Genomic DNA, 56565 nt, shown 5'->3' with positions numbered 1-56565 from the left:
AGTCGCGCTCGCCGTCGCCCGGGCGCACATTGAACCGTCCCACCATGACCCCTGTCATGTCGCAGGACATCGGTGACGGTTCTGGATCGGGACATCGGTGACACTTTCGGGGATCTTGGTGGTGACACTTCGGTGAGTCGGCGGCGCGGGTGAGGCCTGGCTCGGTCGACTGCGCCGGTGCCGAAGAACGAGTCTGTTGATCCCGGTGTCCGTCTCGCGACACCAAGAAACTCCAACGCGCAATGATGCGCGCGACCGGGCGTGCCGCCGGCCCGCTTCGCGCATGGTCGTAGCGTCCCAGCCCGCCGCCTCGATGGACGTGATCGATCGAGCCGCCCACTCAGCCGGGAGCACACACACCCAGCCGGAGCATCACGCCGCGGCTGGCCGCTCCCGTGCCGCTCTAGTGCTGTGGCCAAGAATTTGCCCCGCTACACGAATCTGAGGATCGGCGCTCGTCACGTCCTGCAGTTGTCCATTGGCGCCCTGGGATGCGAAGTCAGGAAACTGTGATCAGCCCCGGGCCTGCCTCGATTACGACGTCACCCGGATCCACATCGTGGCCTGCGTCGCAATGGATGCGGACTCCGACGGCTGCGCCGCAGGCGCGGTGGGTCGCACGCACGGGCGGGCCCGCCTCGTCGGTCTCCCACTTCGAACCCCATTGAAGCAGGGCATAGACAACGGGCTGGAAGTCCATTCCCTTGGCGGTCAATTGGTATTCGTGCCGGGTCCGCTGACCGGGCTCCTGGTAGGGCACCCGCTCCAGCAGCCCGGCGGCGGTCAGTTCCTTGAGCCGGGCTGCCGCCGCGGGCTCACCGATCCCGACTCGGCGGACAAAGTCCTCGAATCGGCGGGTGCCGAAGATCGCCTCCCGCAGGACCAGGATCGCCGAACGAGTGCCGACGACGTCGATCGAGGCGGCGACCGAGCAGTTGGCCATCGACCAGGTCTCCCGGTGGCTGAGCAGATCTGTCATGTCACGAGTGTAGGGCTGACTTGCGTGAACAACAGTCTGGGCCGTAGTCTGCCAACTGACTTAGGCAAACAGAAGCCAGCCTGGCGAGTAGTCGACTGCTGCGGCGTCGGAAAGACGGCCACCTGGGTCGACGGTTGTGAGCTGGTGCCGCGGATCGAAGGTGGGCGGGATGACAGACATTCTTGATACGCGAAGCGTGCCTGCCGCCGTTCGCGCCGAGGTGGTACGGGAGACGATTGCCAGCGCGAAGGTGCGGGTCGAGATCGATTTCCCAGCCGAGGCTGGGCCCGCGGCTGCGTACGGCGCCATCAGTCAGCTCGGACAGCTGACGGTGTGTTCGGTCCGCTCGAACGCGCTCACTGTGGAGCGGACACCGGCCCTGGCCCGGGACGAGCTTGCGCCGAGCATCTTCCTCGGTCTCCAACTGGCCGGTTCGAGCCTGGTCGTCCAGGGTGGCCGGGAAGCGGTCCTCAAACCACGCGATCTGGTCATCTACGACTCGACCGCGCCGTACACGCTGGTCGATCCCGACGGCATCCGCCAGCACTTCTTCCGGATCCCCATCGCTGCCCTGGGCCTGCCGCACGACGCGATCAGACAGATCTGCGCCACGACTCTCAGCCCCGGGCATCCGATCGCTGACCTGGTCGCCACCTATCTGTATCGGCTGGCAAGCCGCCCGGACATTTACACCCACCCGGCTGCCGACGCGGTGAGCCACCCGAGTGTCGCACTGGTCCGTGCGCTCATCACCACCCACCTGGATGCCACCGCACTGGGGAAGGAACCACTCCACGCGACACTGCGGTTGCGGATCCTGGAGTACGTCCGCGCCCGGCTGGGCGACCCCGGGCTGCACCCCGGCCAGATCGCCGCCGAGCACCACATCTCGGTGCGGCACCTCTACAACGTCCTCGCCGCGGGCGGGATTTCGCTCGGTGACTGGATCCGCAATCAGCGGCTGGAGGGCTGCCGCGAAGACCTCGCCCGGCCCGGGTTGCGATCGTTGACGATAGCAACGGTCGCCCGGCGTTGGGGATTCACCGATCCGTCCAGCTTCGGCCGCGTCTTCCGTGCTGCCTATGGGCTCTCGCCGCGCGACTGGCGAGCCCAGGCACACCGTGATCCGGTAGGTGCCACGGTGTCTCGACCCTGATCTCGCCACCGTAGTAGCCGCTGAAACGTGCGCCGACCGCCGATGTCTGCACTGCGTGCGCGGTCCTCGGCCGGAGGTGGTGGCGGGCTAGTCGAGCTCTCGCCACTGCCATGTGGTCATCTCGGACGCCGCGAAGGTGGCGGTGGACCATTCGTGCACAGGTATCTGCACGGTGTGCAGGATAACGCGCGCAACGGCGCCAGCGGCTGCGGCCGGCCCTAGCGTCGATTCCGACACCACGAACGGTGTCCTCGACGGGCGGCCCACACGCCACCTTCTGGACGCACGCCGAGCCGTTCACGCCGCGCTGCTGAAGCTCCTCTCCAAGCTCGGCACCGCCGCTGAACCCCCCCCCGCCCGGCGAGCCCGCTGAGCGGATAACGAACCCCGCAAAGGACATGCCATGCGTACACCGAAGAAGTCACTGCCCGCGGCCGTCGCGGCCCTCACCGCCGGCGTGCTCGCGCTGGGCATCGGCACCGCCACCGCCAGCAGCGCGCAAACCATGCAGAACGACGCGCCGCTCAAACCGACGATCGTGCTCGTGCACGGCGCGTGGGCCGACGGCTCGAGCTGGTCTGCCGTCACATCAAAGCTGCAGAGCGCCGGATACACCGTCGACGTCGAGGCAAACCCGCTGCGCGGCCTCGCAACCGACGCGCAGTACCTGCGTGATCTGCTGGCCACCATCCCTGGCCCAGTCGTGCTCGTCGGGCACTCCTACGGCGGCATGGTGACCACCAGCGCTGCCACCGGCAACCCCAACGTCAAGGCCCTCGTCTACGTGGATGCCTTCATCCCCGACCAAGGCGACAGCCTAGGCGCGCTCGCCGCCGCACAGCCCGGCTCCGAACTGGACCCGAACACCTCGATCACCACGGTGCCGATCCACGACGCCGGCGGAAACGTCATCAACGCCGACGTCTACATCAAGCCGAATCAGTTTGCGGGCCTCTTCGCCGGTGGTATCCCTGCCAAGCAGGCCGCCGTCCTGGCCGCCACCCAGCGGCCACTGACCGCCAGCACGCTCAGTGAGACCCTCGCTGGTGTTCCGGCGTGGAAGACCATCCCGTCCTGGGACCTCATCGGTACGGCGGACAAGGTGCTGCCACCGGCGGAGCAGCAAATCATGGCGCACCGCGCCGACGCGCACATCACCAAGGTCGACGCGCCGCACCTGTCGATGATCTCCGACCCGGACGCGGTCACCGACGTGATCGTCGACGCCGCCCGTGCCACCAGCTGACCGGCCAAGCGAATCGTCACCGATGTCCTGACACATCGAGTGTCACCGATGTCCTGATGCAGAACTGTCACCGATGTCCTGAGACATCACATACGCACTGATCGATCTACCAGGATCCACTAGAACATACTTTCCCTTAAGCTCAAATCCTGAGATCAGGGTGTGACCTGGGGGTCTGCGTCGTGCACGGTGTTCGCGACGCAGACCCCCCAGGGCCCACTCAGTTGCAGGCTGCGCCGGCTTCCCGAACTGGGCATTGCAGTTCGACCACCACGTTGTCGGGGTTGTGCGAGTCGAGCTGGAGTTGGCGGTGAACGCCATAGGACTCGGGAGCGGGCCGGTATACCCCAGAATCCTGCTGCTTCAGTGAAGATCCGACTGGACCTCGTTCAGTCGATGCCTTCGACGACGCGGAAGTCGCGCTCGACGCCGTCGGAGAGGGCGACCAGCGCCTCCTGGTAGGCCGCACTCTCGCGCGCCGCGACGGCCTGCTCGAAGCTGTCGAACTCGATCAGGACGGTCCGCTCGGCGATTCCGGCGTCATGCGCCACGACCCTACCGCCACGGGCGAGGACCCGCCCGCCCCCGGCCTTCACGGCCGGACCGGCCAGCTTGTTGTAAGCAGCCAGCTTCTCAGGGTCTGAAATGGTGCGGTAGACGCTGACCCAGTAGCCCTTGGGCATGGAACCTCCAGTGTTGGGATGAGTGCATCTGACTTACGGGTTGGTCTCGGACGAGCGTCGGCGGGCGAGAGCGAGGCTTGTCAGCGTCGCGATCGCCATGGCGCCGATGCCGACCAGCGCCGCGGTGGTGTAGGCGCTGTCGTCGGGGAAGAGGTGGCCGGGGCCGGTGCCCGCGGCGAGGATCAGGCCGCCGATGGCGCTGCCCAGGGAGTACCCGACGCGGAGCTCAGGTTGCGGCTGAGTGGAGAAGCTGACGCACAGCTGGGCGACCCTCCTCGTCGAGACGGATGACAAGATGCCGGTTCCACCGTTCGTCGGTACGGGGGTGGTCGGAGCGCCAGTGACACCCGCGGCTGTCCTCCCGGGTGATCGCTGCTGCGACGACCGTTCGCGCCACCGTCGCCAGGGGGCCGTCTCCCGCCGACTCGAGCTCGTCGAGGGCGGTCTGCAATCCGGCGCCGTCGCGGCGGATACCGGCGTGTTCAGTCAGGATCGCCCGGATCCTGTCCGGTTCGCGGTCCTCTCCCAAGGTCAGCCAACTGGGCTGCCCGTACGACTCCGCGGGCAGGTCGAGGGTCAGAGCCGTGGCGACGCGCCGCCCGAAGACCAGGCCTTCGAGCAGGCTGTTGGATGCCAGTCTGTTGGCTCCGTGGACGCCACCGCCCGCGGCCTCGCCGACGGCGTAGAGACCCGGCACATCGGTTGCGCCGTCGCGGTTCGTCCGGATTCCGCCGCACAGGAAGTGTTCGGCCGGGGCTACCGGGATCGGCTCGCTCAGCATGTCGACGCCGATTCGCCGGCAGGACGCCAGGACGGTCGGGAACCGCCGGCGGATGGTGTCCTCCGGGATCGACCGGGCGTCCAGCCAAACGTGCTCGCACCCGTCGCGCCGCATCGTCGACTCGATGGCCCGGGCAACGATGTCCCGCGGAGCGAGGTCGGCACGCGGGTGCACGTCGGTCATGATCCTGCGGCCGCGCAGGTCACGGAGTACGGCGCCTTCACCGCGGACGGCCTCGGTGACCAAGGGGAGCTGACCTGTGCTGTTGCCGGTGAAGAGTGCGGTCGGATGGAACTGTACGAACTCCATGTCGACCAGCGACGCCCCGGCCTGCAGCGCCAAGGCGATGCCGTCGCCGCGGACGGTCGACGGATTCGTGCTGGCCAGGTAGGCGTTGCCGATCCCGCCGGTGGCCAGCACGACGGCGCGAGCGTCGATCTGGCTGACGTCCGCGTCCTCCTCGACGAGTACGCCGGCGATGTGTCCGGAGCCCGACTTGATCAGGCCGACGGCCCGTCCTGTCACCGTCCGGACGCCGGCGAGCTGCACTGCCTGGTGGAGCGCGCGATGAACTTCGGCGCCGCTGGCATCGCCGCCGGCATGGACAACCCGGTGGCGGTCGTGGCCACCTTCGAGGGTTCTCGACAGTGAACCGTCGCTGTCGCGGTCGAAACGAGCGCCCAGGGCGATCAGTTCGGCCAGGCGCTGTGGACCTTCCTCGACGAGTGCGCGGACATTGCGCGGGTCGCAGAATCCTGCGCCGGCGATCTCGGTGTCGTGGGCGTGGTCGAACGGGTCGTCGTCGCCGTACGCGGCGGCGATCCCGCCCTGTGCCCACGGTGTACTCCCGGAACCGGCACTGACAAGGAGTATGTTCCGGGTCGCCGCGAGGCCCAGCGCGGCCGACAGGCCGGCCACACCGCTGCCGATGACGACGATGTCGGCGGATCGTCTCACCGAGCACCACCGGGTCTGCCGATGGCAACCATCCGCTCAACCGACTGCCGGGCACGCTCGGCCACGTCGAATGGCACCTCCACCTCGTCGCGGCCCTCGCGGAGGCACCGCAGCAGCAGTTCGGGCGTGATCATCTTCATGAAGCGGCACGAGGCCTTCGGGTTCACCGGCCGGAAAGTCGTACGCTGGTTGACCTTGCGCAACTGGTGGAGCATGCCGATCTCCGTCGCGATCAGCGCCGTCTTCGCCGTCATGTCGCGAGCGGCGCCGAGCATCCCGGAGGTGGAGAGAATCCGGGTCCGGTCCGCGGGCAGATCACCGACGCCGGCGAGCCAGATCGCCGAGGACGCGCAGCCGCACTCCGGATGCACCAGAACCTCCGCCGTCGGATCGGCCGCCACCTGAGCCCGCAGATCGGCCGCACTGATCCCGGCGTGGACGTGGCATTCACCCATCCACACGTGGATGTTGTCGCGCCCCGTCTGCCGTCGCACGTGGTTGCCGAGGAACTGGTCGGGCAGGAACAGGATCGGCTGGTCCGCCGGGATCGACTCCACCACGTCCACAGCATTCGACGACGTGCAGCACACGTCGGCCTCCGCCTTGACCGCGGCGCTGGTGTTGACATAGGCAACCACCGCGGCACCGGGATGCTGGGCCTTCCAGTTGCGCACCTGATCGGCGTCGATCGTGTCGGCCAGCGAACACCCGGCCTGAGCCGTGGGGATCAGCACGGTCTTGTCCGGACTGAGCAGCTTGGCGGTCTCCGCCATGAAGTGCACGCCGCAGAAGACGATGGTCGATGCCTCGGTGCGCGCGGCGATCCGCGACAACTCGAGCGAGTCGCCGACGTGATCGGCCACATCCTGGATCGCGGGGTCCTGATAGTTGTGGGCGAGGACGACCGCGTCCCGCGCGCGGGCCAGGCGTCGCACCTCTTCTGGCCAGGTCGTCGCAGTGCTCTGGGCAACGAACATTGCCTTCTCCCTTCCTTCGGCTAGTTTTCGCCTGTTAGGCGATAACTAGGGGTGACGTTACCATCGGCGACATGCCCGTCGCCAAGAAAAGTGATCCGGTCAACATCCCCAGCTATCCGCACGAGGTGCTGGCCGTGGTGCTTTCCGTCCGTGACGGCAATCTGTGCGTCCTGCTGTGGCGGCGCGGGCAGAGCCCGTTCAGGTATCGCTGGGCGCTGCCCGGGGGTGGCGTGCAGCCCACGGAACGGCTCAGGGAGGCGATCACCGGTCATCTCGCGGCGAAGGTCGATGTCCGTGATGTCGCCCATCTGGAGCAGTTGGCCACCCACAGTGCGATCGATCGAGATCCGCGGGCGCGGGTCCTCGCGACCGCGTACCTCGGGCTCGTTCCGTCCGACGTACAACCGAATCTGCCGGCCGACACGGCCTGGCACCGGGTGGACGAGTTGCCGCGTACGGCGTTCGACCACCACTACTTCATCGACGCGGCCGTGGGGCGGCTACGGGCGAAGCTCTCGTACACGAACATCGGGTTCGCTCTGGCTCCGGCTGAGTTCACCATCGCCGAGCTACGCGACCTGTTCAGTGCCGCCTTGGGCTATGAGCTCGGCGCGACCAATCTGACCCGAGTTCTGACCCGGCGACAGGTCATCGGCCCGACCGAGCGGACCGCCCGGCCCGGACAGTCCGGCGGGCGCCCCGCCGCGGTCTACAAGTTCGTGGCCCGCGAGTTGACGGTGACCGACCCGTTCGCCGTACTGCGCCCACCCCGATGATCCGGCTCACGGCCGCACAGTCTGCTCCTGAGGCTCGAACGGACTGATCAGCAGGCTGGTGTCGAGCGCCGGTGCCGAGTGCGTCAGCGCGCCGACAGACAGGGCGTCGACTCCGCTGGCGGCGATGTCGGCGACAGTCTCGAGACTGATGGTGCCGGAGGCCTCGAGCCGGCATCCGGATCCGGATGCGTCACGCTGCTCGACCACTGACCTGATGACGTCGGTGGACATGTTGTCGAGCATGATCCACTCGACCTGGCAGTCCAATGCCCTCGTAGGCCTCGGCCAGCGTGGCGACTTCGACCTCGACGGCCAGGTGCCGGCGGGTCGCAGCCATGCCGTCGCGGACCCTTCGGACGGCTGAGCGGACGCCACCTGCGGCAACTGTCACCCGAACCCGATCGACTGACCTGAGCCGTCGCCGCGGCGGCGCAGCGGCCGGGCGACCACTCGATCGCGCCGCGCCCGTCTCGCGCGGCGGATCATCTCGATCCGGTCGGGGTCGAACCACCACTGCCGGTCCTGGAAGACGGCTGGCAGTTTCTCCGCCGCGGCCAGCTGGGTGACGTAGATGGCGGTGAGCCCCAATCGTTCAGCGGTCTGTTTGGTGTTGAGGTATCCGGGCGGGCCGGCGGGGCGCCGGATCGGCGGTTGGGTTTTCGCGGCCGTGATGGCCGCGAGGTCGGCCGGGTAGACCATCGACTGCGTGCCAGGGACGAGTCGCAGGTGGCCGTCGGCGACGAGCTCGAGGGTGGCCTTGAGCGATCGACCCTGCGTGAGGGCGGCGTCTTTCAACGGGATCGGTTCGCCCTTGTCGCGCAGCGCCTCGACGTCCGACAGCAGCAGCGGGCGGCCGTTGTTCGGCGGGCCGTGCCGGGGCACCCGGCCGAGCGCGACATACCGGTGGACCTGCGCGGGCTTCTTGCCCAGGACAACGGCTGCTTGCGCGATAGAGATCCGGGGGTCGTCGACCATCCGAGGCTGCCCGAGCAGTGGATCGACGGGGGGTTCGCCCGGTTCTTCGTGCTGGTCGCCCGCCATGCACCAAGCCACACACGAACGGCGTGCTGGCTAGTGTTCCAGCGTGTTCAGTCGCTGTTGCTCTGTGTCGCGGCGCTTGCGGACGGCGGCGGCGTTGCGTGCGGCCTGGTGGAAGGCGCGTTGCAACCGCGGGAGTTGTTTGCGGGCGTCGCGGAGGGCTTGGCGGGTCTATTCGAGTTGGTCGTTGAGCCGGTCGAGGTCGGCTTGCAGGTCGGCGAGCCGGTGCTGGTGGGCGTCGAGCAGCTGCTCGGCCTGGTCGCGGTCGGCCTCGGCGGCGGTGTAGTCGGCTTCGGCGGCGCCGAGGCGTTTCTGCTGCACGGCGCGGCGTTGCGCGAGGGTCCGGTCGACCTTGGCCCGGCCGGCGGCTGGTGCGGCGGCGCGCTTCTGGCTTCGGCGCCGGGGCCTTGGCCGGGGGTGGAGCACGTCTCACGACGCGGGGCAGGATCGGGGCGAGCTGGGCCGGGTCGCCGTTCTCGTCGACGACGCCGAAGCCGACATGTCGCAGGGCGCTGGTCAGCTGTCCGGTCCGCAACAGCTGCACGGCGCCGGGATCGACGAGCGCGGCGTCGAGGGTTTCGGTCAGCCGCTCCGCGGTCTGGCCGGTGACCCGTCGGCCCCGGCGGCTCGCTGGCTCGCAGCCTGCACGAGGTGGTCATGGCGCCGCCGAGTGAGTTCGCGCCGGCTGGCGCTGTCGGCCGTCAGGTAGGTCTGGCGCAGCTGCTCCCCCCGCTCGGTCAGGGCATGAATCCCGTCGGGGTCGGCCCGGACGAGCTGGTTGGCCAGCCACGCAGCGACCGTGGGCTTGCGCAGGGCAACGATCGCAGCCGCGGCCGGCTCGTCACCGCGGTCCCGTACCTCCTTCGCAAGCCGGTTGCGGGCAGCCACGAACTGCTCGGGTGGCAACCCGTACAGCTCCACAACCGCCGCGTCTATCTCCACGCCTCCACGATCCACGCCCGATCAGCCGCCGCCAACCTCGCCCGGAAACCTCGGCAGGTCCTCGGGCCGAAGGTCGGGGCGCAGCGCTGGGAGTGGGCGTTATCGGAACCTGCGCTATTCCACTTAACTGGCAGGGACGGGAATTGATGAGAAGGGAGTGGCCGGGCTGAGCGGCCGCACTCATCGCGGCACACACGACCTTCGCGGGCGCTGGCCAGCGCCGGTGCGCCGATCACTTCACCCCGGCCGTCGAGATCGGCTGGCGCCTGTCGAAGGATGCCTGGGGCAACGGTTATGTCACCGAGGCGACACGGGCGTCGGTGGATCACGCGTTCGGTCCGGCGGGCTGGACGAGGTGGTGTCCTTCACCGCGACGACGAACAAGCCGTCCCAGCGGGTGATCCGTGCTAGCTCTGGCAGAAATGGTGGTGCTACCCCTGATGCGTCAGGCCAGGGCATCGGCTTGGCTGGAGACCGAGCGTAGGTTGGCGAGGGGGACTGGGGACGGTTGATCCTCTCGCTGTCACAGGCGATCCCGCGCGCCTGCGCGGATCGCCCTCGGAACAAGCGAACGGTCAAGGAGTCCCCATGAATCAGCCGAACGATTCACGCCTGGTTACCTCCACCGCGCAGTCTCCACCACACGATCCCGCCGCCTCCCGCACCGGTTCGCGGCGGATCCCTGTCGCTCGTGGCACATTTCGGAGCAATCGCACCCGGGGTCTGCTGTGGCTGCTGGCTCTGGTTCTCGTTGGCGTGACGCTGCCGGCCCTGCCCGCCGACGCAACCTTCCCGGGTGAGAACGGAAGGATCGCCTTCCGCCGGTTCCTCAACGAGGAACGCACCTGGGGTGCGGTGTTCACCATCCGCCCGGACGGGTCGGGGGAGCGGCAGATCACCAAGCCGCCACAGGGTTTCGTCGACCGGAACCCCGACGTCTCCCCGGACGGCCGGCGGATCGCCTTCGAACGCGAAGGTGTCGACTGCGGACCTGACTGCAGCTTCGTCGAGGTGTTCGTGGTGAACTCCGATGGCACCCATCTCAAGCAACTGACACGGAACCCCGCTGGTCAGGTCTGCGGCAGCGGCGGCTTCTGCAACGGCACCCCCGCCTGGTCCCCGGACGGTAGGCACATCGCCTTCACCCGCGCATCCGGTCTGGTCGTCGACGACACGATCGAGAATGTCGGCATCTTCGTCATGAAGGACGACGGCTCCCAGATCCGCCAGGTGACCCAGAAGGTGCGCCCGTCCTTGGGGGAGGACTCGGACCCGCAATGGTCACCGAACGGCCGCGCGATCGTGTTCCAGCGGCGCAACGTCCGGACCGCGCAACCGGCTAACGGCGTCGCGCTCTTCGTCGTCGACCTGGGGTCCCACCGTCAACGGCGAATCACGCCTTGGGAGTTGCGAGCCGGAGACACCCCGGACTGGTCTCCTGACGGACGGCGGATCCTGTTCCACTCGAACGTGGACGGCGCGCCCGGCGTCTCCGCCAACCTGTACACGGTTCGCCCGGATGGAACAGGCCTGCGGCAACTCACCTTCGCCACCGGCGGCGTGGTGCAGTACCTCGGTTCCTCCTACTCTCCGGACGGACGGATGATCACGTTCGGGCGCTTCCCTGAAACCGGGGGAACGAACGCAGACGTCATGATCATGCGTACCGATGGCACCCACGTCCGTCGCGTCACCCACACGGTGCTGTACGACAGCTATCCCGATTGGGGCCCTGCAGTCCATCGATGACGTGCCTCCGATTGCCGGACACTAGTCGCTGCCGGGCCGTGTGGCAGGGCGGGGTACGGCGCCGTAGCATCGCGCAGTGGAGATCTCGCAGCTCCGCCCACGGCCCGACTCCCTCCTTCGAGAGGTGGGTCACGTATGAGTGCCGCATGCAGTGCAGTCCGAACTGGCCGGCAGCACTGCCATTGACACGGGTCAGCCGGCGTCCAGGAGCGCCCCACAACGGCGGTCGAGGCCATTCTGTAGAACTGGTGATAACTACTGTTACAACAGGAGGGCGAAGTCGGGGTGCTCTGCTCGGGGATCTCTACCCGGGGCGGCGATCAGTGGGGCGGGAGCCCAGGCGGTGAAGTCTGCTCTATCCAGCCCGGTAGCTTCGACGCCGCATCGAGCTACTCAACGCGGCCAAAACCGGCAGAGTAGAGCCCTAGCCATCAAAGCTCGCTGCTCGCTCGAAGAAGTAGGAAGCATCTGCTGATTCAAGTTCTGCTCGGCTTGCCGGCTGGACGTTCTCATCGGAGTTCGGCGGTAGCGGCGACGAACGCGTTCCAATCCCGCCCGGCGCGGCGGGCCCACTGCAGCGCGGTGGTGATGTTGAGTCCGAACAGGCTCACGACGACCGAGGCGGGCAAGTCGGCCGCCAACGCGATCAAGGCGGCGTTGCGGGATGCTCGGACGGAGATGCCCTGCTGGCGCAGGTGTGTGGACAGTACTGAGGCGTTGATGTGGCCCTTAGTGCTGCGTCCTGGGAACAGCCAGGAGTGGCCACCATTGGTCGGCGCGCTGATCAGTGCGAGCGCGCTCGGGTCGCGGGGCGGGGCCGGCAGTTGATCGAGAAGCCTGCGCATGCTTGGCGGCACGGCGATCACGGGGGAGGTCAGGGTGGGGCGGCGACCGGTGGGCGTGAGGTGTTCGTTGGTGAGCTCAACAATTCGGGTCAGCTGAAATCCATAGAGCAACAGGAGCGCGCCAGCCGCCCGGAGGTCGACCGCCAGATCGCCGTCATGCAGGCAGCGCGACAGCAGTTCCCAGCGGTCGGCGTCGCTGAGGACGATTTCGGGGTCCTGGGTAACTCGCGGTGGCAGTCTCAACTCGTGCCGGGTGATGCCTCGGCGGCGGGTCCAGCGGAGGAAGTCGGCGACATGCTGCCAGAGCGGGTAGTCCTCGATCCAGCACTCGAGGTGCGGTTGACTCAGCTGCTCAAGTGTCAGGTGGTGGGCATCGAGCCAGCCCAGCAGATGGGCTGCGGCGGTGAGTCTGTGCTGCGCGCCGCGCAGTTGGCTGCTGGTGAAGCGGCCGGTGCGTTCATGCTGTCGCTGCGCGTGGCGGAGCACCCACCAAGTGCCATAGGTCAGCAATATCCGCCGTTGGCTCGCAGGCAGTTCCTTGGTGATGGTGGTGATTCTGACCTCGAGCTGGGCGAGGGTTTCAACTCGCGAGGGGAGGACACCGATGTCCACCAAAGTCCGGCGCAGGGACCACACTGTTCGGCCGTGATACTGGTCAAGGAACTCATGGGTGACATCTTCCCCGCGGCGGTAGGCGGTTCGAAGGACTTCCGCTCCCCCGGTTGGTTGTGCCAACCATTGCATAACCGAATGGGGTCGTCGGCTGGCCGCCAGGGCGTCGGTCACGATCTGGGCCTGCGGGCTCAGCTGACTGGAAGCACCGGCGAACTGCTCGGTGAGCATGCGGCGAACCGAGCAACGGACACAGACGTGAGCCTGGTAAGGCTCCTCTCCACCGCCGCACTCGACACACAGGTAGCTGTGCGGGCTGTCGGAGCAGGGGCCACAAACCGACAGGTCAACCCGCGTCCCGGCAGCGTCCGGTGACTCGGCAATCAGAACGCGCAGCTGACCGCAAAGCAGACACGGCCCGGGGTTCTGCCGCGCATGCCGGTAGCACGTAGGGCAGACCGGACCGACCGGCCAATACGCCGTCGCCTTCTTCGCAGGCGATCCGCAGCAGGCGCAGGTCACCGGACGGGTTCACGTGCTGTCCGGGCGGCGGATCGTCGTGCGACGCGGCCGCGGCGCCGCGCCGTCAGGCCCGCCCGCTCCATGCGCCTGCTTCGCCACGGTCTGATTGACCACGGCAACGGTGATCAGCTCGTTCGGAGTGCAGTCCAGGATGTCGCACAGCGCCGCGAGCACATCCATGCTGAGTCGCTGAGGTGGCGAAGTAACGAGCCGGTAGACCTGCTCGCGGGACAACTGGACACCGCGCTCCGCCAGCAGCGGCACCAGGTCCGTCGTCGAGAACAACCCGCGCTCGGCCATCCTCAACCGCAGATTCCACTCGATTCCCATCTTCTTGTTCACTGCCCTGCCTCGCCATCAATGTCGTCGTTCCACAAGTCCGGGTGTCGCGCGGCCAACGACCGTCGCAGCAAAGTGTTGCGGTACGCATCCGAAACCGCGGTATAGATCGCCGTCGTCGACGCGTAGGCATGACCGACCTGCTCCTGCACGAACCGCTCGGGATAGTCGAACTCGACCAGATGCGTCACGTAGGAGTGCCGCAGGCAATGCAGGTCCAGCACCGGGTCGAGACCTGCCAGATCCCGCACCGCAGCAAACGCCTCATTCAGTCCACGCATCGCCAACCGACTACGCCGCTCGGTCACCCACAATGCCCCCAGGCCGCCAGGATCGAACCGCGGCCGCAACTCGTCGATCGACAATCGCAGCGGCTGCACAATCCAATCCATCTGCGGCGCCAGCAGCACCGTGCGCCGCTTCGGCTGACCACCGCGGCTCGACTTACCCCAGCGCACCATCACCGCCCCGAGATCGCCGTAAGCCGGCACCTTCGGATTGCGCCGCAGATCCACCAAATCCAGCCCCCACGCCTCCTGCCGGCGTAGCCCAAACGCATAAATCGTCTTCAAGACGACCGAATCCCGGTGCGCGGCCAGCACGCCCTTGCGGCCGCCCGCCGCCGCGCGATCAATCCGATCGTCGGCCGCATCGAACAGCGCCTGCACCTCGTCATACGACAGCGGCCGCCGACCCGGCGCGCCCTCGTACTGATCGAGGTGCAGCACCATGTTCCACTCATCGAGCACCTGCTGCGGTGCCTCACCGAACCGCTCCACACACACCGGCTGCCAGCCGTAGCGGCCATCGGTTAGGTACTCCAGAAACAGCCGCAGGTCGATCACATAACCGCGCGCCGTCGACGGCCCGATTCCAGCATTCGACCGCAGATGATCAACGAACGCCTCGACCTCCGCAGCCGTCCACTGCCACGGAAACAAGCCCGAGAAGTCCACCAACCGCTCGACCACCCGCCGCCTCCGCCGCAGCGTGTCGGCTTTCAGGAACCGCACCCGCTGCTGGCGCGACCAGCCCTCCAGCATCGCCTCGAGCACCGACCGCTCCGGCTGCAACAGCCCGATCCCAGGCACCAACACCACATGAGCAGCACCAGGCAGCTCTACCGGCCGATCCGTCACGGTTGCATCTAACACAACATTGATGCACGACGCTAGCCCTTCTCTGAATAGTTGCCTCAACGACTAGCGTTCAGCCTCACCAGGCCGACTCGATCACGCTGAAGCACCGTTATCCGGAAGTGTCGGAAGGTCTGCTGGACGCAACTCCGCGCGGAGCCGCACGTAGCGCATCCCGTGCCGAGCCTGGCCGGCCTGGGTCGCGGCATCGGCGGTGACCTCGGCCACGACGACCGGTTCGACCTTGATGAGCGGCTTCTTCGAGTCCAGGCCGCCCCACCGGTAGGAGGTGATCTCGTCCGGCCAAGGGTGTCCGGGCCGCGCGGCGGTCAGTGCGGCGGCGAGCTGGGCGGCCTGGTCGGGTTTGAGCGCAACGGTGCGCCCGACCACCACCAGCTCGCCGTCAGTGGTGTAGAGGCCGCCGATCACAACCTCCGGGTGGCTGATCGAGCCCAGCACCCCGCCGACAATGACCTCGCGAGTCTCACGGTGCTTAACCTTCACCCAGGCGTCGCGGCGACCCGGGGTATAGCGGGAGGCTGCGCCCTTCACGACCAGACCCTCCACGCCCATCGCGGCCGGCAGCACCTCGAACCACTCGGTCGCCTCATCGACGTCGGCGGTGACCGGGGTCAGCTGCAGCGGCGGCACCCAGCCGCGCGACACCTGCTCCAGCCGCTCGCGGCGCACCGCCCAGCGCTGGGTCCGCAGATCGACCCCACCGGCCGCGAGCAGATCGAACGCGGCGAACGAGGCCGGCAGCTCGGCAGCCTTCGCGCGCGCCTTGGCGGCGCTGGTGACGAGACGCTGCTGCAGCGCGTCGAAACTCAACCGGCCGTCCGCGCCGAGGATCACCAGCTCGCCGTCGAGCACGACTCCGTCCGGGAGCTGCCGGGTGGCGGCCGTGACGATGTCGGGGAACCGGTTGCTGATCTCATGCCGGTTGCGGGTCCACAGCCGCGCCCGGTCACCGCTGCGGACGATCGCGACACGGTAGCCGTCCCACCTTCACCTCGTAGCGTGATCCACCTGGCAGGGCGTTCGGTGCCGGGATCTGGTCGACCGAGCGGGCCAACGCGACCTCCACGGGTCCGGCTAACTCAGCCGGGATCCGCACCCCGGTCGGCTCGCTACGCCGCCCCGCCGGCGTCACGCGGGGCCTCTGCGCCGCCCCCGGCCGAACGGCGGCCACACACACCACGACCACCACCCGCTGCACGGTCAGCGACTTGTCCCGGTGCGGGCAGAACCGGTGGTGCTCAGGGACGTCGGCCCCGTCGCACTTCCCGCACCGCCACGCGCTCGCCACGGCACCAGCATGCGCCCGCTCGTCAGCTCATGTCGCCGTACGGCGACTGGTTCGGCGGCGCCGACGAGATCAAGCAGCCGGTGGAGCTGCCGGTGACAGATCGCAAGAGAGCTCGCCGCCGAGATCTTCGAGTACGGGGAAGAGATTGCAGATCACACCAAAGCTCGTCTGTGAGGCGTCGAGATCGCGCCGCCCTCAGAACCCTGCGTCTTGCAGCATCCAGACCCGCTTGAGCGGTACGGTGCTGCGGATCTCCTCCGAGAGTCGCTCGTAGTTCACAAGGACCGCGTCGACGACGTCTGACGCCTGCCAAACCTTGACACGAAGCTGACTGGTCTTCAGTGCATCCCACGCGGGCTTGGTGAGTCCGCTCCAGGCGACGAGGAGTCCCTGCTGCGCGCCGTGGGTGTGCATCACGCCGTGCATCTGATTGACCACTGGGCTGCCAACTTGTCCGCCCGACTTGACCTGGACCAGGATCGGGTCGTCCAACCCGAGCACACCGCGCCCGGCGACGATGTCGATTCCTCCGTCAGGCCCGGGTGGGGACTTGGTGCACCTTAGCCCGTCAGCCTCCAGTACTCCGGTGATCAGGGTGGCCAGAGCGTGCCCGGCGAAGTTCTCTGCAATGCGGAGAGTGATCTGGTCGTAGGCGACCTGTTCGATGTCGGTGGTGAGTTCGGGCTCGTCGACGGCCTCAGTCTCGTCGGTCGGCGCTGATGGTGCCATGACGGGTCTGGAAGCAGGGGAAACCTGGCCAGGGTCGGTGCCGTGTGCGAGCAAGTGCTCCAACCGGTCAACCGCGCGGTTCTTGCTCGGCGCGAAGATCGACATCGCGCTGCCCAGCGTGAATAGCAGGTCCTGCTTCACGGCCGCGCGCGGTAGGTCGGTGCGCTGCCAGTCCACCTGCACCACGTGGCGCTGGTCCCGGTCGGGCTCGTCGGCTCGGTACTGGTAGCCACCAGTGACCCGGCCCAGGGCGATCTGCTTCGTAGTCTTGAGAGGCATGACGAGGAGATCCCCTGGGTTGATCCGCCCGCGCAGAGCCCAGAGTTGACCCGAGAAGTTTGCGATGCGGCCCTCTGAGCCCCCTGCGAAGGCCTCGGCTGTGACCCTGGCCACCTGTTCTCTTGTCGTACAAGGCGTGAGGTCGGGGACCTCCGTCCAGCCACCGCCGGAGCAGCCATTCTGGAGCGCCCATGAGTCGCGTTCGCCGTACTTGCCAGACCGGATGACCCAAGCAGTCGCCATCTCAGCCACATCCCTTCCAGGTTCGATTGCAGGTCAGTAGCCATATGCGTGCGGACGGGTCGAACTCGGCTACGGATCAGAGGGCAGGGGTTCCGATACCTCCCACGCGCTATCCAAGTCATCGGCAGGCCTCGATTCGGGGTGGTTCGTCTTCCGAACGTAGGCCAATGCTGCGTCCTGCCAGCCGACGTGTTTTGCATAATTCGGGCTGTTAGCTTGCCGGTATCGGCATTGGGCCGTCGGACGGCTGATAACGACTCGTCAGCTCAATCGCACGTCCGGCGTCTGGGGCAGCATCGAGAGTCGGAACTGCCCACCGCCACAGCTTATTGTGGCCGTCCCAGCGGGACTCCAGCTCTGGGTAAGGGTCAACGACCTCGTGGCCCAAACGCCGTAGCTCGTCGGGCGGAAGCGGCAGCTTAATCCAGAATTCGACCGGGCGCTCGCGGTAGATATCTGCTCCCGCGCAGTTGTAGCCGCCGGGCCGCTGAAATGCGAAATAACCGGCCCGGAGCCTGGGCACCCAACCGAGGCCGCGCTCTTCGATCGCCTCCTCGCTCCGGTCGAACAAGCTGCGAACCAGCGCGAGCCGATCTGGCTGCAACCGCGCCTCGTAGTAGTCCCACCCGACCTCGGTTCGGGACTGACCACTGGGCTTCTGCACCCGTGCTTGCTCGGTCTGGCCGACCACGCGCGGTACGAGGGTTGTCAGGTTTCCCTGCCCGACGTACTGCTTGATCTCGACACCGACTACCTCGGTCGGGCTCATGCGCTCATTGAGAAACTCGATCACGCGGCGCAGCTCGGCCGGGATGAGGTCGGCGACGAACACCAGCCGGATGCGACCCGACAGGAGGTTCTGTTCGACCATGTCCCAGAACTGCTCCGGTTCGAGTTCGTCACCGAGGCTGTCCCGGAATACCTCGCCCGCGTCCGTCCCCTCCTTCGCGCAGCGCGCTTCGAAGTCGGCGCGCAGCCGCTCGGCCGGCCAGTAGACCACACCGTTCGCGGCGTAATCCAGCATCTGGCCGACCACCTCGCGCCGAATCCTTGTGTCGTCGCTTCGCTTGACCTCAACGAGCGTGGGGACCGCATCCTGGTCGATGAACAGGTGATCGAGCGACCAGCGATTGCTACCGGCTTCCCTGTCCGGTACGCCGACTTCCCGGTTTACCAGCAGCCATTGACGCGGAGAGCCTGCAAGCTGGTCGCCAGCCAGCAGGTTTGGGTACTTCGCGAGCAGGGTCTGCAGGAGGTCCTCGGAGTTATACGGGCGTTCGTGCATTTCCACGAGCTGCTCACCACTTAGCAGAAAGATCGCTCCGCTCATAGGCCGATCGTAGTCTGGCTCCGAGCTCCGACGCTCGCAGTAAGGGAGTTAGTCAGAGTCACCTGTCCTGGCAACTGGGGCTGGCTCGCTCAATGACCGGCTCCACGATGCAGCGGCTCGCGGTTGACTACCCGGATCCGACATCTCGCGCCAGTTCGAACGAACTGCGCGCTGGCGGGCTGAGATAGGTGCTTTGTATTCAGTGCGGCGGTTCCAGCGGGTACGGCGACCGGCCGGTGCGCCGGAAGCGTTGGTCGCCGTATACGAGGCCGTCCTGGCCGCCGAAGTTCGTCAGCAGGAACTGTGTCGACTGCGCGCGGCTGAAGTAGCCGAGTCCGTAGGGTGCGAACGTGGAGCCCGCGGCCCAGTAGGGGACTCGGTGCCCGCTCAGGTTCACCAGCCGGATCAGCGGCTCGTCGCCGGCGTTGATACGAGCGATGTCCTCGCTACAGGCCGGTACCTTGCGGGTGCCGCGGCCGGGCTCGGTCCACAGCACGTCGGCGCGGGACGGCCCGTGCGGCGGATTGAAGAAGCACGGCAGCCGACGCTCGGGTGGTGGCCGACCGGCGAGCGACGAGGTGTACCGCACCACGGCGTACTGACCGTCGGCAAGCTCCCGGGTGATCGCACTGGCCGAGGCCGGAGCATCCAACAAGAGGTTGCGGGCTGACTCGTAGGCCTTGCCGGCCAGGTCGTAGTCGTCGATGGCAGGCGCGGCGGGTAGTCGTCGGTATTCGGCTTCGAGGAGGGCGAGGTCTTCCGCGATAGCAGTGCGCACCGACTCTAGCTCCTCGGCCGCCGCGCGCTTGCGCAGGTGGTGGCGCCACGCGATTCGCCCGGCAACCGCGAGACCGACCACCCCCAGGCTGACGTACAGCCACAGCATCTCTTGACGATACCCCTGAGATCCGGACTGAGGTGGGCGACAGCAGCTGATGGGCGAGCGCATGCTGATGGCTGTGACCGGCGAGTGGCACTGCGCCAAGTGCGAAGGGGCAGCTGATGTCCCAGTCCACCACCGGCTGTGTCCGAAGCGAGATCCCCACGTGGAGATCAGGCGGATCGTCCGAGTGGTGTGGCCACGGTTCGGCCACCACGGAGAATGCCGATGAGCCCGGCTCGCCGCGCTGATGCGGCCGGGGTCGGGCTGCCACCAGACCTGGTCGGCCCGGTTGACCTCGAGCTGGCCAAGGCGGTTGATGAGATCCCGGGCGAGAACGCGCTGCCGGGAGGCTCACCCTACGAACCGAAGTGGGACGGATTTCGCGCCTCAAACGTGCGATCGGCCGGCACTGCGCGGATCTGGTCGCGCCAGCGCAAGGACCTGACCGCGCAGTTCCCCGACATCGCCGCGGCCGCGGTCGAGCAGCTGCCGGACGGGGTCGTGCTGGACGGCGAACTCGTGATCCTCGCCGGCGGCCGGCTCAGCTTCGACGCGTTGCAGCGACGGCTGGTGACTGCGCCGTCGAAGGCGCGGCGCCTGGTCGCATCCATCCCGGCGTCGTACGCCGCGTTCGACGTACTCGCCGCAGGTGGTGTCGATCTACGCACTCAGCGATGGACGGTACGCCGTACCCGGTTGGAGCAGCTGGCGGTCGGCTGGATGGCTCCGCTGCAGCTGTCACCGGTAACTGCTGATCTGGGCGAGGCGCGCGAGTGGTTCGAGATCCTGCCCGATGCCCTGGGCATCGAGGGCTTGGTCGTGAAGGGTGCTGGCTTGCGCTATGTTGGCGGGCGCCGCGAGTGGCTGAAGGTCAAGCACCGCGACACCGTCGACGTGATCGTCGGCGCGTCCTTGGATCGCTGCGCGACCCCGAAGTAGTGATCGCCGGCCGCTACACGACCGGCGGCGAGCTCGTCATGGTCGGGCGTACCGTTCCACTGACCGCGGCGCAGTCGGCCGAGCTCGGCGCCGTATTGAAGCCGGCGCGACGCAACCACCCGTGGCCGGAAGAGATCAGCTCGCCGCGGTGGGGCGGGCGCGATTCGCACAAACCGCTGACCAAGGTCCAACCGCTCCTTGTGATCGAGGTCCTGGCCGACGCCGCGATGCAGGCTGGGCCATGGCGCCACGGGCTGCGGTTCGCGCGCATCCGAGCAGACTTACAGCCGGAAGACGTTCCGACTGTTCCTGGTGCCGTTGCGGATGAGTGATTCGGTCGCTGCGCGACGGATGTGCACTGCCCTGCCTATCGCTTCTACGCCGGGCCGCCGGAATTTGTCGGTGCGCGGTGGGATCGTGCTGTGGTGTGGAGCTGACTGCCGGGGATTTCGACCGGATACCGCGGGAGAACCTGCACGTGCCGGTGCGTGAGTTCGCCAGGCTGTGGTTGGCGGCTGAGCGGCGCGCCGACACGGACGCGGCTGAAGGCCGCGGCGACTGGTACCTGACCGGCGTGCAGATGACGTGTAGCTGGTTGGCAGGAGCCTTCGTGACCTTCAGCTACCCGACCGGGCCGGTCCGGCAACGCGCGCACGCGCCGATTACCAGGTCCACCGAGAAGGCCTACGAGGAGCTGATTGCGCGGGAAACCGAGGCCGCAGAGCTCGCGGTTGCTCGCGGTGGACTGCATGGTCGCACGGGTTTCGCTGAAGGCGCGTTGGCGACCCTGGCGTGGGCGTGGCGCCGTTCGGGCGTGCCGCCGATCGTGGTGGACACTGCCCAAACGGGATGATTCGGACGTACCCACAGAGGGGCCTCAGAGCCGCCGTACGGCTTCCTGGGCCCCTTTCGTGTGCCGGTGCTGGCCGGTGTTAAGCAGTTCGTCGGCGTGGGTGTCGGGCTCCTGCGATGAGTCCGGAGGTGATTGTGCGGTCGGCTTCGCCAGAGGGTAGGCCGATGCGCTGGGCTGCGGAGATCAGTTCGTCGCGTGCGGTGGTCTCGTCCAGGAGGTACGCGCCGGCGAGCTGACCGAGTGCGAATGCGGCGCGGTTGAGAGTGTCGTTGCGGTGTCCTGGTGTGGCGGCGAGAACTTTGTCGAGTTCACCGGTGAGGGCGGCGAGCGTGTAGGCGCTGGCGTTGCCCGGGCCGTCCGCGCTGCTCGGTGTGGGGTCTGGCATGGCAACCCGTTAAGGTGTCTGGCGAGGGCGGCCGCTTCCCCGACTGTCGTGGCCTCAACCTTTCCTGCGGGATTCACTGTCACATACCCGTATTCGAAGAGGGCGTCGCATCCCAGTCGGCATGCCAACATCGCGACGTTGGGCACATCGCGCTTCTCGCTATCCGTGCACTCGCTGCGCCGCTTAATATGCCCGGCGACGAGCAATGACACCGGGAGTTCTCGGCCACATAGGTGACACTGAGTGAGTGTCGCGACCCGCCCGCCAAGTAGTAACTGGCGGAGGTACGCTTGCTCTACTCTTGCCGCTGATTGAACCTCACGAGCGAGGTTTCCATCAAGAACTCGCTGGGCGATCGCGAAGCCAGATTGTTTTGGCGTCGACACGGGCGATGGAGATGCAAGGGCGTCCTCGACGGCACGACTTTTGTCAGCGTCGAGCACAGAAAAGTTCTGAACATTGAAATTCGGGCTATATCCAACCAGCGCCGCAAATGCAGGCACTGGCCAGTCGATGCGACGAACTTCGGCGAGGCTGAACATCAGTTCCCATGTCATTCCGTACTCATCATGCGCCCACGAATCGACGGCCGCGGCTTTGTTGCGGAACTTGTGCGTGACCGTGCCGGCAGCGAAGAACATTCTATTGCGCGCGAATAGGACAAGGTCGCCAGGCTGTAGACGCTCATGCTTCGCGACGTTAACCCCCAGTTGACCGGGTGCGACTCCCCACATCGCAGCCCTACCGCTGGGATGTAGTCGTCGAAGCTCCGCGACGTCGTCACTACGCATCCGCAACTGCCGAGAAACAATACCGGCCGGACGATCGTGTCTCGATAGTGCGCTTGCGCATCTGCGTGTGCAGCAGGCTGCAACACCACCGACATCTAGCTATCCTCCTTAAGAGACGTATATTTCGTGGCGCGCCCTTTGGATTGACCGACGGGATAACGACTCGTATTCAGGGTAAGTTTGGCATTGATGGCCTGATCCAAATCGATCTGAAGAACGTCCGCCAATCGGTTCAAATAGATTGCAACATCTGCCATCTCCTCTGAGACATGCGCGCGGAGTTCGCCATCTTCCCGCGCTGACCAGGAAGCCTCCTCGTCGACCCACTGGAACTCTGCGAGAAGCTCGCCGGTTTCGCCGGCCAACGCCCTAACCAGATTCTTCGGTGAATGGAATCGCTCCCACTCTCGCTCGTGAACGAATTCGCGGATTTTCGCCGTTATCGCCTGATCCATGAATCATCCTAACCATATGGCGCCGCCAGCGTGCCATCAGACTAGCTCTCGACGTAGGCAGGTGCTGGCGCTGGCCGACGTCGATCTCCTCCCGCCTAGTACTCCAGCCGCAGTTCGTGATCATGCGCGCTGGGCGGCGTGACGGCGGTAATACCTTTTGCGGGCCGGCCTGGTGGGCGGCGCGGCCACTGTGGCCAGTGCAGGGGTGTAGCGCCTCGGCAATTCTCCCGCGCGTGACCGTGTGTGCCGTAACGCTGACAGGCACTTGCACGATCAAGCCGGTGGGGAAGGTCGGCTCAGGGGTGGGCCGGTCTAGTGAGGGGGACATATGGCTTCCAAGCGTCGGCCCGGCATGGACGGGTTCCCAGCCGTCGTATTGCTTGTCGGTCGTGAGCATCGGCGAAGCCGCCCCCGGAGGGGCTTGCAAGGCTGGAGCGAGCGCTCGCCCGAGCGCTGGAGGCGACCGGGTGAGGTTCTACAGCCCGAACCTCCGGCGGTGGGGTACGTCAGTTCGGACACGGGGCCCGGCTCCGGCTGGCCGAGCTCCAGAGGGGGAAGAATCCGACACCGTAACGCGCTCCTCGCCGCAGTATTCATCGCGACAATCGTTGTCGCAGGATGCAGCGGCACCGGCGGTGCCCAGTCTGAAAGCCAGCCCATCCCGTCGGCCCCATCAGCAGGCAGCAGCGTCCCGCCCGATGTCACGTCCAGGCCCTCCAAGGCTCCCAAGCATGAGGACGGCGAGGTCGTCGTCCTCGGTGAGAACAAGCCCTGCATTGTGCCGGGCAACGTCATCGCCAAGGCGATAGACATCACTGTCATAGAAACCAGCAACGAGCGGATCACCGACTGCCGGTACAAGACCGACGGCTGGAACGACACCTCGGATCTGACTCTTTCGGTCAGCTACTCCAGCCAGTTGCTGGCCGACGCGTTCGCGAAAGGACGCGACTTCACCAGGGACGGCAAGGCAGACCCCCTTTCCGGCTACCCGGCGAAGGTCCAGGTCTGGGACGCGCCCGGGCAGCTCTGGACAGTCGTGTACCTGCCCGACGCAGGTCTCATCATGACCTGCCAAGCCAGCTACCCGGGCAGCCCCGAGGTCCGGCTCGACCGGCAGCACCTGCTCTGCCGCTGGGCGGCCACCCACATCCAGGGCTACATCCCCCAGGGCTAGAGGCGCCAGATTGCAGGCTCGACCTCTGCTGCTCAGTCAGGTCGTCGCGGGCTTCGAGCCACATGATGTCCTGGTTCGACATCTGCGCCACCATGTGGGACGCGAATTCGTCCGGGAGATTCCCTCGGTCGAGCTTGAACGCCACGAACTTTCGGCTCGACTCGCTGGACTCGGTCATCGCTTCCTAACTACCGGCGGACACAGCCCCGCCCTGCCGTTGATAGTCACCTTGCGGACAGACAGTCCGCCACGGAGTGGCACATTGGCACGTGTACCTGGGCGAACGGCGCTGCCTTGCGCGTGGACGTGCAGGCCTGACCTTTAGATCGTGTCTGGTGCAGCAGACGGTCGGCGCGGACTCCGAGGATCTTGCGCTCAGCCAGTAGAGGTCCAGGTGCCGTCTGCGCTCCTGGGAATCCAGCCCGACTACTGGAGTCAAGTAGAGCCGCGTTACGCACGGTCTTCCGCGCTCTGGGCGGTCCGTGGAGCGACTTGAGTCTTCGTCGGGCACGCTTCCATTCGCCTTCGTTGACAGAGTCGTTGGCAGCTGGTTGCCATCGGCGACTGATCGCTGCGGTCCATCGGGTCGCCACCGCCAGGTAGCGGCAAGAACCTGACGACCACGCGGTGACAACGGGGCGACAACGCGGCGATCTGCATGCTCTCCGTAGAGTCGCGCTGACGGTGCAGGCTCCAGGATGGCGACCACCAGAGGGGGCATTATGCAGCGCCGAGTTTCCCACCACGGCGCGGTCTGCTTCGCGCTACTTGTTTCGTTGGCCGCCAGTCTGCTCCTGGCTCGTCCGGCCGTAGCCCAGACCACCGACTTCAGCGCCGAGATCAAGGGCCAGCAGCAGTTGCCCGTCGGGTGTCCAGATGGTGCCCAGTTGTGCGGCGACGCGATCATCGAGGGGTTCGGTACGGCGCAGTACCGCTTCTTCCTCATTTCGATCCAGCTCACGGGAGATCCGTGCAGGAATTACACGGCGACAGCCAGATTCACGCTCGCTGATGGCAGCACACTTACCCTGGCCGAGGCCGGCGTGGGATGCGGCACCGGCAAGACATTCTTCAAGGGGAACGGCTACGGAAACCCACGCCGCGCTAGCGGCACCTGGGAAGTGCAAGACGCAACCGGACAGTTCGCGGGCATGACCAGCATCGGAGACGTGACCCGTCACTTTGCGGGCGCCCACCTCAGCAGCACCTACACCGGTGCCCTCGACGCCTGAGCGCACGGAGCGCGCTCGCTAGCTCCAATCGATCCGGAGGTCGATCCGCTCGTTCTCAGTCGGCTTCCACAGGACTGCGACGGCTCAGGCGGTACCGTTTCGTCGGAAGACGGCATCCTGAACGCTCTACCCCGGGGTTACTAATGTGGCACGACTCAGGCCAGAGTCCGGCGACCTCGGCCGGCTGCCGTCCGAAGAACCTTCGCTACCGACCGCTGCGATCGGCGCTCCCGCTCAGTGCGGCGCCGACGCCGCAGCTTCGGCGTCCAGCCTCAGTTCAGGAGAGGGCGGGCTCGCTGCGTGTACGCCACGCTCTTCAGTTCAGCGTGGGAACCCCGCTGGGAACCAGGAGGAGCCAAACCGAGTCAACTGGAGTCAAGAACGGCCGAACTCGAGTTGACTGGACATGCCTGGAGCGGCATATGTAGGTGGGGTGCGTCGGTTTCCTAAACCGTCCTTCATGAGGCTGAGCTTCGACTTGTTGCCGGTAACGGCGGGGTCAAAGATGTGCCGCGTAAGGGTCCTGCCCTTGCGGATCTTGGTTCCACAGGGTCCGACGCGCGCAGCTGCGTTGCTCCTCCATGTGTCTTGATTTGACACGTGGATGGTGCCCGACGGGTTGATGGGCGAGGCGATTGAGTTCCACGCGACGACCATCGCATGTGGACGCGCGTAGTCCTTGAAGATCGCAACCGCACGAGCCCAGAGCCGCCAGGCCTCAGGACTCATCGCGTTGACCTCAAACGAGATCCGGCACCTGCTCACCCGGCTGCTCCACCAGGTCGACCGCAACCATGGACACTTGCTGCACTGGTCACGCTGGCGACGCCGCCACCAAGCCCGCGACTGCCACCACCGCCGTCAAGCAGCCCGACTCGTCTGATCGCGAACTACGGCTGGCTAGAGGACGGCTACGTGTGATGTCCGGGGACGTTCGTCGGCGATTGGCCGAGTCTGATGGCGAGGGCAGCCACCTCGCGACGTGATGACGTCCCGGTCTTGTGCAGCAGGTTCGACACGTGCGTGCTGACCGTCTTCTCGCTGATGAACAGCGCCTTTGCGATCTCGGCATAGGTCCGGCCTGCCACGAGGAGTGAGAGCACTTCCTGCTCCCGCTTGGTCAGGGAACGGAAGGGCGCCGGGGGCTGAGCGTGCGACGGTGCCGACGGCTCGTCGAGCCGGATCTTTCCGAGGCCGGCCAGCGTCTCCACCTGGTGTCGAAGGGGGATCGCGCCGGCCTCGACGGCAAAACGGTGCGCCGATCTCAGCGGTACGGCGACGACGGCCCGGGTGGCTCCCTCGGCGAGCAGTGCCTCTGCCCACCGCCAGGACGCGAGGGCTTCATCCCACCGCAGTCCCGCGGCGTCACACCGGCGGACGGCTTCCTCCCATACGCCGGATGTGGGCGTCTCCGCCATGCACCGTGCGGTCTCTGCCGTGCACAGCGCCTCCATCGCTGGCTGGATCAGGTCCTCGGGCGCGATGACCTCGAAGGGCAGAGGCAGCCGACCTTGCCGCATCCTCGCGAGGTCATCGAATTGTGTTTGAGCAATCCGGACGCCTTCGCTGTCACGTCGATCCCGCGCGGACTCCACCAGGTCGCCTGCTGCACGTGCTCCCCACACCAGAATGTCATCCGCGTCGCGGATATCGACGGACTGGGCGGCCATCGTTCGCGAAAGCAGATCGAGGGCCTGGTCGGGCCGCCCAGTGGCGAGCAGGTACTCGGCCAGGAAGGACTGCGCCGCCAGGCCTGTACTCTCCTCGAGATCCGGTATCAGCTCCTTTGCCCGCTGCAGGTGCAGACCCGCTGCGTCCGGGTCTCCTCGGCGAACCGACAGTGAGGCAGCAGTCAATCGAACCATGGCGCTAGCGTTCGGCAGACCAGCCAAGGAAAGGCCCTCCCGGATGACCTCGCCGCTCTCGGACAAGCGTCCGAACATCAGGAGGTAACCGGCCAGCATTCCAGCGGCGAAGGCCACCATGGACAACGCGCCTGCCTTGAGGGCGAACGAGAGGAATTCCATTTCCATCTCGACGCATTCCGTGACACGGCCTCGCTGGAGCAGGCAGTTCTGTCTGGCCACAAGGGTCAACCAGATCAGGTCCGGATCGCTGGTCATCCGTACGGAACGCAAGGCCTCCGCTGTGTCGCGATCAGAACGCTCGGCCCGGACGTCCGCGATTCCGCGGGCTGCGTACGCGAAGCTCAGTGCCGCAGTGGAACCGGATCGATGAGCTGCCTGGACGGCGTCCTCGGCGTACCTAATCGAGAGCTCGAGTTCGCCGTTCCACGCTAGCCGCCAGCTGAGCACCGCGAGTGCCTCGGCGTACTCTTCGCTGTCGGGAAACGCCTGGCTCAGCTCGACGGCGTGTCTGGCCTCGGCGATCGGCAGGCGTGTGATTCTGTTCGTCGCGATGGCCGAGCGGGCCAAATGCCTCACCAGCCTGCTGGCCCGAAGCGGGTCTGTGCGCTCGTCCACCAGTTCGAGGGCGCGGCTCCACGCGGCGAAACCCGCCTCGCCGTCGCCGACCAGATCGTTGGCTCGCGCGACGCGCTCCAGCAGGTCCACCTCCTCGTCCACCCGCTCTGTGTCACCGCGGTGGACTGTGGACCACAGGCGCGCCGACCGGCGCAGATGGACCGCCTCCTCACGCCACGCCCTGATCCCGTTGGCGAGTTCAGCTGCTCGCAGTGACGCCTCCAGACAGGACTCGAGGTCGCGTGCGCCCTCATAGTGCAGGGCCAGGTCAGCCCGCCGTTGTACCTCGTCGGGCCCCGTACCAGAGCGGGACTCGAGCGTCTTGGCCCAGGCGGCATGCACGGTTTCCGCCTCGCCGGGCACGAAGGTGGCGTACAGCACCTCCGCGAGCAGCGGGTGGCGGAACCAGCACAGGTCAGAACCCTGCGCCACACTGATTCCGCTGTCCGTCGCCTCGGCCAGCGCTGTTGTCAGTGCCGCGGGGCCGATCCCACGCGCTGCGGCGACCTCCCGGAGGTCATCGATCGACGTCGGTCGTCCGGCGACCGCCAGCACCCGCATGACCTCACGCGCCGGCGCGGACAGCCGATGCCAGGCAGCCAGCAGCGCTCCCGTCAGCTCGGCCGGCAGATCAGCAGGCAGCTGCTCGGCGGTGATCGTGACTCCCTCGAGGAGTAGCTCGCTGAGGTAGGGGTTGCCGTCGGATCGTCGTACGACGTCGTCCACGAGGTGGTGGTGCGGGCGACCACCCAGCAACATCGTGAGCTGTTGCTCGGTCTCGTCCCAGGTCAGTCTGTCCAGCCGTACGTCGGTCACCGACGGCAATCGCCTCAGATCCGCCAGCCAGCTGTGCATCGGATGACCGGTTCCGAGCTCCTCATCCCGATAGGTGGTCAGAATCGCCAGCCGCTGTCGTCGGAACCCGGCAACCAGGTACGCGAGCGCGTCGCGGGAGGCGAGATCGGCCCACTGCACGTCGTCTATGACCAGAACCGTCGGCCGGCGCGAAGCGATCGCCATCACCAGCCCATCCACCACGGACAAGAGCCGGACCGCGCTGTCGGAGGCATACCCACCCACCGAAGACAACAGCCCGCCGGCAGCAGGGACCGCATCGAGCACCCCGGTCAACTCGTCGGGCTCGGTCGACTCAGCCCAACCCTCCAGCGCGCTGATGAGCGGACTGTACGGCGAGTCGACGGCCCCGAAGCGGACGCATCGACCCCACAGGACCGCCACGCCCCCCGCCGCGGCCTCGTCACAAACGTCTCGGACCAGGCGGGTTTTGCCCACGCCGGCCTCGCCGTGCACGAACACCGCGCACGGTCGTCCTTCGACCGCTCCCCGGATCGCCGACCCGAGAATCCCCCGTTCCCCGATCCGACCGGCTACACCGAGTGAGCGTGTGACCGCCGCCCCTCCCACAACCTCCAGTCTGCGCCCATCACCCTGCACTGTCTGCAGGATTTGTGAGCACGACCAGAGCGACCGTGCCGCGCCCGCTGACGCAACTAACAGTCGCACTGGCACACTCGCGAGTTGCAGGTCCAGCTCATCTGGCAGCGGGCATCACCCGCACGGGGAACAGTCTGGGGAACGAACTGGCGACAACCAGCGATGCTGGAGTCGACGAGACCTGAACTGGAGATGCCTGTTCCACGCTCAATTTGCCCCTTGTTGACGGGGTCCGTCGACCTTCTAATCCGACGCCCGGGAGAAGACTGCAAGTCCACCTGTCACCACTCTGGGAACGATGGACTGGGGATTCCTGGCGGCTCAGCTATCTAGCTGTCGAACCGAAGGCGCCCATGTTTCAGATACCTCCCAAAGTTCACTGACCTCCGTGCTGATCAATTCATACCATGGCGTATTTCCGCAGCGATAGACAAGCTTGGGCTTGCGCGATCCACCCAATACTCGGAATGTGTATCGCTGCAGATAAGCAACGCCCGATCTGTCCTCCCAATCCAGAAGATACCCACCGTATGGCAGGAGGAAATCTATAACTCGGATCTCCACCGACGCAGGAAAGGCGTCCTGCAGCGCACCAAGGACACCGGCCTCGGCCGGTTCCCGTCCCGCACATTCGCGATCAACGCCGCCTGGCTCGAACTCGCGATGACCGCCGCCGACCTGATCGCCTGGACGCAGACAACCCTTCTCACCGGTGACCTCGCCAAGGCCGAACCGAAAGCCCTGCGCTACCGACTGCTGCACGTCGCCGCCCGGATCACCCGCGGACAACGCAAACACTTCGTCCGGATCGCCGAACACTGGCCCTGGCGACACGACCTCGCAGCCGCATTCGCCCAGCTCGCAGCCTTACCCCAACCGCTACGCACCTGACCAACCCAAACCCCTGACCAACCACCACACGGGACCCGGAGCAGCCGGCACGAGCAAACCGGCAGACCTGCCCTGCCCGCCACTCAAACCCGAACACGAACACGAACAGCCGAAACAACCACCCCGCCGCACGATCAACGGCCTAGTGAAAGACGGAGGCTAGGCCTCCGGCCTGAGTTCCACCACATCTCCGAGACGTTCTGGCCGCTGGGCCGTCGCGCCACGCACGAGTGTTGGGCGTTTACCGCGGCCGGGATCGACAAGGCCGGCGGCGACCAAGACGGCGACCGCACGGTGAGCCGTACTCGCCGCCACGCCGTACCGGGCGGCCAGCTTCGTCTCTGGTGGTAGCCGGTCGCCGGGCGCGAGGATGCCACTATCGATCGCGCCGCGGAGGTCTGCTGCAATTCGTTGGTAGGCCTGGAGATCTTCGTCGATCGCGCTGGGAAGCGTCGTGCCTTTGACTGGCCTGTCGAGTCTCGTCGTTGGTCGCGGAGGCATTCGGCCTGTGATAGGCCCAGAGGCGCGCTGATCGGCTTCTAACACTCTTGCTGTGTAGACCTTGAGGGTCGTGGTGCCACCGCCACCATGACCCAAGCGCGCCGCGACTGTACCCAGTCTGTGGTTTGCGTAGATCAGCTCAGTCGCGTTGTAGTGACGCATGTTCTTGATGGAGGTGTGGATCCCGAGGCGCTTCGCGAGACGCGCATGTCGCTTCGACACAAGCCCTAGATCCCAGGGACGACTCCCATCGGGAACTGGGGAGAACACGTAGCCGGCGGGGTTGAAGTCAACGCCGAGCGCATTGGCGCGTTGGCGGGCGCGAGCTTCAACATCGTCGAGAACCGCATCCGATTCGGGATCCAGGACGAGACCACGCTGTTGATGGGTCTTCGTGTCCTTTTCTGCCAACTTCCCGCCGTCGTCGTAGTACAGCGCTCGCCCAACTCTAAGAACGGACGGCTCACCGGCTCGGCGCTCGCGGTCGCCCCAGCGCAGTGCGCACATCTCGCCGCGTCGACTCCCGGTGGTCGCTTTCAGCCACAGGAAGGATCCCCAATCGGGGTCGTCGTCCCAGGCTGCGAGGATCAGGCTCGAGATCTCCTCGGGCGTGGGCGGCTGTGGGTTCGGTATGGGTAGTGCAGGTTTGTCAGCCTGCTCTGCCGGGTTGACCGAGATCCATTTCCAGACAACCGCCCGGTCGAGCGCCCCGCTGACAATCCAATGGATCTGCCGGATCGTGGACGAGCTCAAACCCTCGCATTTGTGGGGTTTGCACATCCGCCGGCACCGACCGCAGCCCTCGGGATTGTTCCGCGGGCACCGATCGCCCTCATGCTCGTCACACTGGTGTGGCCTGTCAGTCCGGTGCTCGACGTACTTGCGCCCGCGACAGTGAGCGCGGCACGTCCGCAGCATGGAGTAGAAGGAGTCCAAGGTCTCGATATCGAGCCGGGTCAACTGCTGGGTTCCGAGGAGCGGCTTGATGTGGTTCTCGTACTTCGACTTGTAGCCACGCATTGTCTGCGTATCGACGTCGATGACATCGAAGTACTTGGCGATCAGCTGGTCGACTGTTGCGCTGGTCTTCGGGTTGCGCTTCTCGTCGACCTGGTTGAGCAATCTGGTGCGCGCCTGCTCGGCCAGCTTGGCTTGCTTCGGGCCTGGAGGTATCACCTCGGTCAGATCGAGCCGGCGCTTCGAGACTGGGTCGATGCCTGCGTACACACGCACTCGGAGTGCTCCCGATGGGAGCTTATCAATCTGTCCTCTGTGGCGCTGTCGGCCTGGCGATCGGCTGGTCACAGACTCGACCGTAACAGCACTCGCGTCACGAGACGAGTCACGAGCGCCTGATGACGATCTTCAATCCCTTCACGAAATCGCCTCTGACCTGCGGTTTCTTGATGTGGGGCGGGTGGGACTCGAACCCACGACCCAGGGATTATGAGTCCCCTGCTCTAACCGGCTGAGCTACCGCCCCCGCGCGCGGAAGGATGCGCTCGCAGATGGTATCGGGTTTGGTGGCGTTGGGGAGAGAGGGCTTGCTGTACTGCGAGGGGTGGTGGCGGGGAAACCAGGGGCGGGTCAGGGGGATGACGGACCGGGTGTGGGCCTGGGGTGGGGGATGATGGGGGTCAGGTCCTACGAAGGGAAAGTCTGATGGGCTGGTTCATTCTGCTCGTGCTCATTGTGGGCGCGGTGGCGGCGTACAAGTATCGGGTGCCGTTGATCGCGAAGCTGACCGGGCAGCCGCAGCACCGGATTCAGCGGGCTATCGACAAGCGCAAGGAGAACCGCGGCTGACGGGGCCCTGGACGGCGAAAAGGCCGGTTCCTGTGTGGAACCGGCCTTCTTGGTTGCTCCCGCGACTGGACTCGAACCAGTAACCTGCCGGTTAACAGCCGGCTGCTCTGCCAATTGAGCTACGCGGGATCGTTCTACTTCCCTGCCCTCGATCCCCGAAGACCTGAGTAGGTTAGCAGGCGCCCGGCGAACTACAAAAACGGGATTCGCCTGCCCGGACCGGGGGTCTGAGGTCCCTGCCAGGTCAGATTCCGAACTCGTCGCGGACCGCCACGAGAGCCGCCTCGGCGCCGTCGACGACACCCGGCTGATCGGGCTCCAACCCCTTGTCCAGAACGAAATTCCAGAACACCGTGTCGTTCGGGTCGGCCGGGTTGCGGCGGCCGACGATGCGGACGCCCTTCTTGCCGGCCAGCGGGACGTGGCGCTGGATCAGGACACTCGCGTCGATGCGCTCGCGGAGCAGTTGCCCGAAGCGGCCGGGGTCGTCCACCTTGAGCTCGGTGGCACGCAGCGGAGTACCGAAGGCGGTGGTCTCGTAGACGTGCAGGACTGACGCCTCGGAGTCCCAGCCGGCGCGCTCGATCTTCTCCCAGCCGACCCGGCGGACGGCACCCTCCGTGTCGGTCGGGAGATACACCGCCGCACGACCGCCGGCGACCCACTTACCGTCGGTGAGCTGTACTGCGGCCAGGATGTCCTCCTTGCCGCCCGCGGAGTGCCTGGAGGCGACCTGGACCGCCTCGGTGAGCTCCCGCGGCCACGACGTACGACGAAGTTTCAGCACAGCGCCATGATCGCAGCCGGGTCCAAGCGTCAGGCGGCGTACTCCCGCAAACCAATGCGGCACCTCCTTCGGAGCTCGCGGAGGGCCTCGGCCTCCAGGGCGCGAACGCGGTCAGGATCGAGCCGGAGGATCGCCGCGGTCTCCTCGACTGTGGACTCCGCCACACCCCGCAGGCCGAAGCGGAGCCCGAGGATCGCCTGTTTGACGTCGTCCAGGAACTCGAGCTGGTAGTGCAGGTCACGCCGCAGAGCGGCTCGCAGCACGATCGCCTCGTCGTCCACGAGTTGATCGGTCTCGTCCAGATCAAGGGACTCCGGGCGGACCTTCCAGGCGTGGGCGCGTTCGACCCGGGCCACGGTCAGAGAGGCGCCGACGGCCAGTTCGGCGGTTGAAGGCTCGCGGCCCAGCCGTTGAGTGAGCTCGCGCTGTACTGCGGTGATGCGGCCGGCGTCGGTGTACGCCTGGGCCGGCATCCGGACCAGCCGCGACCGGTCGGAGATCGCACGGCCGATGGCTTGGCGGATCCACCAGATTGCGTACGTCGAGAAGCGGTTCCCCAGCCTGTGGTCGAACCGCTCCACCGCCCGCATCAGCCCGAGGTTGCCCTCCTGGATCAGGTCGAGCAGCGAGATCCCCTTGCCGGTGTAGCGCTTGGCGAGTGAGACGACCAGCCGGAGGTTCCCCTCGATCATTCGCTGCCGCGCTGCCTCGCCGAGCAGGACGATCGCCTCCAGGTCCGCGACGCTCGTGGAGGCCGGGGCGTCCAGGTCCGAGATGCTTGGCGGATCCGGAGCATCGAGTAAGCGCTCGGCGGCCAGCAGACCCGCCTCGATCCAGTAAGAAAGCTCGTTGACCTCCTCGACGGTCAGTAGTTCATGACGTCCGATCCCGCGCAGATACGCCACCAGCGCGTTCACATCGGCGGAGTCGCAGTCCAGCTCGGCCATGTCGGTTTCCCCTCTGTCACAAGGGATACTGCCGCGATTCACCCGCCCGGAACGGACGACTTCAGAATCGGTGGACAACCACACCAAGTAACCACCGAGTAACAGAAAGCCTGTGGATGGCCGCCTCGGCAACCACCCGAGATGCCTTACCCTGCCGGCTTGCGAGCCTCGATCAGGAACCGCTCAGTGGTCGCCACGAACGACCCGTCCGCCTCGATCTGCTCGTGCAACGCGCGCAACCGCTCGCCGTACGCCTCGACGGTGAAGCCCGGCACGATCCAGATCACCTTGCGCAGGAAGTGAACGACCGCCGCGATGTCGAAGAACTCGAGCCGCAGACTCTCCGGCCGCAACTCCACCACCTCGAGCCCGACCGCCTCCGCCTGCGAAGCCACCGCCTGAGGATCCCGCTCGACCCCGACAGGCTGCGGACCCATCACGAAGTCGGTCAGCTCCCGCACGCTCCCTGCGCCCACCTGCTGCGAGAGATACGAACCACCAGGCTCCAACACGCGAGCGATCTCGGGCCAGATCGTCACCGTGGGGTGTCGGCTGATGACGAGCTCGAAGGACGAAGAGTCGAACGGGAGATCCTCCCAATCCAACACGGAGACGACCGAGGCGCCGTGCTTGGCGAGGTTGTGGCGGGCGATCTCCAGGTTCGGCGCCCAGGATTCGGTCGCGACAAGCCGCGGCGGCGCCACTGGCACGCCGGCCAACACCTCACCGCCACCGGTCTGCAGGTCGAGCGCCGACTCGACACCCGCCAGCCGCTCACCGATCAACCGCTGATATCCCCAGGACGGCCGCTGCTCGGTCGCGCGCCCCTCGAACCAGGAGACGTTCCACCCCTCGGTCGGTACCGCGTTCCCTTCCGCGACCAGATCCTCGAAGCTGCGCATCAAACCGTCAGATGGCGCCGCTGATGGCTTGTTCGCGGAGTTCGGCGCGGTAGCGCTCGAGCGCGATGAGCTCGCCGAACATGCGGTTGTAGTCGTCGGCCCGGTCGATCGGGTTCGTGCGCTGGAGCTTCGACTTCAGGTCGGCGATGCGGCGCAGGCAGGTGAGCTCCTGCAGCCGAGCGACGTGGGCCCGCGCGTACTGCTCGTCAGGCTCACGCCCGAGCCGCAGCGGATCCACCGCGAGGGCGCTCACCACAGCAGCGGCCGGATCGTTGCCCATGGCCTCCCGTACTGCGACCACCCACGCCTCCCCCGGCGCAGCCAGTGCAGGACCACCCACCTTCGCCATGGCGGTGCGTACTGCGGCCAGCCAGGGATGCGTGAAGTCCTGGTCGTCCAGTTCGTCGAAGGAGGCACCCACCAGCCGCGGGTGCTGCATGAGGATCTTCAGGACGTCCCACTCGATCACGAATCGCTGATCCCGCGGCGACGGCAGGTCCACGCGCGGCGGCGGAGGCGGCTCGGTCGTCACCTGCACCGGCCCACGCTCAGGAGCAGAAGGCGCCGGCGCGGGACGGGAAGCAGCGCGGTGTACTTCGGTCCGGACCTGGTCGACATCCATGCCGAGATGCCCGGCCAGTTCGCGCGTGAACGCGTCCACCTTCGACCGGTCCCGGATCGAGATCACCAGGCGAGCCGCGTCGCGCAGCGCGTCGATCCGCGTGTCCGCCCGATCGAGGTCATACTTCGACAACACGTTGGACAGCACGAACCGGTACAGCGGCACCCGCCGCCCGATCAGTTCGCGAACAGCCGCATCACCCTTCTGCAGCCGCAGGTCGCACGGGTCGAGCCCGTCCGGTTCCACCGCCACGTAAGTCTGCGACGCGAACGCCTGATCACCTTCGAAGGCCTTCAGTGCAGCCCGCTGACCCGCGCTGTCCCCGTCGAAGGTGAAGATCACCTCGCCACGGAACTGGTCGTGGTCCAGCAGCAACTGCCGGAGCACCCGCGCGTGGTCGTCGCCGAACGAAGTACCGCACGTCGCGACAGCGGTCTGTACTCCGGCCAGGTGACACGCCATCACGTCGGTGTAGCCCTCGACCACGACGGCCTGGCGGCCCTTGGCGATCTCCCGGCGCGCGAGATCCACGCCGTAAAGGACCTTGGACTTCTTGTAGATCGCGGTCTCACCCGTGTTGAGGTACTTCGCCTCGATCTTGTCGTCGTCGAACAACCGGCGCGCGCCGAAGCCGATCACGTCGCCGCCGGCATCGCGGATCGGCCACATCAGCCGGCCGCGGAAGCGGTCGTACAGCCCGCGCTGCCCGTCCGCGGAGAGCCCCGCGGCGACGAGTTCGCTGTTGGTGAAGCCGCGGCCGCGCAGGTGTGCGGTCAGCGCCTCGCCACCGCGCGGTGAGAACCCGACGCCGAACAGCACCGCGGCGTCCCGGTCGAAGCCGCGCTTGTCCAGGAACTGCCGGCCGAGCATCGCCTCCGGAGCCCCGAACAGCTGCTCGGCGTAGTACTCCGCGGCGACCCTGTGCGCCTCGACCAGCCGCGGCCGCTGGTTCGGCTGCGACCGCGGCATCGGCGCGCCGGATTCCTCGTAGCGCAGCTGGATGCCGACCTTCGCGGCCAGCGTCTCGACCGCCTCGTGGAAGCTGATCTGGTCGATCTTCTGGATGAAGTCGATGACGTCGCCGCCCTCTTGGCAGCCGAAGCAGTAGAAGAAGCCCCGGGCCGGAGTGACGTTGAACGACGGCGACTTCTCGTCGTGGAACGGGCACAACCCCTTGAGCGACCCACCGCCGGCGTTCTTCAAGGTCACGTACGAGCCGACCACGTCGTCGATCCGAGCACGCTCGCGCACCAGCGCGATGTCCTCTTCCTTGATCCTGCCTGCCACGCGGTGAGTCTACGGTCCAGCCGCAACGATCGGGACCACTGGCCCTACACCTCGGACAGCTCGACCGAGGAATCAGCGAGCCGGGCGGGATCGACCTGTTTCTTGGAGCGGATCAGGTCCTGTACCGCGTCCAGCGAGCCCCAGGTGTTCACGTGCATGCCGGCCAGCACGTGGTTGTCGTCGTCCAGCCAGAACGCCAGGTACGCGCCCGACGCCGGGTCGCCCCGGAGCACCACGTGGTACGACGTGCCGCGCGGTACGTCGCCGGCGTACTCCATGCCCAGGTCGTACTGATCCGTGAAGAAGTACGGGAGCGCGTCCTGGGCCACCTTCTGGCCGAGCATCGCCTTGGCGGCGGTCTTGCCGCTGTCCTTCGCGTTCTGCCAGTGCTCGACGCGGATCGAGTGGCCGAGCAGCGGGTGGTCCCAGCGGACCACGTCACCGGCGGCGTAGACCTCCGGGACCGAGGTGCGCAGGTCCGGCCCGGTGACGATGCCCGAGCCGTCTTCGCGGCTGGCAACCTTGATGCCCGCGGCCTCGGCGAGCTCGGTGTTGGGCTGTACGCCGACCCCGACCACCACCAGGTCTGCCGGGAGCACGTCGCCGGTGGAGGTACGCACCCCGGTCACGTGGTCCTCACCTTCGAAGCTCTCGACGCCGACACCGAAGCGCAGGTCGACGCCGTGCTGACGGTGCAGGTCCGCGTAGAGCTCCCCGACCTGCTCCCCCATCACCGACGCGAGCGCGGTCGACTGCGGCTCGATCACGGTGACCTCGCTGCCACGCTCGCGCGCTGCCGAGGCCGCCTCCAGGCCGATCCACCCGGCGCCGACGACGACCACCCGCGGCTTCGCGGCGTACGCGTCGGTGAGGGCCTTGGACTCCGCCGCTGTCCGCAGGTAGTTGATGCCGGGCAGGTCCGCTCCCGGTACGTCGAGCTTGCGGACGCGGCTGCCGGTGGCGATCAGGAGCTTGTCGTACTCGACCTCGGAGCCGTCCGCGAGTGTCACCCTGCGAGCGCCCGTATCGATCGCGGTCACCTTCGAGCCGAGGCGCAGGTCCACGTTGTTGTCGTCGTACCAGGCGCGGTCGTGGAGCTGAGCGACCTCCGGCTGGTCCTTGCCGAGCAGCACGCCCTTGGACAACGGAGGCCGCTCGTACGGCAGCTCGTTCTCCTCCCCGATCAGCACGATCGGTCCGGTCCAGCCCTCGGTCCGCAGCGTCTCCGCCGCGGTCGCGCCCGCCAGGCTCGCTCCGACGATTACCATCCGCTCTGAGTCGCTCATGGCAAGACATTAATCCTTGAAGCGTCGCCGGGCGCGTTCATCCGGAGATGCGGACGGTAGGAGGCACCACGCGGACGCGCCCGGGCGCGGCGCTGGGGGAACGGATCGTCGAGCTGATCCACGAGCGCGGGCCGGCGCCGGGCCCTCATCCGTACTGCGTCAGCGGGTGACGAGCTGGGCGTGCCAGGCCTGGGCCGAGGGGTCGGTCAAGGAGGCGACCTGGTCGATGATCACGCGGAGCCTGGCGTTGTCGTCGGCCGCCTCGGCGAAGTCGGTGGCGAACGGCAGATCCAGGTGACGCGGCGCCGACTTCCAGAGCGCCTCGACCAGTTCGGTCAGCAGTTCGCGCTGGACCGCCCGGCGGGCCTGCCGCTCCGGGGAGTTCAGCACGTGGAACATGCCGATCCCCTTGAGCAGCGCGATCTCGGTGCGGATCCCGTCCGGCACGATCAGGTCGGCCTCGTAGCGAATCAGCCGGGACCTGCCGAACTGCGCGTGCGTCGCCTGCTCGGCCGCAGTACAGAACCGGCCGATCAGTTGGCTGGTCAGGTCCTTCAGCCCGCCGAGTGAGCGCCGGCTGTCGTCGAAGGCCACCCTCGGCCAGTACGGCAGCCCGGTCAGCCGCCGCCACCCCTCGTCGAGCTCCACATCCGTTGCCTCGGACAAATAAAACCGCCGCACCGTGTCCCAGTACGGCGCCCGCTCGGCGCCGACCTCGTCGAGATCGAGGTGATGGGCAACGATCCCGTCCTCCACGTCGTGCACGGAGTACGCCACGTCGTCCGCGAAGTCCATCACCTGCGCCTCGAGACACCGCCGGTACTGCGGGCCCGGGCCTGCGTCGGAGTCCACGCCGCGGCGCAACCACTCGAACACCTCGGCGTCATCGTCGTACACGCCGAACTTGCGCTCCCCGTCACGCCGGAGCCACGGGTACTTGGTGGCGGCGTCGAGCGTCGCGCGGCTGAGGTTGAGCCCGACGCTGCGGCCGGCCGGGTCGAACGTCTTCGACTCCAGCCGGGTCAGCAGGCGCAAGGTCTGCGCGTTGCCCTCGAAACCGCCGATCTCCTCGGCCAACTGGTCCAGCGCCCGCTCGCCGTTGTGTCCGAAGGGTGGGTGGCCGAGGTCGTGCGCGAGGCAGGCCGCGTCCACGATGTCGGGATCGCAGCCGAGGGTGCTTGCCAGTTCGCGGCCGATCTGGGCGACCTCGAGGCTGTGGGTCAGCCGGTTCCGGACGAAATCGTCGCTGCCGGCCGTGACCACCTGGGTCTTGGCGGCGAGCCGGCGGAGCGCGGCGCTGTGCAGCACGCGGGCACGGTCGCGCGCGAAGGCCGTGCGGCCGGGCCGTTTGACCGGCTCCGCCACCCACCGCTCCGCGTCGTGCTCGTCATACCCCTCATGCTGCTTCCTCATCAGGGCCCACACTAACCACCGCGACCGACACTTTCGCCAACTCCAGTTGGCTTGCGTCCGAAGAACCCTTCAGTTCTCCGGACGCAAGCAGACGGTCAGCCCCAGCCGCCCTGGACCATCGTCTGGAAGTGCCACTCGCCGTCGACCTTGAGCAGCAGGTCGCCGTACCGGATCGGCTGGGTGTGCCCGCCGTACGTCATCGTGCCGTCGGTGATCACGAAGACCAGGCCGGCGGACAGGAAGTGCGGCGTCCGGGTCGTCTCCATCGTGACGTCACCGCCGCCGCCCATCACCTCGGCCATCTGGGCCACGAACCCGGCCCGGTCGAACTGCTCCGCCTTCGCCTGCCCCATGCCGTCGTCGGTCACCTCGTTCAGAGGGAACACGGCCTGGTCGGCCATCCCCTCGTAGTCCTGCGCCGCGGCCAGCCCGTCGTACCGCTCGAACCAGGCCTGGACGCCGGCCAGCTCCGCCGCTTCCGGCACGTACCCGGACGTGCTGGGCATGCTCTGCGTCTCGCTCAAACGAACTCCTCCACACCGTCGAGAACCAAACTTCGTACAGTGTACCCAGTTAGCCGACCCGTTCAAACCTCCGACTTCCGAAGAGCCGGCAGAACGACAAGGGCAGAGGGGTTCAGGCGGTGCAGTAGCGGAGCCAGACGATGCCGCCCTCGAAGGTCTCGCTGTTGGCCAGCCGAAGGTCGAGGCGATCGGCGAACGACCCATGCCACCGGGCCGCCGAGCCGACGACGACCGGATGCACGAGCAGGCTGACCTCATCGATCAGCCCCAGCTCCAGCAGTACTCCGACCAGCGCGCCGCCGCTGTCGACGCGGACGACCTGAGCGCCACGCCGGCCGAGCAACTCGAGGGCCTCGACGAGGTCGACCCGGTCGTAGCCGGTGACGAGTTCCTGGATCTTGCTGTCGGGTTCCCGCGCCGGGGTCTGGTCGGCGTACAGCGCGATCACGTCCGACCAGTAGCCGAGCTCGCGCAGGATCTCCAGGGAGCGGACGCGGTGGCGGCTGTCCACCACCGCGAGCAGCGGACCGGCGGCGCGTGGACCCGGCCGCTCGGCGACGCGGACCGCGCTCTCCTGGGCCAGGATCGTGTCCGCACCGACCAGCGTCACGTCCTCCTGCCACAGCGTCGCCATCGCGTAGAAGCGCGCTTGATCGGTCTCGAACCCGGTTGTCGCACCGTCGATCGAGACCGCCAGATGAGCCACCACATGAGGCCGCATGACTCTGAACCTAGAGATCGCCACCGACAGAAATCTTCCAGAGGACCCTTTGCAGAGGACTCTTGGCAAGTTACCGTGAGGCCATGGACCGACCGATGCGGCGGATCGACGCGCGCAGCCTCCGCGGACTCGCTCATCCCCTGCGCATGCAGATCCTGGAGTTGCTGGAGCTCGACGGGCCGGCCACCTCGACCGGTCTGTCGGCGCGGCTCGGCGAGAGCACGGGCACGATCAGCTGGCACCTGCGGCTGCTCGCGGAGCACGGCTATATCGAGGAAGAGGTCGACCGCGGGACCAAGCGCGAGCGCTGGTGGCGGGTGCCGCAGGGGCAGACCGTGCTGAACCCGGCCGACTTCCGCGACGACCCGGAGACCAGCGGGGCGCTGAAGGTCTACCTGCGGCACCTGGTGGAGCAGTACTTCGAGCGCGTTCGGCGGTATGTGGCTGAGGACTGGCCCGGCGAGTGGCAGCACGCGGCGGCACTCTCCGACTGGCGAGACCTCAAGCTCACCCCGGAGCAACTGATCGCCCTCAACGACGACCTCACCGCGGTCATCGACCGCCATACCGAGCAGAACAAGACGACCCTTGCGGAAAAGACCGGGGACGAGCGGGCTATGCCTGTGGTGGTGCAGTTGCAGTCGTTCCCGCGGCGGCGGCAGTGAGTCTGCTGGTCCGGCATCGCGACTTCCGGTTGCTGTGGACGGGTGAGACGGTCAGCAGGTTCGGCAGCGCGGTGTCCACCGTCGCACTCCCGCTGATCGCCGTATCGGTGCTACAGGCGACAACCTTCGAGGTCGGACTGCTGAGCGCCGCGGCCTGGCTGCCGTGGCTCGTCATCGGCCTGCCGGTCGGCGCCTGGGTCGACCGCCTCCCCCGCCGCCCGCTCATGCAGCTCGCCTCGGCGGCCTCGCTGCTCCTCTTCGCCTCTATCCCCCTCGCAGCCGGTGCAGACCTGCTCACAATCCAGCTATTACTGGCGATCGCGGTCCTGACAGGCGTCGCGGCCATGCTCTTCCAGACCGCCTACACCGCCTACCTCCCCACCCTCCTCGACCCACACGACCAGGCCGAAGGCAACGCGAAGCTCCACGGCAGCGCGTCCGCCGCGCAGCTCGCCGGAGTCGGCTGCGGCGGCCTCATCGTCCAGCTGACCGGAGCCGTCAACGGCATGCTCGTCGACGCCTCGACCTTCCTCATCGCCTTGCTGTGCCTGACCCTGATCCGCCACCGAGAGCCAGCCGTCCACACGGCGAACCACCCAGCCCTGGCCAAGGAGGTCCTCGCCGGACTTCGGCTGGTCGCCGGTGACGTCTGGCTCCGCACCCTGACGATCTTCGGCGGCGTCTCGAATCTCGCACTGATGGGCTACCAGTCGATCATCGTGGTCTTCCTGGTCCGCGAGGTCGGCGTCTCGGCCGGGGTCGTCGGTGCGATGATCGCCGTCGCCAGTAGCGGTGGAGTAGCCGGCGCCTTCGCAGCCCGCCGCGTCGCCGCCAGAGTCGGTACTGCGCGCGCCACCCTCCTGTTCGAGCTGATCCTCCCGACCGCGGCACTCCTGATTCCCCTGACCAGCAAGGGAGCGGGACTCACCCTCTACATGGTTGGCGGATTCTGCATCGGAGTCGGGGTGGTCGGCGGCAACACGATCAAGGCGACCTTCCACCAGTCCTACTGCCCACCCGAACTCCGCGGCCGACTAGCAGCGAGCGCGTCGTTCCTCAACTTCGGCACGATCCCCCTCGGCGCCGTGCTCGGCGGCACGCTGGGCGAAGTACTGGGCCTCCGTACGGCGCTGTGGATCACCACCGCAGGTGTTCCACTGGCCGGTCTGATCCTGCTCTTCTCCCCGATCAGGGGAACGCGGGATCTACCCGATCACCACGGCAGCGCAGTACCGGAGGTGGCTGCGGCTTCGAGTCGGGCACGGATGGACTGACGCGCCTGGGCATAGACCCGGCCGTCGCCGTCCCGCAGGAGCGACGCCATGTTCGCGGAGTCGTAGAAGGCGTTGAGCTCGAAGGCCAGCTGCACCGGATCGGCTGCGAGCTCGCCGCGATCGACCGCTTCGGTGATCGTCTGCTCGACGAGCTGGATCCACTCACGGTTCACCTCGGCCAGGAAGTCGTGCACCGGGCCGCGGCGTGCGCCGTACTCGTGTGAGGCCTTGGCGAAGAAGCAGCCGCCCGGGAAGACTCGGCGCTTCGAGTACTCGAGCCAGCTCTCGCTCAACGCCCAGACCCGGCCGAGGCCAGGCTCGACCGCGAAGGCGGGCTCGACGACGGAGGTCGCGTAGATCCGCCGGGCCGCGCGGATGGTCGCCAGCTGCAGCTCCTCCTTGGAGCCGAAGTGCGCGAACAGGCCGCTCTTGCTGATCTCCAGCTCCTTGGCGAGCCGGCCGATCGATAGCCCTTCGAGGCCGTCCACCGAGGCGATGTCGACCGCCTTCCGCAGCACAGCCCGCCGCGTCTGGTCACCCCGCACCAGCCGTCCGTCGACACGCGTCTCCACTGCCACCTCCTGTTCGGGCGATCTTAGTTCGGTTGACGGGAGCACCGACACAAACTAATAATACGATCGTTCGTATAGTTTCCAAAGAGCTTCCACAGCCGTCAGGAACGGACCTCATGACCTCAGTGCTGAGCGACCTCGACCCCCGCACCCTCGACCTGTCCGCCACGTCCCTCTGCCTGACCGCGGTCACCGCTGTCCGGCCGGACCAGCTCGATCTGCCCACGCCCTGTTCGGAGTGGAATCTGGGCGAGCTGATCGCTCACCTCGTCGCGGAGAACCGCGGCTTCGCGGCGAACGCGACCGGCGTGATCGATCGCGTCGCCTGGAAGCCCGGGCCACCCGACGAGATCACGCTGGCGAAGTTCCCGGCCACGGTCGAGAAGGTCACCGCGGCCTTCGCGGAGTACGCCGTACTGGAGCGGCCGGTGGAGATTCGGGAGTTCGGGGTGTTCCCCGGCCGGGTCGCCGTGGCGGTGCACTTCGTCGACTATCTGGTGCACGCGTGGGACGTCGCGCGAGCGATCGGACGGCCCGACCCCATTCCCGACGAACTGGCCGATGCCGCCCTGCGGTTGAGCCCGTTGTTTCCGGTCGAACGATCCGCGGGCGGCGCGTTCGCGGCCGTAGTACCGGTGGATGCGGACGCTTCGGCCAGCGAGCGGCTGCTCGGGCTGGTCGGGCGCGACCCGAAGTGGAGCGCGCGATGATCCTCGAGATGGTGCGAGCGAGCTTGAAGGTGTTGCCGCCGACGATCGCGGGACGGGTCGCGTTCGAGCTGTGGCGGCGGCCGTTCAAGCGCGGCCAGGTGCGCGAGAGCGAACGCGAGGTCCACGAGGCAGCCACGGTCGAGGTGGTCGATGGAGTCGTCACCTACGCGTGGGGCGACGGCGCCCGGCCGGTCCTGCTCGTGCACGGCTGGCGCTCCCGCGCATCCCGGTTCCACAAGTTCGTGACGCGCCTGGTCGAGCTCGGCTACAGCCCGGTCTCGTACGACGCACCCGGGCACGGCGACTCCCCCGGCCCGGCCGGCACGATCCTCGACCACCAGCGGATCATCCGGCGTCTGCAGGACCGGCACGGACCGTTCGAGGGCGCGATCGCACACTCCCTCGGCGTGCCCTTCGCCTTGTACGCGATCCGCGAGGGTGTCTCTGTCGAGCGCGTGGTGACGATCAGCGGCCTCGCCGACTTCGGCTATCTCACCGACGCCTTCTGCCGGGAGCTCGGACTCGGAGCCAAGGCGAACGCATCGCTGCGGCGCTCGATCGAGCGCCGGCTGTTCGACGGGGACGACGGGATCTGGACCAGGTACTCCGTGGCCGCGGGCGACGTCGACCTGCTGGCGATCCACAACGACGAGGACGAGGTCGTGGATCCGAAGCAGGCGCCGCTGCTCCTGGCGGCGTACGGGCCGAGGGCGCGGTTCCGGCAGACGAACGGCCTCGGCCATCGCCGGATCATGGTCGATCCGGACGTGATCGCCGAGGCCGTCGCCTTCGTCAGCAGCTCAGATGTCGCGGAACGTCTCGATCTGGGCGCCTAGCGAGTTGAGCCGGGTGGCGAGTTCCTCGTAGCCGCGGTTGATCACGTAGACGGACCGCAGTACCGAGGTGCCCTTGGCCGCCATCATCGCGATCAGGGTGACCACCGCGGGCCGCAGCGCCGGCGGGCACATGATCTCGGCGCCGGACCAGTGCGTCGGGCCCTCGACCATCACCCGGTGCGGGTCGAGCAGCTTGACCCGGCCGCCGAGCTTGTTCAGGTCGGTCAGGTAGATCGCGCGGTTCTCGTAGACCCAGTCGTGGATCAGCGTCTGCCCGGTCGCCGACGCCGCGATCACCGCGAAGAACGGCAGGTTGTCGATGTTCAGGCCGGGGAACGGCATCGGGTGGATCTTGTCGATCGGCGCGTGCAGGTTCGACGGCCGGGTGGTCAGGTCGACCAGCCGGGTCCGGCCGTTCTCGGCCAGGTACTCGTCGGAGCGGCTGTAGTCCAGGCCCATCTCCTCGAGCAGCGCCAGCTCGATCTCGAGGAACTCCACCGGCGCGCGCCGGATGGTGACCTCGGAGCCGGTCACGATCGCGGCGGTGAGCAGGCTCATCGCCTCGATCGGGTCCTCCGACGGGGCGTAGTCGACGTCCACGTCGATCTCCGGCTTGCCGTGCACGGTCAGCGTGGTGCTGCCGACGCCGTCGATCTTCACGCCGAGCAGGTCCAGGTAGAAGCAGAGGTCCTGGACCATGTAGTTCGAGCTGGCGTTGCGGATCACGGTGACGCCGTCGTGCCGGGCCGCGGCCATGATCGCGTTCTCGGTCACGGTGTCGCCGCGCTCGGTCAGCACGATCGGCTTGCCAGGCGTGACGGCCCGGTTCACCAGCGCGTGGTACTCGCCGCCGGTCGCCTTGATGTCCAGGCCGAACGGGCGCAGCGCGGACATGTGCGGCTCGACCGTGCGGGTGCCGAGGTCGCAGCCCCCGGCGTACGGAAGCTGGAAGGTGTCCTCGCGGTGCAGCAGCGGGCCGAGGAACATGATGATGCTGCGGGTACGGCGGGCCGCCTCGGCGTCCATCGCGGCCAGGTTCAGGTGCTCAGGCGGCACGATCTCCAGGTCGCCGGCGTCGTTCAGCCAGGTGGTGCGGACACCGATCGAGTTCAGCACCTCGAGCAGCCGGTTGACCTCCTCGATCCGGGCGACCTTGCGCAGCGTGGTCCGGCCCTTGTTCAGCAGCGACGCGCACAGCAGCGCGACGCCGGCGTTCTTGCTGGACTTCACGTCGATCGATCCGGACAGCCGGCGTCCGCCCACCACACGGAGGTGGACCGGACCGCCACCGAGAGAGACAATTTCGGAGTCGAGTGCCTCGCCGATCCGGGCGAGCATCTCGAGAGTGAGGTTCTGATGACCCTTTTCGATCCGGTTCACCGCGCTCTGACTGGTGCCGAGCACATCGGCGAGCTGGGTCTGCGTCCAGCCGCGGTGCTTACGGGCGTCCCGGATGAGATTGCCGATCCGGCTCAGGTAGTCGTCAGTCATGCGCCGCACGTTATCTCACATGTGAGATATCGCTTCATCGACCCGCCGCTCACAGCGTAGCCAATGTCACGCCGCACCGACCGGCCGCCCCCGGCCACACCGCAGCCCCCTACAGTAGACGCCACCCCGCCCCGCCCGGAGAGGACCAGCAGATGCCCGACGACGTCGGCACCTCGTCAGGGGTGACCGAGTTCGAGGCGGAGTCCTGGCCGCTGGAGGCCGCGGCCGACGGCCTTGCCCAGGTCATCGACGGATTCCAGAACGGCGACACCCGGCCGCTGGTGATCGGCGACGGCGACCAGCCGGTGCTCGTGGTGCTGGCAGTCGCGGACCTGGCCGACTTCCGCGCCCGGATCGCCGACCTGCTCGGCAATCCGGTCGACGCGGGCTGGCTGCGGTACTACCTGCGCTCGAACTTCGACATGAGCTCCGAGACGCTGGTCGAGCAACTGGGCGTCGACACCGACCACGGGCTCTCCTCGCTCGCGAGTCAGGTGAACGTCGAGCAGGCCGCGGTACTGCTGCCCGACCATCTACGCCGGACCGAGGCGGGCGGCAACCCGCTGATGCTGATCGGCGACGGGATGCTCGCCACCGCCGCGCTGATCGCCTTCCCGGCCTTCTCCGTGCTGCTGGCGATGGAGAACGAGGGCAAGACCGACGACGACTCCTGCGCGTACGACGAGGAGGAGAAGCCGACCACCCCGCTGGAGGTGCTGGCCGAGCGGCTCGGGCCGATCTCCACCCAGCTCGTCGCGAAGATCAACGCCGGCCGCGAGCCCGGGCTGCCGCGATTCGACCTGCACTTCGAGGACGACCTGGTCGAGCACCTCCGCGATCTCGAGAAGCGCGCCCAGGCTGCTCCCGGCGGCGGGGCGTACGACGAGCTGAGCGATCTGCTGCACTCGTTCGACCAGATGCGCAGCGGGGAACTCGTGGAAGAGGACGAGGTGCCCCACGAGGCGCCGTACATCGAGATGTCCGATCTGGCGGCCGCGCTGCCGCTGGTGCGGGACGCGTTCCGCGACGGCGCCGACGATCCGTACCTGATCGGCGTCGACGGGAGCCCGTTCGCCGGGCTGATCTCCTACGACCTGTACGAGATGCTGCAGCAGGTCTCGGTGGACCTGGACGGCACCGACGAAGCGCCGGTGCTGCCGCTCCCCTACCCGCTGTGGGAGAGCGGCCCGCAGGTGCGGACCTTCGAGGCAGCGCTCGAGGTCTGCGGCTCGGTGCTCGAGGACATCTCCAGAGGCGACGGGTCGATGCTGTTCGTAGCCGACGACGAGGGCGATGCCGAGATGGTGCTCGCGCCGCTGGTCTGGCTGTGGGCCTACGTCGACTTCCTCGACCTGGAACCGACCGAGGTCTGACCTCGGGCCGTTGGGCCCCCTATACGGGCTTGACCGGAAAGAGCGGCTGCCACTCCTGCAGCGACGCGATCTCGTAGACGTCGGCCGGCGTGTAGGGGTCGTTGGCCAGGATCTCGCGGAGCTCGGCCTCGTCGGCGACGTCGTAGATCAGCAGCGCACCGCTCTGGTCGGCGAAAGGCCCTGCGGTGAGGAGCTTCCCGGCCTCCCGCAACTTGGTCAGGTACTCCCGGTGGGCCGGGCGGACCTGCAGCCGCCGGTCGGTGTCGGTGAAGGTCAATTGCAGTGCGAAGAGAGCCATGCCGTCGACCTTATAAGGGGAGGCTCGTGGCTCGCGACGAGAAGTTTGGTGCGGGAAGGGAGTCACGAGCCGCCACAGCGGCTGGTTCAGGTCAGACCCGAAAGTCGACGAGTGATCGCCCTTCCCGCTCGGATATCTTGACCACTCAATCAGCTGGATGCAAGAGGTTGGTTAAGGAGATTTGCTGCAGACAGTTGAGTAAGGTAACGCTTCGTGATCGAGCCTCCCACCGCGTCGATGCGAGCGCTGATACAGCCGTACAGTCTGTCACGAGCCTCATCTGTCAAGGCTCGATGTCCCGAGTACGACGACAGCAGATCGAGGTACTCCGCGGTCGTGTAGCGCCGTTCCCACTCGTAACGGCGGAACTCCACCGGCCCGAACCGGCCGCTCGCGTCGAATTCCGCCGAGTCCGTCGGGATGGCGTCCGCCGGAAGCAGGCCCTCGCCGGGAGGGTCCGGGTTGAACCGCTGGTAGCAGTCCTCGAAGTCGACGAACAGCTGGTGGCTGCCGCCGGCGATGTGCTCGGTCGAGATCACTGCGAGCATCCCGCCCGGGCCTAGTGCGTCGGCTGCCTTCTGCACTCGGATGTCCGGGTCGATCCAGTGGAACGCCGTCGCCGAGAACACCAGGTCGAACTTCTCCGGCGGCAACTCCCAGCTCTCGAAGTCCGCTGTGATCACCTCCAGGCCCGGGAGCTTGGCTCGCGCGACCCGGGCCAGGTCCGGGCTCAGCTCGACCGCCTTGACGGACCAGCCGCGCTTGAGCATCGGTGCGGTCGCCTGGCCGGTGCCCGGGCCGATCTCCAGCACCCTCGGCCGGGTCGGATTCCCGAGCAGCCAGGCGAGGTCGTCGTACAACTTGTGGGGGTAGGTCGGCCGGACCCGGTCGTACAGTTCCGCGTCCTCGCCGAAGGTCTTGCGCAACTCCTGCCGGCTCATGGGGTGGACGCTAGTGCATGACGGCCTGAGAGCTCGATGAATTTGGTGCTGAACTGAGACGGACCTCGGACCCCAACGCGGGACCTCGGACACACACAGCCTGTCCCAACTCCCCGCGAGGTGTTCCCGCTCCCCTGGCAACTGCACGCCATCCGGGCTCGGCCGGCGATCGGCCTGCCCGATGACGGGCTGTTCGGCGGCTGCCACCTTGCAAGCCGCCAGCCGGCCCACAACCTGCCAGCGCCAAGCCCGAGTCCAAGCCCGAGTCCGTGCCCCCGGAATCGGCGGAAATCACCACGCACGGGCGACAACCGACCCCGGGGAGCCTGTCGCGTACCGAAGGACAGGACGTAGTCGCCGAACAGACCACCCCGGCGAGCAACCCACGCCTGGGACCTCAGCGATCGGCGCGGTACTGCCTGTCGCTCGGTACACCCCGCCCCGGAAACACCACCCGACCCACCCCGCATCACCGACCTGGGCGCTGCGGTTCGTCCGCCGCCCGGGACCCGGCGGCCACGCGGCGAATCCCGCGGCCCTCCCCCCCCGGAGCACTCCACCCGATCCGGCTCAGACCTCCCCGCGGGATCCGCGTAGCTGCGTCCTTCCCTGGTCGGGCTGGGGTGCGTCAAGAGTCGAGCTTGCTCGATCCCGAAGGGACGCCGAAGGCGCTCTTGACGCACACCAGCACGACTAGCACACTCACGCAGCGGAGACCGCGAACCACCCCCGCCTATGCCTGGCGAACCACCCGTCCGACGTAGCGACTCCCCGGCCCGACCGATGATCGGACCGGGGCAGCCAGCGATCGCTTAGAGCAGGGTGGCCCGGCCGGCTTCCAGGCGCGCCACCGGGATCCGGAACGGCGAGCAGGAGACGTAGTCCAGGCCCACCTCGTGGAAGAAGTGGATGCTGTCCGGGTCGCCGCCGTGCTCGCCGCAGATGCCGAGCTTGAGGTCGGGCTTGGCCGCGCGACCACGCTCGGCCCCGGTCCGGACCAGCGCGCCGACGCCTTCCCGGTCGATCGACTCGAACGGCGAGACCGCGAAGATGCCCTTCTCCAGGTAGCGGGAGAAGAACGCGCCCTCCACGTCGTCCCGGCTGAAGCCCCAGGTGGTCTGGGTCAGGTCGTTGGTGCCGAAGGAGAAGAAGTCGGCCGCCTCGGCGATCTGGTCCGCGATCACCGCGGCGCGCGGAAGTTCGATCATCGTCCCGATCGGCGTCTTCCACTCCACCCCGCGAGAGCCGTCGGCCTCCGTCGACCGGTCGACCTCGGCGAGGACCGCGTTCACCTCGTCGCGGGCCAGTTGGAGCTCCTGGACCGCGCCGACCAGCGGGATCATGATCTCGGGCCGCGGATCCTTGCCCTGCTTGCGCAACTCTGCCGCCGCCGAGGCGATCGCCCGGACCTGCATCGCGAACAGCCCCGGCACGACCAGGCCGAGCCGCACGCCGCGCAGACCGAGCATCGGGTTCTGCTCGTGCAGCCGCTCGACCGCGGCCAGCAGAGTCTTGTTGCGGCCCGGATCCTCGCCGCGCTCCTCGGCGATCGCCACCTTGACCGCGAGCTCCTCCATCGAAGGCAGGAACTCGTGCAGCGGCGGGTCGATCAGCCGGATCGTCACCGGCAGCCCGTCCATCGCCGTCAGCAGCTCCAGGAAGTCCCCACGCTGGAGGGGTTCCAGCTCGGCCAGCGCCGCCTCGCGCTCCTCGGCGTCGTCGGCCAGGATCAGCCGCTCGACCGCTTCGCGCCGCTCCCCCAGGAACATGTGCTCGGTCCGGCACAGACCGATGCCCTCGGCACCGAACCGCCGAGCCCTGCTCGCGTCGTCGGCAGTGTCCGCATTCGTCCGTACGCCGAGCCGCCGGATCTCGTCGGCGTGGGTGATCAGCCGGTGCACCGCGGCCACCAGCTCATCACCGGCATCGGGAGCCAGCGAGCCCTCGAAGTACTGCACCACCGGGGACGGAACCACCGGGACCTCGCCGAGGAACACCTCGCCGGTGGTCCCGTCGATGGAGATCACGTCACCCGCGTTGATCGTCGTACCGTTGACGAGGATCTTGCCGGCGGCTACCTCGACGTCGAGCTCCTCGGCCCCGCAGACACAGGTCTTTCCCATGCCTCGGGCAACTACCGCCGCGTGCGAGGTCTTGCCGCCGCGACTGGTCAGGATGCCCTGGGCGGCGATCATGCCGTGCAGGTCGTCCGGGTTCGTCTCGCGCCGGACCAGGATCACCTTCTCGCCCCGGTCGGCGGCCTCGACCGCGGCGGCGGAGGTGAAGACGACCTTGCCGGAGGCGGCGCCTGGGGAGGCCCCGATCGCCTTGGTGACCAGGTCGGTCTCCGCGTCGCTGTCGAACCGCGGGAACATCAACTGGGCGAGCTGGGCGCCCTTGACCCGGCGCAGCGCCTCGTCGATGTCGATCATGCCCTCGTCGATCAGGCTGGTCGCGATCCGGAAGGCGGCGCCCGCGGTCCGCTTGCCGACGCGGGTCTGCAGCATCCAGAGCTTGCCGCGCTCGACGGTGAACTCGATGTCGCACAGGTCGCGGTAGTGGCCTTCCAGCTTGGCCATGATCGCCATCAGGTCGTCGTACGACGTCTTGTCCAGCTGCTCCAGCTCGGCCAGCGGGACCGTGTTGCGGATGCCGGCGACGACGTCCTCGCCCTGCGCGTTCTGCAGGTAGTCGCCGTACACGCCGGGCTGGCCGCTGGACGGGTCGCGGGTGAAGGCGACGCCGGTGCCGGAGTCCATCCCGAGGTTGCCGAACACCATCGAGCAGATGTTCACCGCCGTGCCGAGGTCGGTGGCGATCCGCTCCTGACGGCGGTAGAGGACGGCGCGCTCGGCGTTCCAGGAACCGAAGACCGCCTCGATCGCGAGGTCCATCTGCTCGCGCGGGTCCTGCGGGAACTCACGGCCGGTGTGCTCCTGGACGGCGGCCTTGAAGGTCTCCACCAGGGCCTTGAGATCGTCGGCGTCGAGGTCCAGGTCGTTGTTCGTGCCCTTGGCCTTCTTGGCCGCCTCGATCGCGTCCTCGAAGACGTCGCCGTCCATGTCGAGCACGGTCTTGCCGAACATCTGGATCAGCCGGCGGTAGGCGTCCCAGGCGAACCGCGGGTTGCCGGACTGGTGCGCGAGGCCGTTCACGGAGTCGTCGTTCAGGCCGACGTTGAGCACCGTCTCCATCATGCCGGGCATCGACGCGGCAGCGCCGGAGCGGACCGACACGAGCAGCGGGTCGTCCGCCTGGCCCAGCTTCTTGCCCAGCTTCTGCTGCAGCGAGTCGACGTGGTGATCGATCTCGTCGGCCAGTTCGGGCGGCACCGAGCCTGTCGCCAGGAACACCTTGCAGGCCTCGGTGGAGATGGTGAAACCGGGCGGCACGGGCAGGTCGAGATTGGTCATCTCGGCGAGATTTGCCCCTTTGCCGCCGAGCAACTCCTTCATGTCTTTGTTGCCTTCGGCGAAGTCGTAGACGAGTTTCGGCACGGTGACTCCCTGAGGATGTGGGCGGCGAGTGGTCGCTCAGTCCGGTCGCGGCATGGTGACCGCTGGCCCGACGACTCCGGTGGCGAGGGACGTCTTTTCAGAGTAAGCCCAAAAACCAGTCCAGTTGAACACTGGTCTCACGACGAGATGGTGACACTGCCCACATGTCGATGGCCGGAAAACCCTTACCTCGTTGACAACCATGGACAACGGGAGGTTTTTCCGAGGAAACGCAAAAGCAGGGAGTAACCCACCTTCGAGATGGGTACTCCCTGCCGGATGAGCACCTGGCAGAGCCCGCGGCGGGTCGTTCCGGAGCCCGCCGCGGGACCTCGTCAGAGCCTGCGACGAGTCCTCAGATAGTCGCCGACGACGGCCGCGCCGAGGCCGTCCGGGTCGGGCGCGAGCACCCGTCCGCCACTGCGCCGGGCGAGCAGATCGACGAAGGCCGTCAGCCGCGGATCGTCCCCGAGCCGGAACACCGTCAGGGATGCGCCGAGCTTGGCCAGCCGGTCCACCTCGGCGACGGTCTTGCGCAGCGTCGCCGGCCGCGGCGGGTAGTCGAACTCGGCCGTGCCGTCCGGTTCGAGGTGAGCCGTCGGCTCCCCGTCGGTGACCATCAGGACCACCGGCTGGGCGTCCGGGTGACGCCGCAGGTGCCGGCCCGCGAGCAGCAACGCGTGGTGCGCGTTCGTGCCCTGCTCCCAGGTGCCTTCCATGCCGATCAGCTGCGGCAGTTCCACCACCTCGGCGTACCTGCCGAAGGTGATGAGCTGTAGGGCGTCGTTGCGGTAGCGGGTCGAGATCAGCTGGTGCAGGGCGAGCGCGGTCCGCTTCATCGGCAGCCAGCGTCCCTCCTGGACCATCGACCAGGAGGTGTCCACCAGCAGTGCCACGGCGGCCCGGGCCCGGTGCTCTGTCTCGGCGATCTCCACATCGGCCACGTCGAGCTTCACCGAGCCACCTCGCCCGGCGCCCGCAGTACGCAGTACTGCGTTGCGAATCGTGCGCGGCACGTCCCACGGCTGGGTGTCGCCGAACTGCCAGGCCCGGCTGGACCCACTCAGCTCGCCGGCTGCTCCGGCCGAGGCTGCGTCGCGTTCACCGGACTGGCCGCGAGCCGTCCGGAGTAGGTCGGCGAGCGCTGTCTGTCCGAGCTGGCGCAACGCCTTCGGGGACAACTGCAGCGTGCCGTCGGGCGCACGCTCCAGCAGACCCTGGTCGCGCAACTGCCGTTCGAGCTCGGACAACCGCTTGGCGTCGACCGTCGCCTCGTCGCCCAGCTGGCGGGTGAGCGCGTCCAGGTCGATGTCCTCGAGCCTGGCACCCGGGTACGACTGGGCCAGCTGCTCGGCCAGCGCGTCCAGCTCCGCCAGATCGGACATGGCCCGAGCACCTTCGGCGAGACCGAGCGGGTCGTCGCCACTCATCCGCTCGGACCCGGACCAGTCTTCGCCCGGCCTGAGCGCCTGGAGCTGGGCATCCAGGTTGGCCAGCTGCTGCGACAGCTGCGGGTTGCCGAACGCCTGCTGCGAGAGCTGGGCAAGCTCAGCTCGCTGCTCTGCGGTCATCGAGTTGAGCATCCGCTGCGCGGCTGCCGCTCGTGCGGCCAGTACGTCGATCAGCTCGTCGACGCTGCGCGGGTTCTCCGGGAAGAACTCGCCGTGCTTCGCCATGAACTCGTTGAACAGCTCGTCGATCTGCGGATGACCCTGCGCATGGGCGGACAGCAGCGCGTTGAGGTCGGACAACATCTCGTTGATCCGCTCGATATCCTCCGGCGTCGTGTTCTGCAGGGCCTCCTTCATGCCCTCGAAGCGCGACCCGAGCAGCTCCCGGCCGAGCGTCTCCCGGATCTCCTCGTACTTCTGCCGGGCCTCCTCCGACTGCCAGTCGTAGTTGGCCAGCTCCCGTACCGCGGCCGCCGTACCGGCGGGAAGCGCGTCGAGCTGCGCCTCCCGGAACCGGGCATCGTCGGACGGGTTCGGGAACAGCTCACGCCGCTCGGCCTCGAGTGCCTCGTCGAGCAGCCGCTGCACGTCCCGCAGCGTGCCGTCGAGGTTGTGGCGTCGCTGGATCTCGCGACGTCGCTCCCACAACCTGCGGGTCAGGTCGTCGAGGCCCTGGGTGTTGCGGGTGCCGCGCCGGAGCAACTCCTCCAGCGCGGACCTGGGTGACGACCCGGCCATCACGTCCCGGCCGAGCTCGTCCAGTGCGTCCCGGAGATCCACCGGCGGCGCCAGCGGATCCGGCCCTTCGTGCCACGGGCCGTAGGACCAGCCTTCGGGTATCGCGGCGGTCATGTCAGATCCCGTAGATCGTGGTGTCGTCGTCGGCGTCCTTGGCCAATCGCTTGGACAGGTAGAGCGCCTCCAAGGCGAGCTCGACCGCGGCTGCGATCCTGCCTGGCGAGTCGTCCGGCTCGACACCTGCGCGGGCTGCCACGTCGTGGAGGACGGGGAGCTCGGGAAGGGCCGAGAGCACGTCGCGGCCAGGGATCCGCTCGCCCGTGGTGACAAGGTGGCCGTTGGCAACGGCATCCGCGAGCGGGGTCAGGTCGAGCCCGGCGAACCGCTCGCGCGCGGTGTCGGCGACGGACCTGCGCAGGAGGTACTCGAGCAGCTCGGTCTCGCGCCCCTCCTCCCCCGGCTCGAACTCGAGCTTGCCCCGCAGTACGGCGGGAACCGCGCCGAGGTCGACCGGCCGGGCGACGGCAGGCTGCTCACCGGTGATCGCGCTGCGGCGGAGCGCGGCGGCTGCGACCGTCTCGGCGGCGGCGACCGCGAACCGGGCCGAGACACCCGAGCGCTGGTCGATCGCGTTCGACTCGCGCAGATGCCGGACGAACCGGGCGAGCACCTCGAGCAGTGGTTCGCCGACCTCGGCGGTGAGGTGGCTCTCCTGCCGGACGACGTCCACCTCGGCGTCGATGTCCAGCGGGTAGTGGGTCCGCACCTCGGCGCCGAAGCGGTCCTTCAGCGGGGTGATGATGCGGCCTCGGTTGGTGTAGTCCTCCGGGTTGGCCGTTGCCACCAGCAACACGTCGAGCGGCAGCCGGAGGGTGTACCCGCGGACCTGGATGTCGCGCTCCTCCATCACGTTGAGCAGCGCGACCTGGATCCGCTCGGCGAGGTCCGGCAGCTCGTTGATGGCGACGATGCCGCGGTGCGCCCGCGGTACCAGCCCGAAGTGGATCGTCTCCGGGTCACCCAGGCTGCGCCCCTCGGCCACCTTCACCGGGTCGACGTCACCGATCAGGTCCCCGACGGAGGTGTCGGGCGTCGCGAGCTTCTCGGCGTACCGGAGGCTGCGGTGCAGCCAGGCGACCGGCAGATCGTCACCGAGCTCGCCCGCGCGACGCTTCGACGCCGGCGTGATCGGCTCCAGCGGGTGCTCGGGCAACTCGGCGCCCTCGATCACCGGCGTCCACTCGTCGAGCAGGCCGACCAGGGTGCGCAGCAGGCGCGTCTTGCCCTGACCACGCTCACCGAGCAGTACTACGTCATGCCCCGCGAGCAGGGCGCGTTCCAGTTGGGGGATAACAGTGCGGGAGAACCCGACGATGCCGGGCCAGGGATCACGGCCGGCGCGCAACTCGGTCAACAGGTTGTCGCGGATCTCGGCCTTGATCGTGCGGGGAAGGAATCCGGCGGCGCGAAGCTCACCAGCCTTACGAGGAAGCTCAACAGGTGCACTAGTCACCCTGCAGACGTTAGCTCGCCCACCCCAACCCCCACACGCAATATCTCACCCCCTGTCGGCTCCGCCGACCCCTGCCGCACAACTAGCCGAACGCCTGGGCGACCGCCGCTCACTAGCCGGTTGTTCGACCGCTGACCACTTGTAGAGCCTGTTGGGGAATGGTTTTGGCTGGCGGAGGTCAGGGGTGTTGGTGGGGCTGTGGGTGTTGGGGCCCTGGGGCCGGGGCCTGCACCCTGGG

55 protein-coding genes and 2 tRNA genes (1 of these 57 only partly in view) are annotated in these 56565 nt (G+C 67.4%); 19 read left to right on the top strand and 38 right to left on the bottom strand.

Annotated features, from left to right (window positions below; all coding sequences use genetic code 11):
• Nucleotides 1-46: the start of a hypothetical protein gene (locus EV644_RS38510; protein WP_241999321.1), read on the bottom strand. It extends 290 nt beyond the left edge of the window; the window shows 46 of its 336 coding nt (coding positions 1-46); it begins with the start codon at nucleotides 44-46; its stop codon lies off the left edge, out of view.
• Nucleotides 47-499: 453 nt separating this feature from the next.
• Entirely contained in the window at nucleotides 500-979 is a 480-nt protein-coding gene (locus tag EV644_RS38505; protein WP_132195489.1) for a winged helix-turn-helix transcriptional regulator, read from the bottom strand.
• Between the two features lie 169 nt (nucleotides 980-1148).
• Between EV644_RS38505 and EV644_RS38500 the strand changes: the two genes are divergently transcribed.
• Together EV644_RS38500 and EV644_RS38495 are read left to right on the top strand one after the other, a co-directional pair.
• Nucleotides 1149-2135 carry an AraC-like ligand-binding domain-containing protein gene (locus EV644_RS38500; RefSeq protein ID WP_132195487.1) on the top strand — a complete coding sequence of 329 codons (987 nt, stop codon included), beginning with the start codon at nucleotides 1149-1151 and terminating at the stop codon, nucleotides 2133-2135.
• A gap of 403 nt (nucleotides 2136-2538) precedes the next feature.
• Complete coding sequence (locus EV644_RS38495) at nucleotides 2539-3381, top strand: alpha/beta fold hydrolase (RefSeq protein ID WP_132195485.1); 843 nt, start codon at nucleotides 2539-2541, stop codon at nucleotides 3379-3381.
• 389 nt (nucleotides 3382-3770) lie between these two features.
• Here EV644_RS38495 and EV644_RS38490 read toward each other — a convergent pair whose 3' ends face one another.
• The 4 genes from EV644_RS38490 to nadA are packed head-to-tail and all read right to left on the bottom strand — an operon-like array spanning nucleotide 3771 to nucleotide 6779.
• Nucleotides 3771-4064 carry a DUF1330 domain-containing protein gene (locus EV644_RS38490; protein ID WP_132195483.1) on the bottom strand — a complete coding sequence of 98 codons (294 nt, stop codon included), beginning with the start codon at nucleotides 4062-4064 and terminating at the stop codon, nucleotides 3771-3773.
• Between the two features lie 33 nt (nucleotides 4065-4097).
• On the bottom strand, nucleotides 4098-4358 hold the full coding sequence (locus EV644_RS38485) for a hypothetical protein (RefSeq protein WP_199240251.1): 261 nt from the start codon (nucleotides 4356-4358) through the stop codon (nucleotides 4098-4100).
• The gene (nadB, locus tag EV644_RS38480) at nucleotides 4291-5802 is read right to left on the bottom strand and encodes an L-aspartate oxidase (RefSeq protein ID WP_132195481.1); all 1512 of its coding nucleotides are present in this window, start codon (nucleotides 5800-5802) and stop codon (nucleotides 4291-4293) included. Before nadB ends, EV644_RS38485 begins: the two co-directional genes overlap by 68 nt.
• Nucleotides 5799-6779 (bottom strand): quinolinate synthase NadA, encoded by a 981-nt coding sequence (nadA, locus tag EV644_RS38475; protein ID WP_132195479.1) that lies wholly within the window; start codon nucleotides 6777-6779, stop codon nucleotides 5799-5801. Before nadA ends, nadB begins: the two co-directional genes overlap by 4 nt.
• Before the next feature lie 71 nt (nucleotides 6780-6850).
• Between nadA and EV644_RS38470 the strand changes: the two genes are divergently transcribed.
• Nucleotides 6851-7555: an NUDIX hydrolase gene (locus tag EV644_RS38470; RefSeq protein ID WP_132195477.1), complete on the top strand. Its 705-nt coding sequence runs from the start codon at nucleotides 6851-6853 to the stop codon at nucleotides 7553-7555.
• Nucleotides 7556-7561: 6 nt separating this feature from the next.
• Here EV644_RS38470 and EV644_RS38465 read toward each other — a convergent pair whose 3' ends face one another.
• Nucleotides 7562-7786: a beta/alpha barrel domain-containing protein gene (locus EV644_RS38465; protein ID WP_241999320.1), complete on the bottom strand. Its 225-nt coding sequence runs from the start codon at nucleotides 7784-7786 to the stop codon at nucleotides 7562-7564.
• A gap of 10 nt (nucleotides 7787-7796) precedes the next feature.
• Between EV644_RS38465 and EV644_RS47355 the strand changes: the two genes are divergently transcribed.
• Entirely contained in the window at nucleotides 7797-7919 is a 123-nt protein-coding gene (locus tag EV644_RS47355) for a hypothetical protein (protein ID WP_255511446.1), read from the top strand.
• 23 nt (nucleotides 7920-7942) lie between these two features.
• Here EV644_RS47355 and EV644_RS38460 read toward each other — a convergent pair whose 3' ends face one another.
• From EV644_RS38460 to EV644_RS38455, 3 genes are all read right to left on the bottom strand, one after another.
• Entirely contained in the window at nucleotides 7943-8530 is a 588-nt protein-coding gene (locus EV644_RS38460; protein WP_132195473.1) for a hypothetical protein, read from the bottom strand.
• 234 nt (nucleotides 8531-8764) lie between these two features.
• Nucleotides 8765-8914, bottom strand: coding sequence for a hypothetical protein (locus EV644_RS44900; protein ID WP_158293057.1), 150 nt, complete (start codon nucleotides 8912-8914; stop codon nucleotides 8765-8767).
• Between the two features lie 261 nt (nucleotides 8915-9175).
• Nucleotides 9176-9535, bottom strand: coding sequence for a hypothetical protein (locus tag EV644_RS38455; protein WP_132195471.1), 360 nt, complete (start codon nucleotides 9533-9535; stop codon nucleotides 9176-9178).
• Between the two features lie 182 nt (nucleotides 9536-9717).
• Between EV644_RS38455 and EV644_RS46875 the strand changes: the two genes are divergently transcribed.
• Both EV644_RS46875 and EV644_RS38445 read left to right on the top strand, forming a co-directional pair.
• On the top strand, nucleotides 9718-9936 hold the full coding sequence (locus EV644_RS46875) for a GNAT family N-acetyltransferase (protein ID WP_369410602.1): 219 nt from the start codon (nucleotides 9718-9720) through the stop codon (nucleotides 9934-9936).
• A gap of 187 nt (nucleotides 9937-10123) precedes the next feature.
• Nucleotides 10124-11284 (top strand): TolB family protein, encoded by a 1161-nt coding sequence (locus tag EV644_RS38445; RefSeq protein ID WP_132195469.1) that lies wholly within the window; start codon nucleotides 10124-10126, stop codon nucleotides 11282-11284.
• Nucleotides 11285-11793: 509 nt separating this feature from the next.
• Here EV644_RS38445 and EV644_RS38440 read toward each other — a convergent pair.
• The 7 genes from EV644_RS38440 to EV644_RS38410 form a co-directional block, all read right to left on the bottom strand.
• On the bottom strand, nucleotides 11794-12972 hold the full coding sequence (locus tag EV644_RS38440; protein WP_132195467.1) for a hypothetical protein: 1179 nt from the start codon (nucleotides 12970-12972) through the stop codon (nucleotides 11794-11796).
• Between the two features lie 300 nt (nucleotides 12973-13272).
• Nucleotides 13273-13605 carry a helix-turn-helix domain-containing protein gene (locus EV644_RS38435; RefSeq protein ID WP_132195465.1) on the bottom strand — a complete coding sequence of 111 codons (333 nt, stop codon included), beginning with the start codon at nucleotides 13603-13605 and terminating at the stop codon, nucleotides 13273-13275.
• On the bottom strand, nucleotides 13602-14741 hold the full coding sequence (locus EV644_RS38430) for a tyrosine-type recombinase/integrase (protein WP_199240250.1): 1140 nt from the start codon (nucleotides 14739-14741) through the stop codon (nucleotides 13602-13604). The genes EV644_RS38435 and EV644_RS38430 overlap by 4 nt, the downstream gene beginning before the upstream one ends.
• A gap of 93 nt (nucleotides 14742-14834) precedes the next feature.
• Nucleotides 14835-15695, bottom strand: a complete 861-nt coding sequence (locus tag EV644_RS38425) for an ATP-dependent DNA ligase (protein ID WP_241999326.1) — start codon at nucleotides 15693-15695, stop codon at nucleotides 14835-14837.
• 547 nt (nucleotides 15696-16242) lie between these two features.
• Nucleotides 16243-17298 carry a restriction endonuclease gene (locus EV644_RS38420; RefSeq protein ID WP_132195463.1) on the bottom strand — a complete coding sequence of 352 codons (1056 nt, stop codon included), beginning with the start codon at nucleotides 17296-17298 and terminating at the stop codon, nucleotides 16243-16245.
• A gap of 211 nt (nucleotides 17299-17509) precedes the next feature.
• Nucleotides 17510-18628, bottom strand: coding sequence for a hypothetical protein (locus EV644_RS38415; RefSeq protein ID WP_132195461.1), 1119 nt, complete (start codon nucleotides 18626-18628; stop codon nucleotides 17510-17512).
• Between the two features lie 199 nt (nucleotides 18629-18827).
• Nucleotides 18828-19514 (bottom strand): hypothetical protein, encoded by a 687-nt coding sequence (locus EV644_RS38410; protein WP_132195459.1) that lies wholly within the window; start codon nucleotides 19512-19514, stop codon nucleotides 18828-18830.
• Between the two features lie 222 nt (nucleotides 19515-19736).
• Between EV644_RS38410 and EV644_RS38405 the strand changes: the two genes are divergently transcribed.
• The 3 genes from EV644_RS38405 to EV644_RS38400 all read left to right on the top strand — a co-directional run bounded on the left by EV644_RS38405 (nucleotide 19737) and on the right by EV644_RS38400 (nucleotide 21303).
• Nucleotides 19737-20450, top strand: a complete 714-nt coding sequence (locus EV644_RS38405) for an ATP-dependent DNA ligase (protein ID WP_199240248.1) — start codon at nucleotides 19737-19739, stop codon at nucleotides 20448-20450.
• A complete protein-coding gene (locus EV644_RS45705; RefSeq protein WP_199240247.1) occupies nucleotides 20450-20782 on the top strand; it encodes a hypothetical protein in 333 nt (110 codons plus the stop codon). The genes EV644_RS38405 and EV644_RS45705 overlap by 1 nt, the downstream gene beginning before the upstream one ends.
• 95 nt (nucleotides 20783-20877) lie before the next feature.
• Nucleotides 20878-21303, top strand: a complete 426-nt coding sequence (locus tag EV644_RS38400; protein ID WP_132195457.1) for a hypothetical protein — start codon at nucleotides 20878-20880, stop codon at nucleotides 21301-21303.
• A gap of 79 nt (nucleotides 21304-21382) precedes the next feature.
• On the opposite strand, the gene EV644_RS38395 is transcribed toward EV644_RS38400, so the two are convergent.
• Nucleotides 21383-21688: a hypothetical protein gene (locus EV644_RS38395; protein WP_132195455.1), complete on the bottom strand. Its 306-nt coding sequence runs from the start codon at nucleotides 21686-21688 to the stop codon at nucleotides 21383-21385.
• 311 nt (nucleotides 21689-21999) lie between these two features.
• Here EV644_RS38395 and EV644_RS38390 point away from each other — a divergent pair, with 311 nt between their 5' ends.
• Complete coding sequence (locus EV644_RS38390) at nucleotides 22000-22347, top strand: hypothetical protein (protein ID WP_132195453.1); 348 nt, start codon at nucleotides 22000-22002, stop codon at nucleotides 22345-22347.
• A gap of 227 nt (nucleotides 22348-22574) precedes the next feature.
• On the opposite strand, the gene EV644_RS38385 is transcribed toward EV644_RS38390, so the two are convergent.
• Nucleotides 22575-22934 (bottom strand): nucleotide pyrophosphohydrolase, encoded by a 360-nt coding sequence (locus EV644_RS38385; RefSeq protein WP_132195451.1) that lies wholly within the window; start codon nucleotides 22932-22934, stop codon nucleotides 22575-22577.
• Nucleotides 22935-23712: 778 nt separating this feature from the next.
• Between EV644_RS38385 and EV644_RS38380 the strand changes: the two genes are divergently transcribed.
• Together EV644_RS38380 and EV644_RS38375 are read left to right on the top strand one after the other, a co-directional pair.
• On the top strand, nucleotides 23713-24111 hold the full coding sequence (locus tag EV644_RS38380; RefSeq protein ID WP_132195449.1) for a hypothetical protein: 399 nt from the start codon (nucleotides 23713-23715) through the stop codon (nucleotides 24109-24111).
• A 698-nt stretch (nucleotides 24112-24809) separates the two neighbouring features.
• A complete protein-coding gene (locus EV644_RS38375; protein WP_132195447.1) occupies nucleotides 24810-25343 on the top strand; it encodes a hypothetical protein in 534 nt (177 codons plus the stop codon).
• A gap of 911 nt (nucleotides 25344-26254) precedes the next feature.
• Here EV644_RS38375 and EV644_RS47605 read toward each other — a convergent pair.
• Nucleotides 26255-29251, bottom strand: coding sequence for a helix-turn-helix transcriptional regulator (locus EV644_RS47605; RefSeq protein WP_158293056.1), 2997 nt, complete (start codon nucleotides 29249-29251; stop codon nucleotides 26255-26257).
• Between the two features lie 363 nt (nucleotides 29252-29614).
• On the opposite strand from EV644_RS47605, the gene EV644_RS48225 reads away from it, so the two are divergent.
• Nucleotides 29615-30172 (top strand): transposase, encoded by a 558-nt coding sequence (locus EV644_RS48225; RefSeq protein WP_199240257.1) that lies wholly within the window; start codon nucleotides 29615-29617, stop codon nucleotides 30170-30172.
• A gap of 159 nt (nucleotides 30173-30331) precedes the next feature.
• Here the strand turns inward: EV644_RS48225 and EV644_RS38360 are convergent, their stop codons facing one another.
• Both EV644_RS38360 and EV644_RS38355 read right to left on the bottom strand, forming a co-directional pair.
• The gene (locus EV644_RS38360; protein WP_132195443.1) at nucleotides 30332-31906 is read right to left on the bottom strand and encodes a site-specific integrase; all 1575 of its coding nucleotides are present in this window, start codon (nucleotides 31904-31906) and stop codon (nucleotides 30332-30334) included.
• A gap of 176 nt (nucleotides 31907-32082) precedes the next feature.
• A tRNA-Ile gene (locus EV644_RS38355) sits at nucleotides 32083-32156 on the bottom strand.
• A gap of 179 nt (nucleotides 32157-32335) precedes the next feature.
• On the opposite strand from EV644_RS38355, the gene EV644_RS45695 reads away from it, so the two are divergent.
• Complete coding sequence (locus EV644_RS45695; RefSeq protein WP_199234819.1) at nucleotides 32336-32479, top strand: hypothetical protein; 144 nt, start codon at nucleotides 32336-32338, stop codon at nucleotides 32477-32479.
• Nucleotides 32480-32535: 56 nt separating this feature from the next.
• On the opposite strand, the gene EV644_RS38350 is transcribed toward EV644_RS45695, so the two are convergent.
• From EV644_RS38350 to EV644_RS38310, 9 genes are all read right to left on the bottom strand, one after another.
• Nucleotides 32536-32608: transfer RNA gene (locus EV644_RS38350), tRNA-Asn, on the bottom strand.
• Nucleotides 32609-32723: 115 nt separating this feature from the next.
• Nucleotides 32724-33266 carry a hypothetical protein gene (locus tag EV644_RS38345; RefSeq protein ID WP_132195441.1) on the bottom strand — a complete coding sequence of 181 codons (543 nt, stop codon included), beginning with the start codon at nucleotides 33264-33266 and terminating at the stop codon, nucleotides 32724-32726.
• 29 nt (nucleotides 33267-33295) lie between these two features.
• A complete protein-coding gene (locus EV644_RS38340) occupies nucleotides 33296-34213 on the bottom strand; it encodes a sigma-70 family RNA polymerase sigma factor (RefSeq protein WP_132195439.1) in 918 nt (305 codons plus the stop codon).
• A gap of 146 nt (nucleotides 34214-34359) precedes the next feature.
• Nucleotides 34360-35115, bottom strand: a complete 756-nt coding sequence (locus tag EV644_RS38335; RefSeq protein ID WP_132195437.1) for a class I SAM-dependent methyltransferase — start codon at nucleotides 35113-35115, stop codon at nucleotides 34360-34362.
• 7 nt (nucleotides 35116-35122) lie between these two features.
• Nucleotides 35123-37024, bottom strand: a complete 1902-nt coding sequence (gene dnaG, locus EV644_RS38330) for a DNA primase (protein ID WP_132195435.1) — start codon at nucleotides 37022-37024, stop codon at nucleotides 35123-35125.
• A gap of 44 nt (nucleotides 37025-37068) precedes the next feature.
• Nucleotides 37069-38310, bottom strand: a complete 1242-nt coding sequence (locus EV644_RS38325; protein ID WP_132195433.1) for an NAD(P)/FAD-dependent oxidoreductase — start codon at nucleotides 38308-38310, stop codon at nucleotides 37069-37071.
• Nucleotides 38311-38469: 159 nt separating this feature from the next.
• Complete coding sequence (locus EV644_RS38320; protein WP_132195431.1) at nucleotides 38470-39723, bottom strand: deoxyguanosinetriphosphate triphosphohydrolase; 1254 nt, start codon at nucleotides 39721-39723, stop codon at nucleotides 38470-38472.
• A gap of 95 nt (nucleotides 39724-39818) precedes the next feature.
• Entirely contained in the window at nucleotides 39819-40247 is a 429-nt protein-coding gene (locus tag EV644_RS38315; protein WP_199240245.1) for a nuclear transport factor 2 family protein, read from the bottom strand.
• Between the two features lie 112 nt (nucleotides 40248-40359).
• Nucleotides 40360-40968: a dihydrofolate reductase family protein gene (locus EV644_RS38310; RefSeq protein ID WP_132195429.1), complete on the bottom strand. Its 609-nt coding sequence runs from the start codon at nucleotides 40966-40968 to the stop codon at nucleotides 40360-40362.
• Between the two features lie 83 nt (nucleotides 40969-41051).
• Between EV644_RS38310 and EV644_RS38305 the strand changes: the two genes are divergently transcribed.
• Both EV644_RS38305 and EV644_RS38300 read left to right on the top strand, forming a co-directional pair.
• Nucleotides 41052-41633 (top strand): ArsR/SmtB family transcription factor, encoded by a 582-nt coding sequence (locus EV644_RS38305; RefSeq protein ID WP_132195427.1) that lies wholly within the window; start codon nucleotides 41052-41054, stop codon nucleotides 41631-41633.
• The gene (locus EV644_RS38300; RefSeq protein ID WP_132195425.1) at nucleotides 41630-42907 is read left to right on the top strand and encodes an MFS transporter; all 1278 of its coding nucleotides are present in this window, start codon (nucleotides 41630-41632) and stop codon (nucleotides 42905-42907) included. The genes EV644_RS38305 and EV644_RS38300 overlap by 4 nt, the downstream gene beginning before the upstream one ends.
• Here the strand turns inward: EV644_RS38300 and EV644_RS38295 are convergent.
• On the bottom strand, nucleotides 42847-43479 hold the full coding sequence (locus tag EV644_RS38295; protein ID WP_132195423.1) for a TetR/AcrR family transcriptional regulator: 633 nt from the start codon (nucleotides 43477-43479) through the stop codon (nucleotides 42847-42849). The genes EV644_RS38300 and EV644_RS38295 overlap by 61 nt on opposite strands.
• A 116-nt stretch (nucleotides 43480-43595) precedes the next feature.
• Between EV644_RS38295 and EV644_RS38290 the strand changes: the two genes are divergently transcribed.
• Nucleotides 43596-44189, top strand: coding sequence for a TIGR03086 family metal-binding protein (locus tag EV644_RS38290; RefSeq protein ID WP_132195421.1), 594 nt, complete (start codon nucleotides 43596-43598; stop codon nucleotides 44187-44189).
• Nucleotides 44186-45025: an alpha/beta hydrolase gene (locus EV644_RS38285; RefSeq protein WP_132195419.1), complete on the top strand. Its 840-nt coding sequence runs from the start codon at nucleotides 44186-44188 to the stop codon at nucleotides 45023-45025. The genes EV644_RS38290 and EV644_RS38285 overlap by 4 nt, the downstream gene beginning before the upstream one ends.
• On the opposite strand, the gene EV644_RS38280 is transcribed toward EV644_RS38285, so the two are convergent.
• The gene (locus tag EV644_RS38280; RefSeq protein WP_132195417.1) at nucleotides 44990-46516 is read right to left on the bottom strand and encodes a helix-turn-helix domain-containing protein; all 1527 of its coding nucleotides are present in this window, start codon (nucleotides 46514-46516) and stop codon (nucleotides 44990-44992) included. The two genes, EV644_RS38285 and EV644_RS38280, sit on opposite strands and share 36 nt — an antisense overlap.
• Nucleotides 46517-46668: 152 nt before the next feature.
• Between EV644_RS38280 and EV644_RS38275 the strand changes: the two genes are divergently transcribed.
• Complete coding sequence (locus tag EV644_RS38275) at nucleotides 46669-47889, top strand: hypothetical protein (protein WP_132195415.1); 1221 nt, start codon at nucleotides 46669-46671, stop codon at nucleotides 47887-47889.
• Nucleotides 47890-47908: 19 nt separating this feature from the next.
• On the opposite strand, the gene EV644_RS38270 is transcribed toward EV644_RS38275, so the two are convergent.
• From EV644_RS38270 to EV644_RS38250, 5 genes are all read right to left on the bottom strand, one after another.
• On the bottom strand, nucleotides 47909-48187 hold the full coding sequence (locus tag EV644_RS38270) for a YciI family protein (protein ID WP_132195413.1): 279 nt from the start codon (nucleotides 48185-48187) through the stop codon (nucleotides 47909-47911).
• Between the two features lie 149 nt (nucleotides 48188-48336).
• Complete coding sequence (locus tag EV644_RS38265; RefSeq protein WP_132195411.1) at nucleotides 48337-49128, bottom strand: class I SAM-dependent methyltransferase; 792 nt, start codon at nucleotides 49126-49128, stop codon at nucleotides 48337-48339.
• An 812-nt stretch (nucleotides 49129-49940) separates the two neighbouring features.
• Nucleotides 49941-52583 carry a pyruvate, phosphate dikinase gene (gene ppdK / locus EV644_RS38260; protein WP_241999325.1) on the bottom strand — a complete coding sequence of 881 codons (2643 nt, stop codon included), beginning with the start codon at nucleotides 52581-52583 and terminating at the stop codon, nucleotides 49941-49943.
• A gap of 377 nt (nucleotides 52584-52960) precedes the next feature.
• Nucleotides 52961-54928, bottom strand: coding sequence for a vWA domain-containing protein (locus EV644_RS38255; RefSeq protein ID WP_132195407.1), 1968 nt, complete (start codon nucleotides 54926-54928; stop codon nucleotides 52961-52963).
• A 1-nt stretch (nucleotide 54929) separates the two neighbouring features.
• Nucleotides 54930-56327, bottom strand: coding sequence for an ATP-binding protein (locus EV644_RS38250; RefSeq protein ID WP_132195405.1), 1398 nt, complete (start codon nucleotides 56325-56327; stop codon nucleotides 54930-54932).
• Nucleotides 56328-56565: the final 238 nt, after the last annotated feature.

The sequence above is a fragment of the Kribbella orskensis genome (assembly GCF_004342085.1).
Lineage (GTDB): Bacteria > Actinomycetota > Actinomycetes > Propionibacteriales > Kribbellaceae > Kribbella > Kribbella orskensis.
The sequence above is the reverse complement of the archived record's forward strand: the minus strand, read 5'-3'. Positions and strand labels throughout refer to the sequence as shown.

Coding starts and splice junctions, on each gene's coding strand:
- EV644_RS38505 (WP_132195489.1), bottom strand. CDS start 979: ATGACAGATCTGCTCAGCCACCGGGAGACCTGGTCGATGGCCAACTGC.
- EV644_RS38500 (WP_132195487.1), top strand. CDS start 1,149: ATGACAGACATTCTTGATACGCGAAGCGTGCCTGCCGCCGTTCGCGCC.
- EV644_RS38495 (WP_132195485.1), top strand. CDS start 2,539: ATGCGTACACCGAAGAAGTCACTGCCCGCGGCCGTCGCGGCCCTCACC.
- EV644_RS38490 (WP_132195483.1), bottom strand. CDS start 4,064: ATGCCCAAGGGCTACTGGGTCAGCGTCTACCGCACCATTTCAGACCCT.
- nadA (WP_132195479.1), bottom strand. CDS start 6,779: ATGTTCGTTGCCCAGAGCACTGCGACGACCTGGCCAGAAGAGGTGCGA.
- EV644_RS38470 (WP_132195477.1), top strand. CDS start 6,851: ATGCCCGTCGCCAAGAAAAGTGATCCGGTCAACATCCCCAGCTATCCG.
- EV644_RS38465 (WP_241999320.1), bottom strand. CDS start 7,786: ATGTCCACCGACGTCATCAGGTCAGTGGTCGAGCAGCGTGACGCATCC.
- EV644_RS47355 (WP_255511446.1), top strand. CDS start 7,797: ATGATCCACTCGACCTGGCAGTCCAATGCCCTCGTAGGCCTCGGCCAG.
- EV644_RS38460 (WP_132195473.1), bottom strand. CDS start 8,530: ATGGTCGACGACCCCCGGATCTCTATCGCGCAAGCAGCCGTTGTCCTG.
- EV644_RS38445 (WP_132195469.1), top strand. CDS start 10,124: ATGAATCAGCCGAACGATTCACGCCTGGTTACCTCCACCGCGCAGTCT.
- EV644_RS38440 (WP_132195467.1), bottom strand. CDS start 12,972: ATGCTCACCGAGCAGTTCGCCGGTGCTTCCAGTCAGCTGAGCCCGCAG.
- EV644_RS38420 (WP_132195463.1), bottom strand. CDS start 17,298: ATGGCGACTGCTTGGGTCATCCGGTCTGGCAAGTACGGCGAACGCGAC.
- EV644_RS38415 (WP_132195461.1), bottom strand. CDS start 18,628: ATGAGCGGAGCGATCTTTCTGCTAAGTGGTGAGCAGCTCGTGGAAATG.
- EV644_RS38410 (WP_132195459.1), bottom strand. CDS start 19,514: ATGCTGTGGCTGTACGTCAGCCTGGGGGTGGTCGGTCTCGCGGTTGCC.
- EV644_RS38405 (WP_199240248.1), top strand. CDS start 19,737: ATGAGCCCGGCTCGCCGCGCTGATGCGGCCGGGGTCGGGCTGCCACCA.
- EV644_RS38395 (WP_132195455.1), bottom strand. CDS start 21,688: ATGCCAGACCCCACACCGAGCAGCGCGGACGGCCCGGGCAACGCCAGC.
- EV644_RS38385 (WP_132195451.1), bottom strand. CDS start 22,934: ATGGATCAGGCGATAACGGCGAAAATCCGCGAATTCGTTCACGAGCGA.
- EV644_RS38375 (WP_132195447.1), top strand. CDS start 24,810: ATGGCGACCACCAGAGGGGGCATTATGCAGCGCCGAGTTTCCCACCAC.
- EV644_RS45695 (WP_199234819.1), top strand. CDS start 32,336: ATGGGCTGGTTCATTCTGCTCGTGCTCATTGTGGGCGCGGTGGCGGCG.
- EV644_RS38340 (WP_132195439.1), bottom strand. CDS start 34,213: ATGGCCGAGCTGGACTGCGACTCCGCCGATGTGAACGCGCTGGTGGCG.
- EV644_RS38335 (WP_132195437.1), bottom strand. CDS start 35,115: ATGCGCAGCTTCGAGGATCTGGTCGCGGAAGGGAACGCGGTACCGACC.
- EV644_RS38325 (WP_132195433.1), bottom strand. CDS start 38,310: ATGAGCGACTCAGAGCGGATGGTAATCGTCGGAGCGAGCCTGGCGGGC.
- EV644_RS38320 (WP_132195431.1), bottom strand. CDS start 39,723: ATGAGGAAGCAGCATGAGGGGTATGACGAGCACGACGCGGAGCGGTGG.
- EV644_RS38310 (WP_132195429.1), bottom strand. CDS start 40,968: ATGCGGCCTCATGTGGTGGCTCATCTGGCGGTCTCGATCGACGGTGCG.
- EV644_RS38305 (WP_132195427.1), top strand. CDS start 41,052: ATGGACCGACCGATGCGGCGGATCGACGCGCGCAGCCTCCGCGGACTC.
- EV644_RS38290 (WP_132195421.1), top strand. CDS start 43,596: ATGACCTCAGTGCTGAGCGACCTCGACCCCCGCACCCTCGACCTGTCC.
- EV644_RS38285 (WP_132195419.1), top strand. CDS start 44,186: ATGATCCTCGAGATGGTGCGAGCGAGCTTGAAGGTGTTGCCGCCGACG.
- EV644_RS38280 (WP_132195417.1), bottom strand. CDS start 46,516: ATGACTGACGACTACCTGAGCCGGATCGGCAATCTCATCCGGGACGCC.
- EV644_RS38275 (WP_132195415.1), top strand. CDS start 46,669: ATGCCCGACGACGTCGGCACCTCGTCAGGGGTGACCGAGTTCGAGGCG.
- EV644_RS38270 (WP_132195413.1), bottom strand. CDS start 48,187: ATGGCTCTCTTCGCACTGCAATTGACCTTCACCGACACCGACCGGCGG.
- EV644_RS38265 (WP_132195411.1), bottom strand. CDS start 49,128: ATGAGCCGGCAGGAGTTGCGCAAGACCTTCGGCGAGGACGCGGAACTG.
- ppdK (WP_241999325.1), bottom strand. CDS start 52,583: ATGAAGGAGTTGCTCGGCGGCAAAGGGGCAAATCTCGCCGAGATGACC.
- EV644_RS38255 (WP_132195407.1), bottom strand. CDS start 54,928: ATGACCGCCGCGATACCCGAAGGCTGGTCCTACGGCCCGTGGCACGAA.